The organism is Tepidanaerobacter acetatoxydans Re1, from assembly GCF_000328765.2.
In the GTDB taxonomy this organism is placed as follows: Bacteria; Bacillota; Thermosediminibacteria; order Thermosediminibacterales; family Tepidanaerobacteraceae; genus Tepidanaerobacter; species Tepidanaerobacter acetatoxydans.
In genome coordinates this window covers 829213-886883 of sequence record NC_019954.2, presented here as the reverse complement: position 1 = coordinate 886883, position 57671 = coordinate 829213, and the positions used below count along the sequence as shown (strand labels likewise).

Here is a 57671-nt window from a genome sequence, read left to right as displayed (position 1 = left end):
AGACTACACCTGACGGCATTTCCTTGACCTTGGCGCATCAAGTGGATGCAGAACCAAGGGGTACGTCCCCATGGTTTACGACTAATTATGCACCGGATACTAAAGACCGGTATATCGCAAGTATTGCCAGGCAAAAGGGAATTACTTTTGAAGAAGCAAAAAAAATAAATGATACGGAAGTGTCTTTATTACTTAAAGGTAGACCTGCAGATGAAGAAATAAGATATAAGACAGTCGACAAACATGCTGGAGATATCCGCAGTAATAAAAAAATATTCGAAGTCAACATGTCTACAGAAGTAAGGTATCTTTGGAGTAATACACATAAAAAGCCGCTTGAAATCGATAATATTGTGGCCCCTGTCATCTACATTCCGGATGCCGGCATATCAGCAATAGTCGGCGGGGAATTTAATATTGAACAGACTTTGACCAAAATAAGGGCCAGTCAAACGGCTGTTGTCACATATGCCGCAAGTTCTTCACTCGGAATTACCGCAGAGCAGGATATCTCTAATATCAGCGCTGCATCAGGCGGTATGGTGTATCTTACAACAAACAGCAATACCTATGTGCTGAATATTGAGCTTGCAGATTTATACTAAACTAAACGATTAACATTGCATCACCAAACTAAAAAACTTATATCGCTTATTTACTGCCTCTTTGTACGCGTTTAAAATCTTTTCACTTCCCGCGAAAGCACTGACAAGCATTATAGTGGTAGATTTAGGAAGGTGAAAGTTGGTTATAAGGCCGTCTACGGCTTTAAAGTTATAGCCTGGATAGATAAATATGTAGTTGGTGTTATTTAAATCAGCAGGCCTATTCTTCTATTCACAGCACCTAGCACTGCGGCTGCTACAGCTTCATAGATGTCGTGTTTAATTAAAGCACTGCCTAAAAGATATTCTTCTTTTTCGTCCATTGAAAGGAAAAGAAGAACAGATACGGCTTGATAGTTGCCAATTCTATATGTATATACATCATCTAATGAAAGCGCAAAGTCCTCAGCCAAAAAAAGCCGCACAGCATTTAACGCAGCACAAGCTGTGGTTCTCATGCGATTTTGAAGTGATGTCAAACCTGTTGCTGATCCTTCTAAGATTTTTCCTTCGGGATCAGCAAGTAAAACCTTTACTTCAAGATTATTACGGGTTTTGCTTGTTGCGATTTTCGATATTTTCAATCTCGGCTGCATCACATTTTTTTCATCATTTATCTGTGCAATACTTATTTTTTTGTGGTCGATTTCAGAGCCCAGAAATGCTATCAGTGTTGATTCCACATCTCTTGCTATCTGCTTAGGGCTTCTGCCGGTTTTTGATATGACATGAATTTCCGCTATTTTGCCATCAGGGCCTGTTATAATTTTCGCCGAAACAATGTCCTTTATTTTTTTTATCAGGTCCTCGCAATGGGAAATAAGCATAGTTTCCTCTGAAAAATAATCCATGATATCACCCCACATTTAATATGTTTTAAATTCGACTTTTATTCGGCAATTCCTTCTATAGTAAATATAATGATTAAAATATTATCAATAAACATTAAAAAGCCCGCTGTTTAGGCGGGCTTTGATTCATTCTTAAGTATTACAAAAGTTCGGGCTCTATCAAACCGTAGTTGCCGTCGCGGCGCTTATAAACCACGTTGACTTCGTCAGTTTCAGCATTAGAAAAAACAAAGAAGTCATGACCCAATAAATCCATCTGCATTACGGCTTCTTCCAAATCCATGGGTTTTAAGGCAAATTTCTTGATTCTTACAATTCTGGGCTCATTTTCATTTGATGCTTTCTTGCCATTTCCGCTGTAGTCAAAAGACTTCTTTTTGATGTTTCGAGCTGTTTTAGTCTTATACTTTTCTATTTGTTTTTCCAGTTTATCCACTACAGCGTCGATGGAAGAATACATGTCATAGGTTTCCGTTTCACCGCGCAGCAGCATGCCATTAATAGGCATAGTCACTTCCACAATGTGCCGATTTTTTTCGACACTTAATGTTACTTGAGCTTCTACCTCACTGTCGAAGAATCTTTCGAGCTTTCCTAATTTCTTTTCTGCATAGTCCTTTAAAGCTTTTGTTACAGTAAAATTTTTACCGCTGATGTTTAATTTCATAAAGCTCAACTCCCTTCTGGGAATTTTTTATAAAATGCATCGATTGATGCATTTTATCCGAAATTGCAATTATTGCTATATGTAAATATATTATATATAATATTTCGAGTTTATTCAAATTATATTTCCGCCAGCAAGCGGTAAAAACATAAAAAGCCTGGGGGATAGCCCAGGCTTATTTTCAGCTATTGAACCAATGTTACATTTTCGGCTTGAGGACCTTTTTGGCCTTCGACAACGTCAAATTCTACGCTATCTCCTTCTTTTAAGGTCTTAAAGCCTTCCTGCTGAATTGCCGAATAGTGAACAAAGACATCTTTGTCTCCTTCGACTTCGATGAAACCATAGCCTTTTTCTTGGTTAAACCACTTAACTTTACCTTGCAATTATTCATTCCTCCTAAAAACTCAATAAAAATATATGTCTATCTGGTTTCAATATATCACACTCAAAAAACAAAGTCAAATTTAACTTCCAACTTAAATATTCGGTTTTAAGCAACTCCTAATCATGAAAGCAGCCACCACCTATAAACTCCCGTATAATAGATGTAAGCGGAATATCTCGTTCATCATCAATCGGTTCCACATACTCCAGAAATTTTAAGAGGTGGTTTGCTTTTATATACTCCGGTTCTTGAATTTTAATTTGTTTCAAAAGTGGAACCGCATATTTTTTTAGTACGGGTATTTCATAGACTAATGCGGAATTAAACATTATATCTGCTTCTTCCTGATATGGAAAAATGTTTTCTTGTGCACCTTTCATAACAGACGGCCATATAGATATAGTTCTTTTGGCATCAGCTGCTCTACACCGGTTGTCGCGAACAATGCGCCTTAATAATCTTGTATCTGTGGTAGAAATACGGTTGTGATTGTCAAGATTGATTTGAGTCAAAGCACTTACATATATTTTAAATTTATTTTCTTTCGGAATTGATGCCGTTAAATGCTCATTCAATCCGTGAATACCTTCAATAATAATGGGCTGGTCTTTTTCAATTTTTATTGGAGAATTTCTATATTCTCTTTTCCCTGTTTGGAAATTGAATTTTGGCAGAATAACTTCCTTCCCCTGAATAAGTCTTGTCAAGTGCTGATTAAAAAGCTTCAGATCAATAGCCTCTAATGCTTCAAAGTTTGGTTTTCCATTCTCACCCGGCGGAGTCTTATCTCTGTCTAGAAAATAATCGTCTAAAGAAATAGAAATTGGTTTAAGGCCGTTTACCATAAGCTGCACTATGAGCCTCTGAGCAAAAGTAGTTTTGCCCGATGAGGAAGGTCCGGCTATAAGAATTATTCTTAACTGTTCGCTGTCTTTATAAATAATATCTGCAATCTGGGCTATCTTTTTTTCATGGAGGGCCTCGGCTATTCTTATGACCTCACCGCTTTTACCTGATGTTATGCAGTCATTTAAAGCTCCTACATCGGGAATCCCCAGAATCTGTGCCCACCTGTTTGATTCTCTAAATATACTAGAAAGTTTTGGCTGCTCGCGATATGGCGCTATATAAGTAGGATTTGTTTTGCTTGGATGCTGCAAAATAATGCCCGGCAAATAGAACTTTAGTTTAAACCATTTTAAATAACCTGTAGATGGCACCATATATCCGTAAAAGTAGTTTTTCATGCCGTCCAGTTCATATATATTGATATATTCCTCTTTCCGATACTTCAGCAGCCTTACTTTATCTTGCATACCGGCTTTTTCAAACATATCCAGAGCATCTTCAATGGGTATTTTATTTTTTTTAATGGGAACATCCTTTTCAACCAACTGCCGCATTCTATTCTCTACGGCCGCTACTTCTTCCTCATCTATCGGTTCTTCAGCCATTACCTCGGAATACAGTCCATCGCCAAGAGAATGTTCAACACGAACCTGACAGTTCGGTATGATATCATGGCAAGCCTTTACAAATAAAAATATCAATGACCTTAGATATATTTTCATCCCGGTTTCTGTCGACATGTCGATAAACTCTACTTCACAATCTTTATCAAGCACATATGTCAGTTCTCTAAGGTTCCCATCAACTATGGCAGCAATAATAGGAGAATTAAAATTATGCTGGTAATCCTCTGCTATCTCCACTAGCTTTATTGCCTTATCAATACTTATATTTTCAAAACCCTTGATAGTTATATTCATGGTACACCTCTTTTCCTGCAAAAACTCTTATTGCAGCACATTTCAAGCTATAAAGAAACTATCGGCTTGCTCCTGCTCCGCCGCTGCTGCCGCCGCCAAAGCCTCCGCCACCGAAGCCGCCTCCGCCAAAACCTCCACCTCTAAAACCACCGCCGCCAAAACCGCCACCAAAAGGACCATTAAAGGGATTCCTGCGGTAGTACCGGCGGCTGTGTTTTTTAGTCAGCAAGATCAGGATAATTATGAAAATTATTACGGCAAGAAGTATTTCCCAAAAAGCTATGTCATCGTCTTCCGCAACTGAATAATTTTGCAGGTCTGATAATTCTTCATCTGCTAAATCCAAACCATATTCCTTGGCAACTTCAGAACAAACTGCCATAAAGGTATCTCGGATTCCTTTGGAATATTCTCCTATTTCAAAAGCGGACAGTGCAAAATTGTCAAGAATAGCCCCCGCCTTACCGTCATTTATTGCACCTTCAAGGCCATACCCTACCTCTATCCGAATGCGTCCCCTTTGATTATTTAAGATACTTTCTTTATTTACAATGATTAATATACCATTATTTTTTTCCTTATCGCCTATTCCCCAGCTCCTAAATAATTTGAGGGCATAATCTTCTATCTCCATATTTGATAAGTCATTTACAGTGACAACAACTATTTCGGCCTCAGTCTTATCATCTAGGGTCTTTGCAATTTTTTGCATTTCCAGTTTGTCAGCTTCATCTATAAGGTTGGCATAATCAAATACATAAATATTTGTATCAGGTTTAGCAGGCACAGGTTCAGCCGAAGCAAAACCCGAGTTTATAAGCATGAGGCTAAAAACCAGAACCGCAACTACAGAAGATAATGGTTTGGTTTTTACGGGCTTTTTTAATTCATGAGATTTTAATTTTTTAATCAATTTATGTCACCGCTTTCGCAACCAATCAGCCTGCAAATTACAGCTATTTACTATCATCGTTAAAATCTACAATCGGAGTTTCCTTCGCATTTTCCGCAGCTTTAAAGTAGTCCTTCTTTTCAAAGCCAAAAAGTTTTGCAACAATTACGGTTGGAAATCTTCTTATTTTTGTATTGTAATCCTGTACAGCATTATTATAATCCATGCGAGATACTGCTATACGATTCTCTGTTCCTGCCAGTTCATCTGCCAGTTGTCGAAAATTGGCATCGGCCTTCAGTTCAGGATAGTTCTCCGCTATTGCAATGAGCCTTGACAGAGCCGTTGTAAGTTCCTTGTCAGCCTCAGCCTTTTCAGTTACAGAACCTGCGGCCATGAGTTTCTCCCTGGCTCTAGTAACCTCTGTTAATATTTTTTCTTCATGTGCGGCATAACCTTTTACCGTATTTACTAAATTAGGTATTAAATCCATCCGCCTTTGCAGTTGATTTTCTACTTGACTCCATGCACTGTCAACCGCCTCATCGGCTGCTACCAAGCTGTTGTATGTCAAAAAAACAGGCATTACCAAAATAGCGATTATTAATAGTACGGCTATTACTATTTTAAATACGTTTTTCAATGAAGTCCCCTCCCATGTTCGATGTGTATCTTATATATTATACACGAAAATCTATGAAAAAACAGCACCTTATAATTTATAATAAATAGTAAAATGTTTATTTGCCGAATTTTGTAAATGTATTATACTGTATACAAGTATTTATTTTTTGTTGTATTCAGTAGTTATCTGTTGGTTTTAGTTATATTAAACATATAATACAGATAAAATAAATACTATATAAACATTTGTAATATATAACTTGGAGGGAAGAAGATGAGTAAAAAGCTTATTGCTGTTTTGTTAACTGCTTTATTATTAATAGGGCTTTTAGCCGGTTGCGGCGGTAAAACCGGCAGTGATGCAAACGAGCCTGTCAAGGATAAGGAACAAAAAACTGAAAAGGTTTTTGTAACAATTGCAACAGGAGGTACAGCTGGAACTTATTTCCCGCTCGGCGGAGCTCTTGCTGACATTTGGACAAATAATATCAGCAATGTTAATTCAACAGCACAGACAACCGGTGCATCGGTAGCCAATGTCAATCTCCTTCGAAATGGCGAAGTGGAAGTAATTTTTGTTCAGAATGATATCGCATATTATGCAGCTAACGGCATCGAGATGTTCCAGGACAATAAGTATGAAGACATCAAGGGGCTTGCCACTCTCTACCCGGAAACTATTCAAATTATTACTCTAGAAGGCAAAAAAATAGATTCACTTGCAGACTTAAAGGGTAAAAAGGTTGCCGTAGGTGCGGCAGGAAGCGGCACCGAAGCTAATGCCCGGCAGATACTGGAAGCTGCCGGAATTACTTATGATGATATTAGTGTCCAGTACCTATCCTTTTCTGAAGCCGCAAATAATCTAAAGGACGGCAATGTCGATGCAGCCTTCGTTACTGCCGGATTTCCAACAGCAGCCGTCCAGGATATTGCCGCACAGCATAAGGTAAAACTGCTGACCGTTGATGATGCACTGGCAGACAAACTTATAGAAAAATATCCGTTCTACGTCAAAACAGTCATACCTGCCGATACTTACAACGGTATGGCAGAAGATGTAAAAGCTGTTTCCGTCATGTCAATGCTCGCAGTAAGCTCAAATCTTGACGAAGAAATTGCTTACAACTTACTCAAGACAATGTATGAAAACCCGGACAGATTAAAAGCTGCCCACTCGATGGGTGCTTTAATCAAGGCTGAAACAGGTCGTGATGGTATGTCAATCGACCTTCATCCGGGTGCTGACAAATATTTTAAAGAAGGAAAATAAATTCAGGGAGGATGCTGAGCATTGGAAATTAACTCCAATGCTCAGATTTTATGAAACTGCGGTTAGAAATTTTTATATTTCTTATTATTTTTTGCATGGCTATATTTTTCTCCAATTATCGGATAGTTAAAGAAAAAACTCTCATATTAGAGGATGAACAACAAAAGACCGTTACGGTTATAGCTGTTCCAGACAGAAGATTTGCACTGAACTTCATACATTCTGTGCAGAAAACTCCAGTACATGAATTTTTTTTAATCAGCAATGATAATAAACTTATTCTGGAAAAAACTACTTACCACTCTTTAGGAGTCGGTCTTCCTTTTTCAGACGAAAACGGTGAATTTTTAAATGAAGAGGGTGAATTCGTCCTTAATATGCACAGGGAATTTGAATCAATACCTATAAGAGTTTCACCTATCCCGCAACATTCTATAACCGTTGGCGGCAAAGACTATCCCCTTCTTGATTTTGTTGAACCCGAGGGCCTGCTCACCATACGAGCAAAAGATAGGTTGCTAATAAAAAATACATTACACAAGGAGAGGGAAAATGAGTGATAAATACCAGGAAACTTCTCAAAATCATGAGGATATATTGAGAAAATTTGATAAAGAATCGGATTATCGAGTACTTTCAGGATTTTCCGCTAAAATAGTAGCAGCTATTGCTATTGCTTTTTCTGTTTTTCATCTTTATACAGCTGTTTGCGGAGTGCTGGATGCCATGATTCAAAGGTCTATTCATCTTTCCTTCGGATTATGCTTAATCTTTTTACTATATCCTGCCAGAAAAGAATGGCCTAGAAATAAAGTTCATCCGGTAGATGTAGTTTTCGCTATTTTAGGCGCCGCGGTACCTATGTATATAATAATTTTTTATCAGGATCTGGTTTTGCGTGCAGGAACCGTTACAACCATGGATTATGTCGTAGGTCTTATTGCAATACTATTGGTCTTAGAGGCCGCCAGGCGCGTGGTTGGCTGGCCTATTGTGACTATCGCATCTTTATTCATCTTATATGCACTGTTTGGGCGTCAAATTCCCGGTCAACTGGCACATCGAGGAATTGCTCTGCCCAGTCTTGTCGGGCATCTTTTTTATACTACTGAAGGCATTTTTGGAATACCTATTGGGGTTTCTTCCACTTTTATATTTCTTTTTATACTGTTTGGAGCTTTTCTTGAAAAAACCGGCATGGGAGAATTCTTTATCGATTTAGCCAATGCCGTGGCTGGCTGGGCATCTGGCGGCCCTGCTAAAGTTGCGGTGCTTTCCAGCGGTCTTATGGGCACCGTTTCCGGCAGTTCCGTAGCTAATGTGGTTGGAACCGGAAGTTTCACAATACCGATGATGAAAAGGCTCGGCTATAAACCTGAATTTGCAGGGGCTGTAGAGGCAACTGCATCTACAGGCGGTCAGTTGATGCCCCCTATTATGGGTGCTGCAGCTTTTCTCATGTCCGAATTTACTCAGATATCTTATGTGAAAATAATCGGTGCTGCGGTTATTCCGGCTCTTCTCTATTATTTTGGAGTTTGGACCGGAGTTCACTTGGAAGCTAAGCGTCTTGGACTTAAAGGATTAAATAAGGATGAGCTCCCCAAAATTAAAACAATTCTCTTGGAAAGAGGGCATTTGCTGCTGCCGCTTGTAGCCATAATATATCTTTTAGTAAAGGGATTTTCCCCAATGAAGGCTGCTCTTTTTGCTATTATTTCATCAATAGTAGCTTCCTTGCTTAGAAAAAATACAAGAATAAGTTTAGCAGATATCATAAACGGTCTTGAGCAAGGAGCCAGAAGTGCTCTGGGCGTTATTGCGGCCACTGCCTGTGCAGGTATAATCATAGGTGTTGTAACTCAAACAGGACTTGGTTTAAAAATGGGCTCTACCTTAGTAGGCCTTGCTAAAGGCAATCTGTTACTTACACTGTTCTTTACAATGCTAACATCCATCATATTAGGCATGGGGGTTCCTACTACGGCTAACTATGTTATTACATCGACAATAGCGGCACCGGCGCTTTTAATGATGAATGTACCGGTACTTGCCGCTCATATGTTCGTCTTTTATTTCGGCATTATTGCTGATATTACGCCTCCGGTAGCATTAGCCGCTTTTGCCGGTGCCGGCATAGCTAAGGCAAACCCTTTAAAAACAGGGCTTGAAGCTTCCAAGCTTGCCATTGCGGCTTTCCTGGTACCATATATCTTTGTATACAATCCATCCATGCTTTTAATAGATGTAACTGCATGGGGAATCATACAAATTATCATCACTTCCATAATCGGCATTATCGGCGTGGGCTCCGCAGTAGCAGGCTACTTAATAACTGATGAATCGTTTATAGAACGCATTATCTTTTTTATCGGCGGGATACTGCTGGTAACGCCCGGCTTAAAAACCGACCTTGCCGGGTTGGTGCTACTGATATTAGGCTATATTATGCAGCAGCGCAAAATCTCAAAACATGTGGTAAATGATAGCGAAAACTAAAATATAATCTGAATGATTTAAATGATTTATAGGGATAGAAATATTCGTTTTACATAAGGTCGTTGGGTAAACCAATTTGCCTTCATAAGGCATAACCTGACGACCTTAATTATATACATAAAAAAATACATCCGGTCTTTATGCCGTTTTTATAAGCAATTTTTTATTATGTTATGTTTTACATAGAAGAATACTCCCTTCTAAGAATTTTTTTATATTAATTTTACCGCTAATTGGGCTTTTACCGCGTAAAAAATCCATCTCTTTTTTTACTTCTGTAAAATCGAAAAGCGTAGAAGCAAACCTTATAAATTGCTCATTGTTATAATCTTCAAGTCCCATTGATGCCACATTCTTAAGCGCTTTATCTATAGCTCGGCGTATTCTCATTTCAATAGCCTTTATATCGGTGGATTTTTTTTCATCATAATTTTCGTAGTATTGTTTTAGGTACTGATATATATCCTGTAAATTATTTATATTCTGCCAGAACTTTTCATGGTTTTCTATGATGATCTTTATATCTTCACTGCCGGTTTCGCCAAGTATTCCCAGGTCTGCCAGAAAAAATCCTACTTTGTTTAGACCCTTTTTTATATTCACCTCAAGCAGCGGCATATCATCCAGATTAATTACTGTCGTTCGTATTTTATTAACGGTGTCTTTTAGTTTTATGATTTCCTGTACTTTGGAAATCACGCTTACGGTTTCTATGGCATTGATTGGCTTATGTATGAAAAACTCTATTCCAGCCTGATAAGCCTGGGAAATCATTGCCTGGTCCTCAACTTGTGAAATCATAATAAAATGTGTATTAATACCTCTTTTTTTCAGACTCTTTATTATTTCCAGCCCGTCTTTACTTGGGAGAAGAAAATCCATAAGCACTATATCCGGCTTCAAAACGGAAATTTTTTTCTCAGCTTCTTCACCGTCTCCGCTGTCCCCGACAATGTCTCCAAGATTGTTGTTTTCAATAATTCCCGAAAGAATTCGCCTTACTGCTCTATCATCATCTACTATCATCACGCGAAAGTTCATGTTTATCCCCCTGCACAGTTGTAAAATTTCCCTCTAAGGGCATGCGTATTTCAAATTTTGTGCCCTCAGTAGGAGTTGAAGTTACTGAAAGGCTGCCGCTCATATCCTCCACGAGATTTTTTACATTAACTAAACCAAGTCCTGTAGAAATTAAGCCGTCTTCGTTGTATTTCGTAGAAAAGCCCGGTTCAAAGATATAGGGAAGGTCTTTAGCATTGATTCCCTTCCCATCATCAGAAACAGTTATTATAACCGTTTCTTCGTCTAAACATATGTTTATTTCAATAACCCCTTTATCGTCTATGGCATCCAGTGCATTAGAAACCAAGTTGTTGAAAATAGAGAACATCGAAAAGTAATTAATTACAACTAAATTTGGTACTGTATTGATTTTTAATTTTACATCTTTTTCAATTGCGCTTATCAATCTCTGTGTATTTGATTTAATTATATCAAGTACGGCCGTTAGCTGCATACCGCCTATTTCTTCGGGCAGCAGTTCTTTTACCCCTGCCAAAATTCTAAGGTAATCCTTTTTTATTTCGTGAATATCTTTGGCAAGATTCAAGGCTTTTTTCTTTAATCTTATAACATCATTATCATCAATATCCAAAACCAAAGATTGATATATTTCATAGCCTTCCCTCATCGCATCTTCTAAGTCTTTTGAGGATTTTTTTATATAAAAAAACTCAGCCTTCAAATCCGACAGCAGTTTAAGTAGTTCGGCATAACGTTTTTCATGTTCTTCACGCATTATAACAAGCCTGTATCGCTCTATTATCCAATAGACAGCAAACGTAATAATGCTGCGAATCAAGCCTACGGCAAGCACCCTATTGAATATTTCCTGAAAGTAAATCAAATTCATTTCACCTCTTGCGGTAAGCTCGACAAAATTAGCTCCGATATCTGCTAAGGTCATTACAGCAATAAAGTTTACAGGCATCTTCAAAAGTGCTTTTATATTCCCTATTCTTAAAAATATTCCATATGCTACATAAAAAAAGAAGGCAGGATAGTGAAGGTTAACTGCATAAATAAAAGTGCTTTTGCCGATAACGCAGCTCAACAGTATGCGAAAAATCATAATAACCAGCCCGGAAAAGGGAACCAATACCATTTCAGGTATATAATCAAAATATAATACCAAAAAAGATAAAGTAACAACTCCCACGGTAAATCGGAAATTAGTTCCAAAAGGATAAAAATACAGCTCCCCTGTCAGGGCTGCTAAGGCTGCGGTTATCAGCATTTCCTTGTAATAGCTTTTAACGGACAAGCTTTCATCTCCCTCCTGATAGGAGAGTTGTTTGGTTTCAAAGAACCTTACTAAATAATATTATACCAAAATCTATCGTTGATTCCACTGCAGAAAGTCAGTTTTGTTGTAAAAAGTATTTATTAATGTTTTTGCTATAAAAAAGCGAGCGAGCGGGCGACCAGTGGTCGCCCCTACTTTTAGGATGATTTTATGAAGGCTAGAACAAGTAATAAGATTCCCGGCAGATACTCTGTTAGCTTTTGGTTTAGAAATACTAATTTTTTACGACCTATATACAGGCCTATTGATAAAAAAATGAGACTTGCTATGCTAACCAAGGTTGTAGTCCATATTATTCCAAAACCTGCCGCTGCAGCACCAAAGCCTGCTCCAAAGGAATCCACGGCAAGGGCAGCTCCCAGCAGTAAGGCTTCTCCGATATCAATAATCCCTGAAGTATCTGTATCGGCAGCAATCGGTTCTCTTAATATTTTTATGACAAGACCCAGCGGCTTTATTTGAAAACTGGCGATAGTTTTTGTGCTTATGCTGCTATTTTCTCTTGCGTATGTCTTTAAAAGCGACCAGATACCTAAAATCGACAGCAGTATAGACCCTATGAATTTGGTTTCGATGGGATAAAAAAATCCTATTGCAATATTTCCAAAAACCATAGCCGTCACAAATGCACAGGAAGTGGCCGCTACTATAACCAGTTGTGAAAACCAGGGAATTTTTATATCTTTCATTCCGTAAATTATTCCGGCAGATAAACCATCTACACTTACTGCAATTGCAAGTATGATTCCGGTAAAAATGTTCAATCGACATCTCCCCTTTTATTTATGCGAATTCATCATTGTTTTTTGGTTGTTCCGGTTTATGCTTTAAACTCTGTGGTTTTAGCTTTTAATACTTCTTCTTGCAGCAGCTGCCATATCTCTCTAAATAATGTTGCAAATCTGGGCGATGAACGTAATGATAGAATATCTCTCGGTCTTGGAATATCCACCGGAACTATTGCTTTAACTTTCCCGGGATGTGCTGTCATTACCATTATCCTATCAGCCAAAAGAAGCGCTTCGTCAATACTGTGTGTTATAAAAATAGAAGTTTTGCCGCTGCCATCCCATATTTTTAAGAGTTCTTGCTGTAAAATCAGCCGATTTTGTTCGTCAAGAGCTCCAAAAGGCTCATCCATAAGTAAAATTTCAGGGTCACTTACAAAAGCCCGTGCAACATTGATTCTCTGTTTCATCCCACCGGATAATTGATAAGGAAAGGCATTTGCAAATTTGTCCAGACCCATTAATTTTAAATAATGCTCGACTATGTTCAATCTTTTATCACTTGGGAAACCTCTAATTCTCAAACTGTAAGCTACGTTTTCCGCAACCGTCATCCATGGAAATACGGAATCGCCCTGAAACACCATTGATGTCAAAGGTTTTTCAGGATTTTTCGACCTCATAAACACCTTTCCTTTGGTTTGCTTTTCCAAACCGGCCAAAATCCTAAGCAGTGTGGTCTTGCCACAGCCGCTAGGACCCAAAATGCATAAAAATTCACCTTCCCTTACCGATAAATCTAAGTCTTTAATCGCAACAACCTTTTCCTTGCGTGTATAAAACTCTTTATTTAGTTTTTCTATGCGTATAACCTCGGTGGGATACAATAAGCTCACCTCCTGTTGTTTGCCCAAGGTATAACAATTTTTTCCGCAATATCTAAAAGACATGAGAAAATATATCCTAAGAAAGCCATTGTTATAAGAGCTACAAACATTTTCTCAATATCGAACATGTCATATGCTCGCCAGACCATCCACCCAACTCCCGCTTTTGCTGCCGAAAGTTCTGCTGCTACTATCAGCAGCAAGGCAGTACCCATACCCAGCTTAAAGCCTGCGAATATCATGGGCAGTGCTCCGGGAAAAGCCACTGTTGTGTAAAACTGAAAAGGGCTTGCTCCAAAGTTTTTTGCTATGTCAAGATATATTTCATCAATATTTAATACACCCGCCATGGTATTTATTAAGACTAGGTAGAACACCCCAATGGCTATGGTAAATATTTTCGACGTTTCACCTAGGCCAAAAATAATAAGAATCAGCGGCATAATCGCCAGTTTTGGAATTGGGAAGGTGACTGCTACCATAGGCATAAGACTGGCCCTTACCGGTGGAAAAAGTCCCATTGATAAACCTAGGACTACTCCAGGCACGGCTCCGGCTATAAATCCCAGCAGTATTCTTCGAGCACTGATAAGGGTATGATACAAAAGTTCCCCTGAATAAAGCATCGGAATCATAGTTTTGAAAATCATTACAGGGCTTGAAAACAATCGAACATCAATAAGCCCCCATCGCGCGAATAACTCCCATAATACCAAGAGTAACGACGGGGAGAAAAAAGTCAGGACTTTTAATATAATCGCTTTATTCACCAATTTTGTCTTGGGTTTGCACTCTTCTTCTTTAATAACAATATTCATCTGTTCAATGTTTTTGTAAATATGTTCTTCAAATAAGCTCATGGTATTTCTCCTTTTTTCATTAAGTTGGCCGAAAACCGGTATTCGATTTTCGGCCGCATATATTACCTATTTGGAATATCTTCCCAATATTTTAACGGCATATTCGGCATAGCTGTTGTCTACCACATCTTCGGCCTCTAATTCTCCTTTTAATAAATCTCTTTGTTTATACCAGTCAAGGTCCATTTGGATACCTTTCATTCTTACGAAACCATCTGGATTAAAGCCAACAGGGTACATTTTTTCATAGAGTTCCTTCTCTTTTACAACTGAATACTCTGCAAGGATTGATATGATTTCGTCTTTATTTATGTTTTTAAAAAAGGCATCATTGTAATCTCTTATGGCTTTAATATAAGCAACCATGAAACGGTTAGCAACTTCCGGCTGGTCAAGCATGCTCTTTCCATAGACCAAAAGCGCAGTTTGAGCATCAGGATCATACTCTGAAGGGTCTTTCCACGGATCCGCAATATCTTTGGCGATAGCGGCAGCTACAAAGGGTTCGATTACCATGCCTCCATCGATGCTTTTATTGCTCATAGCAGCCACTATATCGGGAAAACTTCTGATGACTTGTAAATCTACATCATTTGTAGTCATCCCTCCCTGATTCAGTACTCGGTCTAGGGCAATTTCATCAAGAGAAGCGGTGCCTACTACAGCAAGTTTACGCCCTCTTAAATCCTTAAAGTCTTTTATCTCATCTACCAAGTCTTTGCGTATCATTAAACGATAATATCCCTGGCCTTCGACATTAATACCTTTGTCTCCGACAATTTTTATCGGTATATCTCGAAGAATTGCATTAAACAGTCCAGATGCCGTAACGGTACATCCTACATCAAGCTGGCCTGCTCCCAAGGCATTTATCATATCTTGACCGGTATTGAAAGCAATAGATTCAATTTCAATGCCCAGTTCCTCGTAATAACCTTTGGCCATACCTATAAGCACACCTGCATCAGATACTACTTCCTTCATTCCAACCGTCACCTTTACGGGCGGGGAAAGAGGCTCAAGTTCAGGTTTTTTTCCGATAGTTTGTTCTTTTTGTACTTCTTCAGGTGTCACGTTATCGGTTTTCTCTTTTACCGCCTGCCCTCCACATCCAGTAACAGTTACTGAAAACAGCATAACCGCAACTAAAAGCAGTGCTATACGTCTCAAACAAACCACCCCTTTAAAAAATAACTTTCTTTATATTATTCTTGTGGACATAAATCGGTTACGACTTATAAAACAATTTATTAAAAATAACATTATTAAAATAACTGTTCCGAAAATTATTCGCATAATAGGAACAGGAAGATAGTTGAATTCATATAATGGAATTAACCCGGAATTAATTAATATTTTTAACAAGTGTTTTAAGTATTAAATACATAGACTAATCGTTTTTAAAGCATTTTGGGAAGGTGGTGATTTTAATAGGCTTTGCTGTAATAATTTTTTTACTGTTTCTTGTAGTTTATTATTACATGGTAAAACCAAAAAATTTTATAGGCGGATTTCATAAGGTTAAGATTCAACAATTAAAATCTGTCAACAATTTAGACTGTTTAACGGTATTTGACAAGAGCGATGAAGTTCATGCAGAAAGAGGTGGTAAGGACAAAAATTTAGAATCATGTTCAAAACTTCAAGAAGAAACGCCGGAACAATACTTGCACTATAACGAAGAAGATGATTTTAAGAAAGCGGAAGATGAGTTGGATTTATGTAAAGAGTCCTCACATGATAGTGTGTCACAAAATATATTAGATGTTTTGGAAATTAATCAAATGGGAGGAAAAAGGGAGGATGAAAAAATGGCTTTAATTAAGGTTCCCGTTTTAATCGGTGAAGGTTCTATCCAAAAAATGGTAGAATCCGCCGTAACGCTGGAAGAAATTGCAATTAAGGTAAAGGAAATAAGGGCTTTGGTAGAAAACCTGAATACTACTGTTATACAGGATAAAGTCATTATTCAAGGAACACTTCACAAGCAGATATTCTATGTTGGTGAGGATGCAGTTGTTCACCATCAGACAGAACTTATACCTATCAGCTACTTTATTGATATAGATGGAGCATTACCTGGAATGAACACAACCGTAACACCTGTGGTGGAACATGTAGCCTTCACGCTTTTAGATTCGACAACTCTGCACCAGAAGGTCATATTGTCTTTTTCTGTTATAGTAACAGATGTTCAAAATCTTGAAGTTGAAACAGGAGAAGAAGAAACACCGCTTTATTATGTATCTGAAATTGAGGGGCAAAACTCGCAGCAGCTTATAGTTGAAACAACGGTAACACTAAATCAACCGGCACTTAAAGTTGACGAAATAACGGCCGTAGTGCAAGATATACTAACTGATGTGATAACAGATAAGGTAATTATTCAAGGAATTCTCCATAAACAAATATTCTATGTAGGACTTGACAATATAGAATATCACCAAGCGGAAGATATACCTTTCAGTCTCTTTGTAGATGTGGAAGGAGCCACTCCCGGCATGCATGTTCAAGTAGAATCAACCATTGAAACAATTAATTATGCTCTTGAAAACAGTAATGATTTAACGCAAAAAGTAGTTATTCAATTTTCTGTTGTAGTCACACAGAATACCAGCCTAAATATTATCGAAGGAACAGAAGAACCAATCCTTCTTGTAGATGAAGTGGTAGGCGAAACTACCGGCCAAACTCTTTTACAAGATATTATAACAATGGATAAACCAACTCAAAAGATAAGGGATGTTGATGCAGAGGTTACATCAATTACTGCTCAAATCATTGCAAATAAGGTAATCATCCAAGGTATAATCCACAAGCAAATATATTATATCGGCACCGACGATATTGAATATGAAATGGGCGAAGACGTAGAATTCAGTTTCTTTGTGGATTTACCTGATGCCGAACCTGAGATGCATGCGGCCTTGGTACCGACTATAGAAAGCGTAATAACGGAATTGCTGAGTGAAACCGAAATGTTGGAAAAAGTTGTGCTGAAGGTAGATGTGTTAGTATTGTCAACAGTAAGATTAAACATTGGGGCTGTGCCTGTGCCATAACAATATAACAATAGCAAATGTTAAAAGCAAGCGGCTACAGCTGCTTTTTATAAAGCAGAATTGCCGCTTTTTTTATAATTCATAAAGAAAAAACCTCAGTTGAAAATATAGAGCCTAATAGGTATAAATTTTAAGGCCGTATTTGCATTACAACATGAGCACAAAAATCTAATTTTGCGATTTCATCTATCTTTGTAGGCACAAGATCTCCTTCATCGGATAATTTATGGAAAATTACCCTCTTGGATTTTTGAAATTTATTTAAAAGCTGGATAAACACGCACCAGTCTTTTTGCAGCATCATCTTATTTAATTCAAATATAATGATTTTAACCGTTTCTGATTGTATCAATTTTTGCATACCTAAAAAAGCATGATACTCACCACCTTCAATATCTATTTTAATAAGGTTGATTGTATCAAATTTATCAAAATAATTATCAAGAGGTTCCGAATCTATTTCAATTTTATCAATTTGATCTGAATATAGCTTAAAATACTCATCATTATGCCTATTGATAGAGGAATTACCCATGAATCTCTTGGTAATATAAAATGGGATTTTAGTGATACATGAGTATACTGCTTTATTTGATATTGTTACCCTATCCTGAACATAGTTTATGGATAAGTTGTCAAAAAGAAGTGAATTTAAATAAGGATTCGGTTCATAAGCAAATACTTTTCCCGTAGGCCCTACCAACATGCCTAGTAAGACTGTAAAATATCCAAGGTTTGCTCCAATATCAAAAACCGTAAAACCCTGTTTTATATTTTTAATTAGATATTTTGTAAGCGGAAGTTCCAAACTACCACTAATTATTAATTCCGGTGACAGGCTCAAATCCATTGAAGGTATTATTAGCTTACCACCATATACTGTCACAACCAACATTCTTTGACCCCCTATATATGTTCCCCTCATCTTATCGCTCCTCCTAAATCTATTTTTATTTCATTGTATTCAATATTAATCTAACCGTTGATAAAAACAGAAATTTAACTCTGTAACACTTCATTCTAAATTGAATATAATTTATTAGGAGGTGATAATGACATGGCTTTTACCTATACAGCAAGTTCTACAGGCAGTACACTTCAGACTGAAACTGTTTCAATTGAAGTATCGCCCGCCAGCGGAGTAATCGCAGCCACAATGCTGCCCGGAGATTCAGTTTCTGGCACAATAAATGTATCAAATACGGGTACCGTTGACGAATATTATTTTATTACGGCTGATTGGAAAGCTGCTGATGATGATACAACACCTTCTTTAGCAGCACTGTTAGCCTATAATTTAAATGTAAGTGTTGCTGTTGGGGACACAGATTTGTTTGCCGGCAAACTGGAAGACCTGATAGATAGGCCAGACAGCCCCGGCAGGGAGTTGACTTTAACAACTGCTAATGAAGACGTAAGCTTTAATTTTACTTTACCTACAGATGCCGGTAATGCTGTGCAAGATATTGACCTGGCAATAGATTTTGTTTTTGTAGCAACTTCATAAAAAAGGGCCTTCATGAGAAGGCCCTTATTGCAAGGAGAGATTTGAATGGGAAAACATCGTGAGAATAATATTGTAGCGATGATGCCTGCAAGAAATGAATCGGGTCGGCATCTATGTGAAGTGTTAAATCATCTTTCGCAATGGGTTGATAAAATAGTAGTCCTTGACGATGCGTCAGAAGATGATACCTTTGAAATTGTCAACAGAAATGAAAAGGTTATAGCTTATAAAAATGAGCATTGTATCTTTGAAGAAAATGAGTCGGCTTTAAGATCAAAGCTATGGGAACTAACAATAGCGCAAAATCCTAACTGGATTTTAGCTATTGATGCCGATGAAATTTTTGAAGACAGAATTATTGATGAAATACTTTTGTTAATAAACCAAGAATATTATGATGCAATTTATTTTAGAGTATTTGATTTCTGGTCATCCAAAATCTGTTACAGAATAGACGGAGGTTGGAATCCATGGACTACATTCTGGCCTTTTTTAATAAGATACAACCCCGATATAAGTTATTATTGGCCCAACAGAGAAATTCACTGCAGCAGATTCCCACAGCCCTGTGAAAATTTTATACCTTATTACTCAGATATTAGAATAAAACATTTTGGTTGGGCTGATGCAAAGGAGCATTATAAGAAGTTTTTGTTTTATCGAGATAAGGATATAAAAATTTTTGGGCAAATCAGGCCACATACTCAAAGCATAATGATAACACCAAAGTCTAATGATTTAGAAACATGGCAAGAAGCAAAGCGGCTTAGTTTTTTGAAAGAGGTGTACTCGTAAATGTATGATATTCTATACCTACCCAGTTTCGATTACTTCAATTTTCGCCAAAGGCCTCAACACCTTTTATGGGAGCTTTCAAAATTAGGTTTCAATGTTATGTACTGTAATGTTACTCAAACTTCAACGGATTTTATCCCATTAAGCGCTACTTTCAATTTATGCAATAACATAAAATCGCTTGATCATAACAAGGAATATATAATGTGGCTCACACATGGGCCTTATGCTGAATTGCTGCCGGAATTCAATCTCAAAATGGTTATAAGTGATTTTGCCGATGCTTCTGTAGATGAGTTTTCAAAATTTGCGGTTTATGATGAACAAAAAATTATTGCTGCGGATTTAGTATTTACTGCATCCGAAAAACTATTTTTAGACATTTCAAAAAAACACCCTAGATGCTATAAAGTAAACAACGGTGTTGAGTTTGAGCATTTTGCCAAAAGTGTAACAAGAAGCTCGCAACCGCCTGCTGATATAGTTAAGGCTTGTTCTAAACCTATTGTGGGTTTTTGGGGGGCTTTATCCTCTTGGATCGATTTTGCTTTAATTGAATTTATAGCTGACATTAGAAGTAATTATAATTTTGTTTTTCTTGGCACATTTACTACAAATGTTCCTAGGGTTCCCATTAAATCCAACATATTCTATTTAGGGCCGAAAGATTACGAGATATTACCCTATTACGCTCAATGGTTTGATGTAGCAATAATTCCATTTCAGATAAAAGACGTAACCCTCGCCGCAGATCCTATAAAAGCCTATGAGTACATCGCTTCAGGTCTCCCTGTGGTATCTACAAATCTGCCCCAGTTGGAAGGATTGGCAGATGTTAGGCTTGCAAGAACACCAGAGGACTTTGTATCATGCCTTGATTGGGCAGTTTATAATGGAAAAAGCCAAGAAAAAATAAAATTACGAATGGAAATAGCAAAACAGAACACTTGGAAAATGCGAGCTATATGTATAGCTGAAAAAATAAAAGAATTAATTTTAGAACCTTAGAATAGGGGGAAATAATGTGTCAAAGCGGATTGGAATCTTAACTACTAATTTTTATAGCCCAGATGGCCTAAGAATGATATATGGTGGAGCAGAACGGTACGGATTTGAATTAACTAAGCTTTTGATGGATTTAGGTTATAAAGTAGCTTGGTGGCAGATCGGAAGCGGATGGCAAAAAGAGCTTTTACATGGTGTCCAAATAAATTCAATCCGAGAAACCAAAAACGAATTCATGACTTTCCCACGCCTAAATCAGCACTTTCATGAACAGGCAATGGAATTAGATTATGCTATTTATTTTGTAACCTTTTTAGCATATCCGCAAGTTTTAGAGAAAAGTATATCAATTTCCCACGGGGTTTTTTGGGATTATCCCGAATTTGATTCACAGCTTCCTACAGAATCTGCTAAAAAAGAATGGCTTAGAAGATACCATATTGCGTTAAGTGGTCCTCAAAAAGTGGTTTCTGTAGATACAAATACTATAAATTGGATAAATGCCACATGGCCCGGCCTCTCTCATAAGCTGGAGTATATACCGAATTTCGCAGATATTAATAGTTTGAAACCTAGGGGAAACGCTAGCAACAAAATAAAAGTGATATTCCCTCGTCGGCTTACATCCGTACGAGGTTTAAACGAAGCGTGCCATGCCGCCAAAGTACTGACATCAAGGTATCCCGATAAAATAGAGTTTCATTTTGTAGGAAGAGGCCATTCTGATTTGTTGGAAGCTGAGGCTCTCAAATGGGCATCGGAAAACAAAAACATATATTACTACTGGCAGCCCCCGCATATTATGTATGAGATTTACTCACAAATGGACATTGCTTTAATTCCTACTAAAGCAACTGAAGGGACTTCCCTTTCGTGCCTGGAAGCTATGGCTTCAGGGTGTGCCGTCATTGCCACACCTGTTGGAGGCCTAACTGATTTAATAATCGACGGTTATAATGGAATATTGATAAAACCAACCTCAAGCAATCTAATAGAAGCCATTGAGTATCTCCTTAACAATGAAGATGAAAGACAGCGGATGGGCAAAAATGCAAAAAAAGTAGCTGAAGCTTTTGATATTGAGCGTTGGAAGCAAAAATGGGAAAAAGTAATTAAGCAAGTCTTTAGATGAGGTGTGGTAAGAATGTTTACACATGTTGCCAAGTGCACTAACAATTTTATAAGGGTTCCGCCAAGGCCAGTCGGCCCTATCGAGGTACGCCTGCCGGTGGTAGTAGCTAAAAAGAATATTTCATTTCTTATACCCATTAGGAATTCTCTGCCGGATATTCCTGAAAAGATAAAAAAAGTTGATTTTTTGGTAGAAAAAGTAAGTTTTCATATAGTAAAGGGCTTGGTTATGTTTGATATAGAGTTTTTAGAAGATATTTACTACGTTTATAATGGCATAGTAAAAAATGCTGCTTTTTATGAGTTGTTTTCCGATTCTGTTTCAATTCCTGAGGCAAAATCCCATATGGAGGTTATATATAATATAGATACCCACTTGACATATAAGACTTTTGAGAAAGATATTTTAAAACAGATAGTGGTCAACATGTACATTGAACTTATTGAATATCGCAATATATTTATTTAAAACCTATCATTTTTTTAGGCTAAATCTTAATATCATTACCTCCTCGTGCTGAATATAATAAACTAGTAAGTACGATTAAGTCAGGGGGATTCAATATGCTCAAACAATTAAAGGCTTTCAATTTAAAAAGGCAGCAGCCTACAATAGCTCGAAAGCTCAAAAAGGTTATCGGGGAAATAAGATCATTAAATTATATAACACTTAACGATAAGTTAATCATACAAGGCATCGTTCATAAACAGGTCTTTTTTGTAGGAATCGACGACAAGGTACATCATATCTCTGGTAATATTCCATTCAGTGCCATATTAGACATCCCCGGCATAGCCCCGGGGATGAATGTAAATATTTTCGCTGATTTAGAAAGCATTGAGGCGAAACTTGCACCTTCCGGTGAACGGGTTTTTTGTAAAGCAATTGTAAAAATAACTGCCACTGCAGAGGATGTTTCTTATATTTTTCTCGTAGCAGGCACCGATAAAAGTGTTATCGCCGAAACAGTAATCAAAGAAAGCTCAGAGCAGGTTTTGGTCGAAGATATCTTGGTTCTGGATAGGTCAATACAAAAAGTGGAGGAGTGTCGGGCCACAGTAACTATCAATAATGCAGACGTATTAGATAATAAGGTCTTAATTCAAGCTATCTTGCATAATCAAATATTTTATATTGGGGAAGATAATATATCCTATCATCAGTCTTTTGACATTCCTGTAAGCTGTTTTGCACAAGTTGAAGGTGCATTGCCTGAAATGAATGTATATGCAGAACCGGTCATAGAAATGAATAAAGTAGACGTTCTTTCCCCAAATGAGCTAAAATTAAAAGCAATCATTCAATGCAATGTAACCGTGACACAAGAGATTACAGCAAACATTGGCGTAGCACAAGATGGGCAAGAATATGTTATAAACGGTTTAATAGGCGAAAGCACAGCATTTCAGCATATGGTAGAGTCTGTAGAAATTTTAGAGCATGAAGCCATTAAAATAAGAGATATAAAAGTAAATCTTCATAATATCTCATCATTAGTTGTTATGGATAAAGTGATAATTCAAGGCATAATTCATAAACAAATATATTATGTCGGGACAGATAATGTCAATTACCATCAATCGGCAGACATTCCCTTTACCGCTTTCACTGATTATCCCGGTGCTAGGCCTGGTCTAAATGCTGTGATTGTACCGGTTGTAGAATATACTAAATATGACTTAACCGGCAGCAGAAAACTCACTGAGCATAATATAATTCGTTTTGATGTGACTATTGTAGAAAAGGACATATTGCCTGTAGCTCAAGGAACAGCTCAAGACCTTAGGGTGAGGTTACCGTTAATGGTGGGAGAAACTTCTGCACAGGTTATGGTGCATGATATTGAACCGATTGAAATAATAGAGAACATAATTGTCACAAAAGACCCGATTATAGTATGTACAGAATCAACAGCCAGCAAACAAACTCTAGTATCAAATACTATTGACGTTTATCCGCCTGCAGCAAGCATTGGTAAGTATAAGTGTATCATTGAAAGTACAACTACATCAATACTAGAAAATGAAATTATTGTATCCGGCTATTTTAAATGCTGCATTTCTTATGCTGACTCAGAAGGTTTAATTTACAAAATAGAAAGGCAAAAGCACTTTGCTGTATTGGTGCCCTTAGAAGGAATTCTCCCCAGCGACATCATCGAAGTTAAGGCTGAGGTGGAGCATGTAGATCTTTCGATATTACCAGAAGGTAATCAAATTAGTATGCTTGTAACCATCAGGGCTACTGTAAGAGGTTTTAAAAAGGAAATTGTATATGTTGTAACCGATGTAACAGGTCCTGATATTACTACAAACAAAATACTCATACTGGCCGAGTTGCCTACACATGAAATAAAACAGATGTATGTGGTAACTGAGGTTTATGATACCGATTTGGTCATTGTAAAACGAACATTTATGTTAAATGTAGTAGATGAAGGCTTTAAGCCGGTAGATGTTGTGGTAGATGTTATAAGTTGATATATAAAGAATTTGATTATTGATATTTTCAAACTGTGGGGCGTTCAATATTTAGTAGTATTTTTCACCATCCTTTTTTATAACCCCAAAACTTAGCAGCTTTTGCAATATAGGAATAAGCATGACAAATCTCATGTTTATTTCTTTTCTTATTTCATAAGCATTTATCCCGGGGTTTTTTTTGACTATAAGAGCAACGGCTTGTTCGCTATTGGATAGTTCCGGTTTTTTTACGTCTGAAATACTTGGATTTGCCGGCTTTGAATTATTAAAAATATCATTATTGACCAAAATCTTATCATCTGTATCTAAGTCATGCTTGTATGGTTTCTTCCGATAATATGCTTTTATTGTAAAATCATCATTTAAAAACACTTGATACTCTCCATCCGGAAACTTACAAAGAGCGGATAAGTCCTTAGCCCCTTCGGTAATATCTATCACTTCTACATCTTGATTGGAAAAATCTTTAAAAAACTTTACAATACCATCACGTGCTTTTTGTATCAATTGGGTCACTCCCTACATCACAATTTTCCCAGTGATATGTTTTTATTGTCAATTGAAATTCTGATTCTAGCATTTGGCCTTCAGATGTCATAAAAACTTTAGAAGGTAAGATTTCTAAATCGAAATCGCCTTTATAAATGTTTAACTCGTCTTTGATGTGAAACCTAAAATCTAATTCATCAAAATCCTGGTACACATACTTATCTTTGCCTGTATACACTATATCAAAATAAAGCTTTCCTACCGCCCATAAGCCATCAGCATGTTGTTCATATCGCTTTTTGTTTGGGATAACCTTTATATCTCTAATGAAAAGTGCAGGTGAGATAAGCGGCATAGTATGGTTAATATTGAATACATATTTGTTAAAATAAACTTGCCGATAATTTCCTGCAGACTCAGTTCTTACCCCTGTCACTAAATAAATATCTTCCTGCTTTGTTGCTTCTATAGCAAAACTTAAAGAAAAAAGCAGTTGAACAGATGATGATTTCTTAGCTCCTATTGATACATGACAAATTTTGGGGTTTACTCTTATTTGCATACCGGTATCACCATTAACAACACTGCCCAATATTCCGACAGGTACTATGCTTTTTTGGCAGTGTACTATATCATCTGTTCCGATGTAATATATATCTACATTAAGCGTTCCTTGAATCAGGAATCTGTAATCTAATATAACAACATCTAAAAAATCTATTTCTGATTTCACATCTTCTATTTCCTTTAAATCCCTGTCAATATTTATTTCATATTTTTCAGTAAAATCAATAGTCTTTGACTCTAATATCTTTTCTACACTTACAAGTTCTTGTAATATCTGATCCCGGGGAAGCACATCCGTCACCACAGTTGCCTGCCGTCTAATGCTGCCGGAAAAGGCGACTTCTATCAGAGCTTTTATCATAATAGTTTCATCTTTTAATGCTCCTGAAAGATGGATTATATTTACATTTATATCAAAAATAGTTCCTTCAACAATTTGTGCCAGCAAATAACTATTACTAAAGTCAATTTGAATGTACTTATACATATGCTTTAGCCGTTCATCCGCATAGATAATTTCCAAACCAATAATGCCATCTACTACTAATCTGCCTCCCTCGACGGTATGAGATATACTCTCTATTTTTCCCTGTAAGTCCACAATACACTTAATGCTGGATTCGAATAAAAAAGACTTTTGTTCCAAAAAAGCAAACTCACCTTCAGTTATAACCTCTTTTAATAAAAATTCTTCTTTTACAACCTCATATCCCGGTTCATTGAAGTCTGTAATAACCTGACTCTCTGCTTTTTTTAGAATCTTAATCATATATTCCAGAGTAATTATTACATCATAACAATTGTTTTTCCCGCAGGGCTTGTAATAAATATCTATATAATCCACAGTTATTCTGGCCGTTTGATTGGGTTCAGCTTCGGCAAATGATACTATTTTCTCTATCGGGACGGCAATAGTGCCGTATTTTTCTATCCCTTGAGTACTCAAATAAAACACTTCAACAGTTACTTCACCTTCAAGCATTACAGCACTGCGCAGCACTCTGAAATTAGCTTCGCTTAGATGAGGTTTCATAATTATTATATGTTGGCAATCCTGTTTTTCGAACGTGCTTTTCAATGTTGCATGCTCTCTTTTTTCTCCCATGACTTTAAATGTCGTTATTTTTTCTTTTTCAAACCTTTTAGGCGGGAAAGGGGAACAATTCTTTTCAATAACACCTTGCAACCCTATATTAACAAATAGGTTTAAGGTAAGTAAATTCCCTGATAAATGTTGGCTTTGTTGTTCACTGTGACATATTATATAAAAATTCATATCTTTTATAATCTTTTCCGGGAGTATTCCATATTCCAACGGTTTTTCAATATTGCAAAAATGTATCTTGCCTTCTTTATCTAAAAAATATAAATCAATCTCTAGAATTGCAGAGATTATTATGGCACCTTCATTTAGTGTATAATTTACATTTATAACGTGTGAAATAATATCTGTAATTTTTATAGGAGCAGGTTTTAAATCGACAGATACTTGGACATCTTTTTGATAATTTTTCTCCCAGATCACTTCTTCCGTCCTGAATAATTCCACCTATCTCACCTTCTTCTCCTATAATTTTTATGATATTAGCAATTGATTTATGAAGGGTTTAGTCCTTAAATTACTTGTACAATCCCTACCATCCCATTTGAAAAAACTATCTCGCAGCATTTTTTCCGCTCGTAATTCCGGAAAGTAGTACAACAGCTTTTCTGTAAGCTATATTAGCGGTTTTTGTCGCATGACCTTCTGTTTGTATTCCCTCTTTGGGCTTTTGCATACTGTGCTTTATATTCTTCTAATTCCTTCTGATTCGCCAGGACAAAATGCCCCGGTTCAACCTCCGACCACCCGGGGGGATTATTTGCATAATCATGACAGCAAGGATCATACACTTGCAACGCTTTTTGTTTTTCTCTTGCCGGATCAGGAATTGGAATAGCCGACAGCAAAGCTTTAGTATAGCGGTGATAAGGGCGGGTAAACAGCTGTTCCGTATCTGCCAGTTCAACCATCTTACCTTTTCGAATAACGGCTATTCTATCGGTTATAAATCTTGCAACAGATAAGTCATGTGTAATAAACAGATAGGTTAATCCTTTCTTTTTCTGCAGTTCAGAGAGTAAATTTAGTACTTGAGCTCGAATAGAAACGTCTAGGGCTGATATTGGCTCATCTGCAATAATAAATTCCGGTCCCATAACAAGTGCCCTTGCAATGCCTATCCGCTGTCGCTGACCTCCTGAAAACTCGTGGGGAAATCTGTCGGCAAACTCAGGCAGCAGTCCTACATCTAAAAGCGCTTTTGCAACTTTTTCCCTTCTTTCTTCTTCACTCTTGTAATTTTTAATATTGTAAAGACCTTCTGACACTATATAATCAACTTTTGCCCTTTCATTTAAAGAAGCAACAGGATCTTGGAAAATCATTTGGATTTTCTTTGTCAGTTCTTTGTCCAGTTCTTTGCTGATTTTTCCGCTTATTTTTTGGCCTTTAAAAAATATCTTGCCACCGGCTAACTCGTTTATCCGCATTATAGCTCTTCCGATGGTAGTTTTGCCTGACCCCGATTCGCCTACAAGCCCAAAAGTTTCGCCTTTATAAATACAAAAGCTCACATCATCTACAGCTGCAATTTTTTTCTTTTTTACTCCAAATTCTACACGCAAGTTTTTTATTTCCAGTATGACTTTTTTGCTTATATTATTCATTGGCACTAACCCTCCGCCGGGAGCAAAGCTTTTTGATGAACTCAGGCGGTTCTACTTTTGGAGCCCTGGGATCAAGCAGCCACGTCTTAACTTTATGAGTCGGGCTTACAGAAAAATAGGGAGGCCTCTTTATAAAATCAATTTTAAGTGCCTTTGGATTTCTAGGTGCAAAAGCATCGCCTTTTATTTCATTAAACAAATTTGGCGGCGTACCTTTTATTGAATGAAGCTTTTCTCCCTTAGTTCCAAGTTGCGGCAGTGATAAAAGCAGCGCCCATGTATAGGGATGTCTTGGGTCATAAAAAATTTCTTCACAGGTTCCTATCTCAATGATATCGCCGGCATACATAACAGCTACTCTGTCTGCTACATTTGCCACTACACCTAAATCATGCGTAATATATATTATTGTAAGTTCATATTTCTCTTTTATATTTTTCAAAAGTCTAAGAATTTGCGCCTGTATAGTCACATCTAAAGCCGTCGTAGGCTCGTCGCAAATAAGTATTTGGGGATTGCTTGCTATGGCTATAGCTATAACCACCCTCTGTCTCATGCCTCCGGAAAATTCATGAGGATATTGACAATATCTTTTTTCCGGTTCTGCTATTCCTACATCTCTGAGCATTTCCACTACAAGTTTTTTAGCTTCTTTGCCTCTTAAACCTCGGTGAAGCACTATTGCTTCTTCTATCTGGCTTCCTATAGTTTTGAGTGGGTTTAATGAAGTCATTGGTTCTTGAAATACTATGGCAATTTCTTTGCCCCTGATTCTCAGCCAATCATTTTCTGTCTTAAATTTTACTAAGTCTTCCCCCTTATATATTATACTTCCTGAATCCACCCACCCATTATCATCAAGAAGTCCCATGAAAGTCTTGGTAAGAACCGATTTTCCCGCTCCAGACTCACCCACTATGGCAAGGCTTTCTCCTTTATGAAGGTCAAGGGACGCCTCTCTTATAGCAGTTAAAGTTCTTCCTCTCAGTTCAAATTTGACCACCAAATTTTGAACCACCATTATTATATCTTTGTCTGACACCTTTATCCCTCCTAAACATGAGTTTTCGGATCAGCCGCATCTGCAAAAGCATTTCCGATTATATAAAAGGATATGGTTATCAAGGAAAGAACTATTGCCGGAAATATTAATTGATATCTTAGCGACGAAACCATCATAACTAGTCTGCCTTCATTTACCAAGTTGCCCAATGATGGAATACTTACAGGCAGTCCCAGGCCTATATAAGTCAAAAATACTTCCGAACCGATGGCTGTAGGAATGGCCAGCGCCATTCTGAGCATGATGACTGAAATTAAATATGGAAGCAAGTTTCTGGTTATGATTCTTTTGGTGGGAGTACCCAAGCATCGTGAAGCCAGGTTGTATTCTCTGTCTCTTATAATAACTATTTGATTGCGTATAAATCGAGCAGTTCCTAACCAGCCAGTTATACACATGGCAAAAACCAAGGTTTTTATGCTTGGGCGCAGTATATAGGCAAAAAGAACTTGAATAATGGTAGTCGGTATATTATCCATAACATTGTATATTTCTGTAATTAGTGCATCAAGTCTTCTCACATATCCCCACAGCGCCCCTACCGTAATACCGATAATGGCATCCCAAATTGCCACTAACAGCCCAATAAAAAGTGATGTGCGCGTCCCGCTCCATATACGCGACCATAAATCCTGGCCTATTGAATTTGTTCCAAACCAAAACTCAATGTTTGGAGGTTGGTTCCTCAATTGCATATTTGTGTTTGGATCAAGATAAATTTTGGTCGGTGATTTTTGATTCGGTAAATAAGGCTGTATAATTGTAAATGCAAGAAGGACTATTATAATCTTCAAAAAGAACATAGCGACTTTATTTTTTCTAAATACTTGAAATGTTGAACGCCAATATGAATAATTGGAGTATCCGATGCGTTCTGCTTCCGATTCATCATATTCGGCAAACACAAATAATGATTCGTCAATTTTATCTTCTAAATTATTGATTTTTGTATTATACATTATCTGGCACCTTCCCCTTTATCCAATTTTATGCGCGGATCAAGCAAAACCATCAAGATATCTCCCAGGAAAAGTCCTATTATGCCTATTGACGAATATATAAGAACCAGTGCTTGAACTAGGGGATTGTCTTGCCTTTGAATGGCATCTACAAGCAATCCTCCCATGCCTGGAATCGAATAAAGGGATTCGATATATATAGAACCTGATATAGTAAATAATATAGAAGCCGGCAAGTACTGAGCCATAGGTACAAATGCATTTTTTAAAACATGGTTTGTCATAATTTTTTTACTTCTAAGCCCTTTGGCTCGCGCAAGTTTAACATAGTCTTTATTCAGTTCATCCACCATATACCGTCGCATCCACATAGCATATGATGCAGAGCCGCCAAGAGACATGGAAACTGCAGGCAATATCCAGCTCTTTGGATTATCTGCATTAAATAATATTGGGAGTTTGAAGATATCTGAACAGTACAATTGAAAAAATAAGTAGTATACCGCTGCCGGAACAGCATTTATGATGACAATGTAGCCGGTACCAAATTTATCCCAAAATTTATTCTTACTTCGAGCCATAGCTATACCCAATGTAATGCCAAATACAAGCGAAAGTGCCATTGCCGCAAGTCCAAAATATACTGAATAAGGCATTTTAGTTTTTACAATATCAATTATAGGCATTTTAGGCCTGTATATTATTGAAGTTCCAAGATCTCCGGATAAAAGAGATGTATAGAAGTTTTTTAGCTGGATATGCAGCGGATCTCTAAGTCCTATATTGGTTAATATTGCTTCTCTTTGTGCCTCATCAAGCTTTTCATAATTGTCTCCAAAATACCCCTCTTCAGGCATTAGTCGCATAAGAAGAAAAACTACGGTTATGACAATTATTAGTGTAAAAAATGAGCGTAATAACCTTTTCAGTGAGTACTTTAACATATCATCAACCCTCCTTGGCCAAAGTACATCTTTGTATAAAAATTAATTCACTGTCTTTAGTACAATTGAAGGACTATTTTAAAATAGTCCTTCAATTGCCTTTAATTAAGTAATATAATTTATTACAAGCCAATTTTGTTATTGTGCCGCCTTTTTTAGTGATTCCGCCCTCTCTTTCTCCCATCTTTCAAGTTCAGCATTAAACTCCTCGGTATTCATAGGTTTATCGAGAATTTTCTGCCCCTTAAATCTTTCGCTTGAAACACCAAATGGCGAATAAGGTGATTCGAAAGGATTCAGGCGAGATGCGGAATAACCTCCGCCACCAACCGAATAAGGAATAACAAATGCCTGTTCTATTAAAAATGCTTCAGCTTCGGCAAATAAAGTGTACCGCTCTTCAATATCAAGCAATTCTGTCTTTGCGCTATCTACCATATTTTCATATTTAGTTTTTCCATTAGCTTCTGTATAACCTTGAGCCATTTGAGGCCAGTTATAGTTACTGTCAGGACTAAAGGGGTCTGTGTATGTTTCGGGATCTGCATAATCCGGACCCCAATTACATTCAAGCAGAGCATAATTTCCTGAGCGCCTTGTTGCATCTAAAAATCCCGTAGGCGGATAAGGCTCAATGATTACATCAATATAGTCTGTGCCAAGAAGATTCTCAAGCTGCTGCTCCACTACTTGAGCACGATTTGTCCATTCAGTAACACCTGTATTATACGGCATTAAAATTTTTATAGGAAACATTGCCTTTCCCTTTAGTTCAGTCACGGCTTTTTCTTTGTATTCAAGCGCTATGTCTCTATTAAAGGAATCTGTGTTTGAAAATTCAGCCAGCCCGTTAAGCCGGGTATAATCGGTGCCGTTTAAATCTACAAAGTTCTTTGGTGTTATGCTATTATTAAATCTGTATTCCGGGTTATAAGGTTCTGAAGTAAGCATTGCAGCTTTCCGGTCAAAGGCATGAAATATAGATTTACGAAAGTTCACATTATTAACTGCTGTTTTCCAATTTTCAGGCTCATATTCCTCCGCAAAATGAGGATTGAAATTTAAGGCATAAAAATAAGTGTAAAAGTTGGTTCTATTAGGCCGAATCAGGTCTTTCTTTTCTGAATCTTTCATCCATTCATCAAGCACTGATGACGGTATATCGGCATAATCGATGTCACCGCGTAAAAATAATTCCGGTGCCAAGGTTGCTGCCTCTTTGTTATATATATAATTTAGCTTTTTAATATGCACATTATCTTTATCCCAGTAATTCTCATTTGCCACTAAAACTCTCTTTGTTTGCGGTTCAAATGTTTCCATTATGTATGCACCATTGTATAAAAAGTTGACATTGTCTGTGCCGAATTTATCCTTGACTTCTTCTAAAAACTGCCCGTTAACCGGGAAGAAACACACATATGTGAGCATTGACAAGAAATATGGTATGGGCTTCTCTAAGGTATATTCAAGGATATAGTCATCAACAGCTTTTACTCCGACTTCATCAAAGTCTGTGATTTCGCCGTTATAAAATTTTTCAGCATTTTTGATAACCCTATACGCTATATTTGCGGTTTGTGATCCATGGGCCTGATCCAGTATATACTTCATAGCATCTACAAAATCTTGTGCCGTAACTTCTGCATACTCTTTACCGTCATGTGTAAACCATTTCACACCCTTGCGAAGTTTAAACGTCCAAACCAGTTTGTCCTCCGAAACATTCCATTCTGTTGCTAGACACGGCTGCACCACACCATACTTGTCATAATCGATTAAGGTATCTACCATATTAGCAGCTAATGCAAATTCTGACGTAGTCGAAGTAATCAAGTAATTCAAAGTTGTGATTTCTCCTGAGTAAACTGTAGAATATTCATCTTTTTCAGTAGCTGCATCTTCTTTGACTCCTGATGAGCATCCGGTTACAACTAAAGATAACGCCAACAAAACAACCGTAAGCACTGCTAATCTCCTAGTTTTAAACATATTTTAACCCCCCTTTTTTATTTGCGACGGCAAAATAACTTGATTTTAAAAATATTTTCATAAAATATGGTCTTGCCGATTCCAAGGCTTTTCATCGTTTTTTCTATGTTCACCTTGTGCAGCTTTAGAACTTCTTCAATAGTCCTTTCCTCAAATACTTCAACTGATTTTTTAAGCGGCATATTTATTCTCCCAACTTGTATGTCACTTATTCTCAAGAAAATTGTACCTTTTAAAGTTTAATTCTAATGCAAAAATCCTCTTTTTATAAATTTATTGTCAACACATGCAGCATGCTTAATTATAATCAAAAAAAATATATTGCACTTCTGGGTCGAAATTAACCTCCTACATTAAAATTATGCAATGTAACAAATTAATATAATCTTTTGGAAGATTTTTTGAGCTTATTTTTTTACTTTCAAACTTTTTATGTTTGACTTGAATATTGTAAAGTCATCACATGGCTTTTTAAGATAGTTTAGCTTATGGCAATGATTTTGGAGAAGCCCCTACATAAACCGATAAAAGCCACAATGATAGCAGAAAAAGCAGCAATCCATAGCTGCTTTAACATATCATTTTTGTTTTCATTATACATTAGCATGGTGCAGAGCATCCAAAGCATATAAGAAAAGGATGTCCACTTGTAAGGTCAACCGATTTTCTACCTACGCAGGTAAATCGGAATATGAGATAACTGGACAGCTGATAATAACTTTTATTTATCCGACGTGTTCCATATAAAAAAAGCCCCTATTAGGGGCTTTAGTTTAATATCACATCTGCTTTCTTTTTAATTGCCAGAGTCAAAAAAGAATAAAGCGGGACGTTGATTGTCTGTGCAATTATTCTTGCCGGCAGTGTGACAAAGAAAGGTATGTTAAAGCCAAGCTGTAAAAAGTACGGTGTTAAGATAACCGATGTTATAACTTGGCCTATCCCAATGGCTATTATATATTGCCAGAGGGATTGATTTTGCTGTTTAAAGAAGGTCTGCAATATAAGGGCGGGTATTATACCGCCGAGAGCTGCTGAAAGAGTAATCGGCGGGAAATAAAATCCGGTTGGATTTATGAAAAATCCCAGAAAATCCCCTAATGCACCTACTATTCCTCCGGCAAACGGCCCAAACACGATACCTGCAAAGATAGTTGGAAAAGCTCCAAAACCTATCCTTATCCCCTCAACTGTACCAATGTTTATTCTGATACTTGCAACCCTCGACAGTACAATGTTAAGGGCAACCAAAAAGGACAGATACACTAGTTGTTTTGTAGAAAGTTTTTTCATTAAAAATATAAGCCTCCTTCCATTATTTATGGCAGTATGTTATTCTGCCACACCAATGGAAAAAGGCTTTATTCCTCTGATGTGACAGCGAACGCGACAACTTACCGCAAGCAATACAGCTTTTCGTCCAAGGGCAACGTCCCATCCCTTGGCACTTGACGCAAGTTATCTACTCTGCCTTGTATATTAAAATATTATCAAAATTTTCGATTTTTGACTAATGGCTTTTTTATCCTAATTTAAGTCTATACATGTTTATATCGGTTTATCTGCTAAAGACTTTCTAATACTGCTTCGTACACTTTATCTGCAAGTGGCACTCCTTCATTTAAAAGCTGCTGCGTTTTTTCGTTGTATTCTCTGACAAAATCCTCATCATCAATGCTGCCAAGGTTTATTTTTACATTAAGCCATGCACCACAAAGAGCAGTCTTCAGGCACAGAGCGCCAACTCCTGTATCGCTAATTGTCGACGGATTTGCATGGCCTAAAGACTTTTCGTGTAAACGCAGGGCTTCTACGGCTTTTTCCATAATTTGAAAAGGAACGTTGGCTGCACCTTTTAGGGCTTCTTGCACCTTTTCCTTTCGTTTTGCCTTTTCTTCTTCAGTGTTTTTGGGCATCTTAAATGCTGCAGCAACTTTGTTAAATGCTTCGGTATCTTCTTCCATTAGTTTTACTAAATCCTTTTGAAGTTTTGCGGCTTCTTCAAGCAGTTCTTTCATGAGCGGTTCGCTCTCTTTGTACTTTTGTTTTCCAACTGTCAGATTTGCAACCATTGACAATAAAACCGTCCCTACAGCTCCTACCAGCGCAGAGGCAGCACCTCCTCCTGGAGCAGGTTCCTTAGAAGCTAAAACATCCAAAAATTCTTTTATGCTGCTGCTAATCACTTTTATTTTACCGCTCCCCTCGTTAAAAGTATGTGTTTGCTAAAACAAACCGGTAATCCTTCCAGATTCATCAATATCAATTCTTTCTGCCGCAGGGCAGAATTATTGTAGTTAAATTCCGCCACTTTATATGTATAGATTAATTTTTTGTAAAAAGTTTTTAATCATTTATTATCAACAACTATTTTGCCCTGCTTAACAACAGTTTTTACTAAATTTACTCCAAAATGATATACTAAAAAGTCTAAATCAGGCGAATCCCAAAGCAGGATATCCGCCTGTTTTCCAGTTTCTAAACTTCCTACGACAGATGACCTATTAATAGCCGCAGCGGCGTTTAGTGTTGCAGCCGTCAAAACTTCTTCAGGTGTCATCTTATACTTTATGCAGGCAAGATTTAAGATAAGCTGCAGTGATTCTGTAGGGCATGAACCTGGATTAAAGTCAGAAGCAAGCGCTACCGGAATGCCTTTTTCTATCATAGTTTTCGCTCTTGCAAAGGATTCGTCTAAATAAAGGGAAGTGCCTGGCAAAAGGATTGCTATAGTACCTGCCTTTGCCATATCATCAATACCTTTATCTGATGCATGAATTAGGTGTTCGGCAGAAATAGCTTTAACTTCAGCGGCAAGCGATGCACCTCCTAAGGGCGTTATCTCATCAGCATGAACCTTGGGAATAAGGCCATGTCTTTTGCCTGTTTCAAGTATATCCCTTGACTGCTCTGCATCAAAAACCTTATCCTCGCAAAATACATCACAAAACTCTGCCAGATTTTCTTTTGCAACCCTTGGAATCATTTCTTCCTTTATTAATTTTATATAATCATCAGCTCTTCCTTGATATTCCTTCGGAATTGCATGTGCTCCCATAAATGTAGGAACTAAGTCAACTGAATGCAATTTATTTAGCTCTTTAATCACATTTAAGGATTTAATCTCATCTTTTACATTTAAGCCATATCCGCTTTTTGCTTCGCAGGTGATTGTTCCATAGCTTAGCATTATATCAAGGGATTTTTTGCCTTTTTGCACCAGCTCTTCAAAACTTGCCTTGCGCGTATGCTCTACGGTGCTTAGTATGCCTCCTCCCATGCTCAATATATCAAGGTAGCCGGCACCCTTTAGCTTTAATGAAAGCTCTTTTTGCCTCCACCCTCCAAAAACCAGGTGTGTATGTGGATCCACAAGGCCCGGAGTTGCAAGGCAGCCTTTGGCATCGATAACAACAGTATCATCATTTATAAGAAAATCTTTAAGTTCCTCATCTTTACCTATAGCTGTTATTTTACCTTGAGACACTGCAATAAAAGCATTCTCAAGTATCTTTATCTTGCCTTGTTCTTTACCTCTTAAACAGGTTGCCCCTTGAGGGGTTGCGAGCATACCAATATTTTTTATAACAAGTTGTCCAGTATCTTTCAAAACTTCACCACCAATTTTTATCAAAGATTAGGGGCAAAAGCTTAATGCCCCTTGTTGCTTTATCACAGCTTTATATTACAACTGCATTATACTAGGGGCGGTCTCTGACCGCCTACAATCTATATAACAAATCAATTACTGTAACAAATAATTCTCCAATATCTGTTTATTAGAATCAAAGTTTTCCAATTGCAAATAGTATTCGGCTACATCTATAAGGGCTTTCATGGGAGTAAGGCCTACTATTTCACTGCCCACTATATTGACTCCATAGCGCCTTGCCTCCATTTTGACCATCTCAAAGGCTCTGTAAAGAGCTGTTTTTTCATAGTCTACCATGTTAATTGACACCTGGGCCAGGTTTCTATCTTTTAACATTACCCCGATAGCCCTTACATTTTTTAGCCCTCCACCTCTTTCGCGGATGAGTTTTGCAATTGTATCGGCAATTTTTATGTCTGATGTGTCAAGATTAATATTGTACGCTATAAGTGGTTTGCGCGCTCCAACGGCTACTACCCCTGCCGTAGGATGAATTTCCGGTTTTCCAAAATCAGGAGCCCACTGAGGGTCCTTTAATTTTTCTGCCATTTTTTCAAACTGGCCCTTCCTTATATTTGCAAGGTTTTTCCGCTCAGGCTTGGTAGCTGAATCTTCATATGAAAAGACTGGAATTGAAAGTTCTTCCGCAATTCTTTCTCCAACTTTCTTAGAAAGCTCTATACATTCTTCTACAGTGATATCCTTTACAGGCACAAAAGGTATTACATCAGTAGCGCCCATCCTGGGATGCTCCCCTTTGTGTTTTGTCATATCGATTAATTCGGCTGCTTTTTTGCAGGAAAGAAAAGCCGCTTCTGCTACCGCTTTCGGATTTCCAATAAATGTAAAGACACTTCGATTATGGTTTTTATCCGCGGAATAGTCTAGAAGCCTTACGCCTTCTACAGATCTTATTGTATCAGCAATAGCTTCTATGACCTCTTGGCGTCTGCCCTCACTGAAATTTGGAATACATTCAACGATTGGATTCAAGGTAGTTCCTCCTTATAAAGTTTTTATCTACTACTTCATCGATTAGTTCTTGCTTTGGTATATAAGGAAGTGTGATATGGCCAAGGCTATCGTAATTTTTATTAAACTCTACACCTGTTTCAATAGAGTTTTGATTTCGTGCCCAGGAGCGTCTTGCAACGCCGCACATTACATCCCATAATAGGGCAGACTTTATAATATCATCGGTCTTTTTGCTTCCATCTAGCAGCAGTCCGAAGCCCCCATTTATGGCTTTGCTTATGCCTACGCCTCCGCCGTTGTGAAGGGCTACAAGGCTCATGCCCCTTGCGGCATTGCCGGCAAAGCACTGTGTAGCCATGTCCGCCATTACATTGCTGCCGTCTTTTATATTAGCTGTTTCTCTAAAGGGTGAATCGGTTCCGCTCACATCGTGATGGTCTCGTCCAAGCATCACAGGCCCGATTTCTCCTTTTCTTACCATATCATTGAATTTAAGGGCTATTTTCATTCTCCCTTCAGCATCCTGATAGAGTATCCTTGCTTGGGTGCCTACTACCAGTTTATTCTTTTCGGCATCGCGAATCCAGATATAGTTGTCCCTATCTTGACCTCGGCGGTTTGGGTCAATGCATTCCATAGCTGCTCTATCTGTTTTTCTTAAATCCTCTTCCTTGCCGCTTAGGCAAACCCAGCGGAAGGGTCCGTAACCATAGTCAAAAAGCTCTGGCCCCATTATATCTTCAACATAGGAGGGGAATATGAAGCCATCTTTCTCATCTTTGCCATTTTTTGATATTTCTTTTACGCCTGCATCGAACACTGCCTTCATAAATGAATTTCCATAATCAAAGAAGTAAGTGCCGCGATCCACCAAGGTTTTTATAAGTTCAAAATGCCTTCCCAAACTTTTATCAACAAGCTGTTTAAATTTTTCTCTATCCGTTGCAAGAAGCTTGGTGCGCTCCTCAAAAGTTAGACCTTGCGGACAATATCCGCCGTCATATGCTGCATGGCATGAGGTTTGGTCTGATAATAGGTCAATATGAATGTTATTTTTTACTGCATATTCCAGCAAATCAACTATGTTGCCGTGATAAGCGATAGACATAGGTTCTTTCTTTTTCATATATTCATTAGCAATAGCAAATACCTCTTTTAAATCTGATGATACTTTTTTCACCCACCCCTGGTCGTAGCGCGTCTTAATACGGGAATAGTCGACCTCGGCTATGATTCCGACTCCTTCTGCAATCTCTACTGCCTTGGGTTGTGCTCCACTCATTCCGCCAAGACCTGATGAAACAAATAGATAGCCTTTCAGGTCTTCGTCATGGGAAATACCAAGTTTTAATCTACCGGCATTTAATAGTGTATTGAAGGTTCCGTGAACTATCCCCTGGGGCCCGATGTACATCCAGCCTCCTGCTGTCATCTGGCCATAATTGGCAACTCCCATCTCTTCGGCAATTTCCCAGTCATCATGGTTGTCAAACATGCCTACCATTAAGGCATTTGTTATAATTACTCTTGGAGCTTCCGGCTTTGAGGGAAAAAGGCCGAGGGGATGTCCTGACATAACTACAAGTGTCTGATCCTCAGTCATAACCTCAAGGTATTTTTTAATTAATCTATACTGCATCCAATTCTGGCATACGCTGCCGGTTTCGCCATATGTTACAAGCTCATAAGGATAAAGTGCTACCTCAAAATCGAGGTTGTTTTCTATCATAACTTGAAAGGCTTTTCCGGCAAGACATTTGCCCTTATATTCATCAATAGGCCTTCCATATATCCTTCCCTCCGGCCTATAGCGATAGCCATAAATTCTGCCATGGGTTAAAAGCTCATCTAAAAACTCAGGTGCAAGTTTTTCATGATACTGCTCCGGTATATACCTTAGAGCATTCTTTAGTGCAGTTTTAGTCTGTTCCTTTGTCAGATTAAACCCCCGGCTAGGGGCTCTCCTAATGCCTTCCACAAATTTCGGCATTTCCGGCAATTCATCATCCAGCTTTATTTTCATTGCCTTTGAAACATCACAATTGTTAAGCATTTTTAATCCCGCTCCTTTTTAATATTAGGATTCTTCTGTCTTAATTTTTAGGTTGTTAAAAAGAATATATCAGGGGAAACGAATTGCTTCCCCTGGTGTTTTAATATCTTATTTATCACAATGATTAATCATTTTACACTCCATCCGTTTTTCTATTCTGTGTAGCCAGTGATACTGCTACAAATACTACCAATGATACCAAAGCTGCATATATTTCCGCAGGTGCACCAAAGACATTCGCATTTGTCAGTATGCCCCATAAGGCAACAATAGAACCAATGATTAGTGATGCCAGTGCTCCCTCTCTTGTTGCAGATTCCCATAAAACTCCGCCTATAACCGGTATAAACACCCCTGCACTATACATTGTATATGAGTAAATAAGTGCATCTATTATTCCCGGCATTATCAGTGCTATTAAAAGACCTAATATCCCGATTATAAATGTAAAATTTCTGGATATGTTAAGTAATTTCTTTTCGTCTTTTATTTCATCCATTTGAAATGTTTCTATCCAAAAGTCTTTTACTATATGAGATGTAGCTGCCGTCAAGAGGGAATCCGCCGTTGACATTATGGCTGATAGTATTGCCGCTAGAACTATTCCACCTATTACAGGATTCATAAGATTTTGCACTACCCATGGAAAGGAATTTCCTCCACTGTCCAAATCTGATAACGCTCTAGCTCCCATACCAATAATTGTCGGAAAAAAACTAATTATTACCAGTAAAACACCACCAATTATTGATGCAGTTTTGGCTACATTTCCATCTTTTGCTGCAAACAACCTTTGATAAAAATCTTGACCAATAAGGGTATACATTATAGTTGGAAGTAATAACCACATTATGCTTGATGTGCCAAGACCCCCGAAGCTAAAGTAACTTGGCTCTACTCCCTTTGCAATTAACATGGCAGAAAGATTAGCCATTCCTCCGGTTTTAGTCAGTACTAGAACAGCTGCTAATACAACTCCAAATGTTGCTATTATTAATTGAACGGTATCGGTTATTGTTGCTGCCCACAGCCCGCCGAAGGTGGTATACACAATAAAAACCAATGTGGCAATAATTGCCCCTGCGTTGCCGGTTATTCCCAATATCTCTAGTGCTCCTTTTGCAGAAAGCACCATAGCAGCTAAGATTCCTATTAGTGCTATAAGGGAAAGTAACGCACCTAATATTCTGATAGTCTTCCCCCCATACCGTTGTTCAAGATAGTCCGGTACGGTATAGTATGACAACTCTCTAAACTTGCCCGCAGTGGTAAAAGCCAAAAGGAGTATACCTATACCGCAGGATACACCGTACCACGCTCCGGACCAGCCGTAATTGTAGCCATATTCACTACCTCCCATAACCATTCCACCGCCGAAATGCGTTGCAGCAAGGGTTGCGGCACACATCCAAACCCCAAGCCTTCGACCAGCCAATAAAAAGTCAGTCATCCCCTGAATATAATGTTTTCCAACCCACCAACCAATTCCTAACATTATTGCCATGTAAATAATCACTATTAATAAGATCATACCGGCACCTCCGTCTTTTTAATAAAATTATTGTAAGCCACTCCAACATTAGTAATGCTAAACTGTCTTTCTTTGTTATAGCATCCACAAATCCCCCCTTTGTGCTTTAATAATTTAATTAACTAAATTCCCTCTTTCTTTTTCAACTTTCTCTATCAACTTCCCTCTTTTTATTAGTTCAGCTAAATTTTTTATGTCATTACTTAATACTCGATCTTTTTGTAGTTGCATTACTTTTTCTCGTATAAAGTCATACATAAGCTTAGTGCCTTTACCAAGTCTTTGATTATTTTTAGATTTTAGTCGCAAATCTATTGCCTGGGCAGCACATAAAAGCTCAATTGCTAGAACATTTCTCGTATTCTCTACGATTTTTCTTGCTTTTCTTGCTGCAATTGTCCCCATGCTTACATGGTCTTCCTGGTTTGCTGAAGACGGTATGGAATCTACGCTGGCGGGAGTTACAAGGGTTTTATTTTCCGATACCAGTGATGCTGCAGTATATTGAGCTATCATAAGGCCCGAATTTAAGCCGCCATTGTCTACTAAGAATGCAGGCAGGCCCTCGTTTAGGCTAGGATTTACAAGGCGCTCAATCCGGCGTTCAGCAATGCTTGCCAGCTCTGAAACTGCTACCCCCATATAATCCATGTTTATAGCTATGGGCTCCCCGTGGAAGTTGCCGCCGGAAATAACGACATCGCTTTCAGGGAAAATTAAGGGATTATCTGTTGCCGAATTCATTTCAATTTCAACTATCTCTTTAATATGTTCTAATGCGTCTCTTACGGCACCATGCACCTGAGGAATACATCTTAATGTATACGCATCTTGCACCTTTGGATTACCTTGATGTGTTACAAATTGGCTTCCTTCTAAAAGTTTTCTCATGTTTCTTGCACATTCTATCTGCCCCTTGTGAGGCCTTACTAAATTAACATTTTCGTCAAAGGCATCTATAACACCATTTAAGGCTTCAAAAGTCAGTGCCGCAGATATATCAGCGATTCTTGACAAATTTATTGCTTCGGCAAGAGCTAGGCTTCCTATGGCTGTCATCGCTTGTGTACCATTTATGAGGGCAAGCCCTTCCTTTGCTTCAAGTGTTACAGGCATTATTCCTGCCAGTTGCATAGCTTCTTTGCCTGACATAACTTTTCCCTTATACGTAGCCTCTCCCTCGCCTATCATAACAAGAACCATATGTGCAAGAGGAACCAAGTCCCCACTGGCTCCTAAAGACCCTTGGGATGGAACTTGCGGTATTACTCCTTTGTTTAGCATATCAATAAGGGTTTGAAGTGTGGAATACCTTATACCTGAATAGCCCTTAGCAAGTGCATTTGCCCTAAGCAGCATCATTGCTCTTACAGCATCTTCTGGAAGATACTCGCCAACACCTGCCGAATGGCTTCTAATCAAATTCACCTGCAGATCTCGAGTATCTTGAGATGAAATATTCACATTGCAAAACTTTCCAAAACCGGTAGTTACACCGTATACGACATCATTATTTCGAATAATTTTTTCAACGTATTTTCTGGATGTTTCAACTTTCTCTTTCGATTCTAAAGCCAATTCGACTGATCCTTTTTTTACTGCTACCTCTATAATATCTTCCAATGTTAAATGCTCTCCGTCAATTATCAATATTGTCACCCCTGTTTCTTTATTAAGTTTGAAGTTAACTTTCTTTAATCTTTTTAAATAAAATGCTGCTACTTGACTCCTTATTCTTTTGTTTATTATATATATTCAACATTTTTTCAAAATTTCCTTCGTATAAAGCATTATTTTTCAAATTTTTTTGTTTGTTCTTAATTTTCTGCATTAACGTATTAACGATTTAAAGTAATAAAAATAGCGTGCTTTTTGAAAACACGCTAAATCAATATTCTCCCTTCACATGTAAGTATTACATCCGTTGAAATGAAAAATTCGTCTGCTATTCCAACTCTTATAACTCCTCCAGGCTGAACTACTCGAATTTCTCTTGATATGCCTCTCACCCTTTTAAGATATGTCCCAAGGGCTAGGCTCCCCGAACCGCAGCCGCGTTCAAAGACATTGCTATTTATCTCTTTTACATATACAAACGGTTTTATTTTATATGTATCATCTCTTATGGTTTCATACGGTATAACACCAATAGCATTTGTATCAATGGCTTTCTTTAAAGCTTGTGTAACCTCTGAGTATTCAACGAATTCCTCTTTTGTTTCTAATACAAAGTGACTTATTCCCTCAAATTCAACTATATAACCTTTAATTATTTTGCCCTGAAGTTCCAATTCCATCTTATCAATTCGTTTGGCTGGCGGCATTATACAGCTCGTGTTATAACAATAGGTATTAACTTTTTCTACTCTACATCTTATAGGTTCAGCTGCCCCGGAAGCATCAATGCTAAAGTTTTCTTTATCGCTCAATCCTTTATATCTAACATAAGCTGCTGCCGAGAGAGTAGCATTCCCGCAAAATTCGCCTCCTGCCATTTCAAGTCTTATGACCGAATCTTTTTTAGATGGCGGCACTATAAATCCTACTTGTTCAGCATGTAAATAATCATAATTCATAGCTTTTTCTGCAACAGCAGAATAGTAACTTTGAGGACAATAACTTGTTATAAGGACTGTGGTGTTTTGAACCGGACTTGTTTTAATGAAATCAATAATCACATATATCAACCTCCAAAACCTCTTTTTTATAAGATACTTATTTAACCGTACCCTGTGCTTAGTATTACAAGTAATTTGCAATGCAAAAAGTATTTTCCAATATCATTATAAACAACTAAGGTCGCTATTTATCATTTATTATAACAAATTTAAACACACCTTTGATTTTTGCTATAGCACTCTATCAATTTTTCATCTTGAATTTGACAGAATATCTTTCAAGGGTATAATTAATTTAAATAATATAAAGAATTACTCTTTTTTACAAAATCCCTGCCATATTCGTCTAGCACTATATATGAGGTTCGCTTTTGGTGTGTGAAATTCTAAGAATAACTGAGATATTTAAAGTAATCTAAGGATTATAGAGAGAGGGAGTTTGAAAAAATGTATAACACAAAAGATAAAATCACCAACTCTATTCTAGAACTTATCGGAATGACTCCTGTGTTAAAATTAAACAGGCTCTCACCTGAAACAGGGGCAACTATAGTGGCAAAGGTTGAATCGTTTAATCCGGGCGGCAGTATAAAAGATCGCATTGCCTTACATATGGTAAATGATGCCGAAGAGATGGGGCTGCTCAAACCCGGTTCGGCGGTTGTAGAGCCTACCAGCGGAAATACCGGAATAGGTCTTGCCATGGTATGTGCTGTTAAAGGATATCGACTTATTTTAGTTATGCCGGCATCTATGAGCGTTGAGCGGAGAAAACTTTTAAAGGCTTATGGAGCAGAATTTGTATTGACGCCACCTGAAGAAGGCATGGATGGTGCAATAAAAAAGGCTGAAGAGCTCGCAAAATCTTACGGTTATTTTATGCCAATGCAGTTTGATAATCCTGTCAATCCTTTTACACACGAAACTACTACAGCAATCGAAATATTAAGACAAACCGGCTACAGGTTAGATGCATTTGTAGCAACAGTAGGTACCGGCGGCACTTTTACAGGAATTTCAAAAAAACTAAAAGCCGAAGTACCGCATTTAAAGACAGTCGCCGTGGAGCCGGCAGCTTCTGCTGTTTTATCAGGGGCAGCACCTGGGCCTCATAAGATTCAAGGTATTGGTGCCGGCTTTATCCCAAAGGTTTTAGATATGAATTTAATTGATGAAATTATCGCAGTTGCGGATGAAGATGCCTATGAAATGACACGCAAGCTTTCAACCAAAGAAGGAATCCTTGCCGGTATCTCATCGGGTGCTGCAGTCTGGGCAGCTCAGAAAGTCGCAAAAGACTTGGGGCCTAGTAAGATAGTAGTAACTATACTTCCTGATACCGGAGAGCGGTATTTAAGCACAAAAGGCCTTTTCCCCGAAGCTTAAAATACTAAATTAAAATACCTCTCAGCTCGTTTCGTGGGAGGTATTTTAAATCCTGATGTAATGATAAAGCGGTAAATCTACAGTTTTCTATAAAGTTTTCATTTAATACGGAATATGAGGGATAAATTATGAAAGTCAATAAAATAAATTTTAGGTCTGCATCTAAAGTTTCAATGGCATTATGCTAATTTATCTTCTCTATGTCACTTTGGGTACTAAGATATAAAATGAAACACCATTTTTTTCATTTTCAACTCTGATTTTACCGCCATGCAGGGATACTATGCGGTTTACAATAGCAAGGCCAAGACCTGATTTGCCCTTATATCCTTTGTTGTATTTTTGAAAGAGAGTTTCCATGATTTCAGGCTCTATGCTAGGTCCATCATTATATATGTGAAGCATAGCTGAAGTTTCGTTCTCGGACGTTAAATCAATATCAATCTTACTGTTGGCATAGCGTATCTGGTTATCCAGTAAATTTTCAAGGACTACTCTCCATTGTTCAATGTCACCATTTATCTTTATCGGTGATAGTTTAAGCGACCAATCCAATTCCTTCCGATGCCAGCGCAGCCTTTCTACAACATGCTTTAGCAGTTTATCTATCTCAAAAATTTCTCGCGTCGGCTTATGTGTAGCCAGATAATCAAGTTTGGTCAAGTAGAGTAGGTTGTGAATGAGTTTTTGCAGTCTATCTGATTCTTCCTCAATTACTTGTAATGTCCGGTTCAAATCGCCTTTGGGAAATATGCCGTCTTTAATGGCCTGAATATAGCTTTGGATTACCATGACCGGGGTTTTGAGTTCATGGGAAATGTTCTGCAAGAAAGATTGCTGGGCTTCATCCTGAAGTACTAATTGCTGTCTGAGCTGTTCAACCGACTTCCCTAACCTGCCTATTTCGTCATTTCGCTCTAATTTAATAGGCTCTTGCCAGTCCCTGTCGGCCAGTTTCTCTACCCGTTTTTCCAGGGTTACCAGCGGCCTTGTTAGGTATCTGGCTAGGCCTAGCGATGGAAGCCAACTGAGTATGAAAGCCAAACCCATTATTGCAGAAAGCCTTTTGAAAAGAGTCTTTACCAAATCCTCACGATAGGTATCCCACATGTATGAGATAAGATATACATCATCTCCTAAAACTTTGCCTTTTGTTGCCACATAAAACATTTTCCTATCGCCTACTTGAGCACTGTAACGCTGGCTGTCCTTTGTTTGATTTTTTATTTCGTTTAATATTTTTTCCGATAACTCTTGTGGTGGCATGAAACCGGGATGTTTTATCCGGACGTCCGATAAATCTGAAGGCGGTAGAGGCATAGAAATACCAGGAGAAATAATAACCTGATCCTTCTTTAATATTATAAAATGGTTTACAGTGCGTATATCCTCAGGCGGACGCCTATTTAATATACTGCCAGATTCCCATGTCTCCCGGCTAATTTCATTGGCAAAGCGATCCAGTATCATCACTTGAGCACTTTCAATGGTTGCATAAATTTCTTTAGTAAAAAAATCTCGCAGAGTCATGGGCAGCAGAATACATAATAATATGGAAATGCATAATGTAATCACGGCAAAAACCAGCCAAATCTGCAAAGAAAGTGGGAGGTTCTTCATGACTTCACCAGCCGATATCCATATCCATATATGGTTTCCAGACAAAGCTGAGGCATCTTTTTTCTGAGCCGCCGAACCAAATCATCGACAACGCGATCTGAGCCGAAATAGTCGGTCCCCCATATATTGGTGAGTATTTGCTCCCTGGATATTGCAAGCCCTTGATTTTTAACGAAGTAAAGCAACAGGTCAAACTCTTTTGAAGTAAGGTCTATTACTTCTTCGTTCAGTTTCACCATTCTACTTGCTTCATTAATTATATATGGAGAAATTGTACGTGTTTGAGTGTTGGGACTATATATCCGCTCTAGAAGATTACGGCTTCGAATGACCAGTTCCCGAGGAAGAAATGGCTTGGCCAAATAATCGTCACTGCCTAGCTCTAAGCCAACTACTCTGTCTATATCAGCATCTCTTGCGGAAATAAAGATAATGGGCACTTGTGGTGAAACTGCTTTAATTTCCTGCAGCAGGTGGTAGCCGTCTATATCTGGAAGCATTATATCAAGTATCCACAAGTCAGGAGGATTTTCAATGGCCTGCTTAGCTTCATTGCCGGTTAAAAAAGATACTACTTGCCATCCTTCTTTTTGCAAATAAGAAGTTAATACCAAATTTAAATTTTTATCATCTTCTACTAAATATACACAGTAAGACATTGTTTTTCACCACCTCACGTAAATTATATCAAAAAGGACGTGTTATTTCATCGTCACGTCCTTTTCTACGTTTGTCATAATTCGGTAGGCACTTTAATAAGTGTCTGATAAAAATATGGAATCATTATCGAAGGTTTATGTGAAATTATAAAAAGAGTTATCGAGTCTGTAATGCATCATCAGATATACCTATTCTTTTTACTTCTAAGAATAAGCTTAACAATGATTATTCCAATAATCATAAATACTGTTGCATATATTAAAAGAAAGGTAAAATGCCACAAATTCATCCGTAGTTTGCCTTGAATCTTATCGAGCAGCGTGATTTTCTCATGAGCATAGAGTGTAAATGACAAGTCACCTTCAGGGAGCTCAGATAAGGTTGCCGTATAGGTATTATTTTCTCCCTTAGTAAACCTGGTGCTGCTCTTTACAATATAAGGAGCTTTTTGTGGTGTTATAATCGTAATATTTAGGTTTTTAAAATCTTCCCAGTTTTTGGCTGGATTCAAAATATAGTCAAAGGAATATAATGGTTCAGAGGTTTCTCTCTTATCCATAGTTCCTGATGCATTATAACTTACGCTTACCTCTTTTTCACTGTTGCCGGGAAACTTTACGGTGTAAACAAGGGTTAATATTCGTTGGTAATTTCCATGTTCATAAAGGTCATGTTCAGAGCTGTAGCCCATATTTTTCGTAAAGTAATTATCAAGGACTTTTGCGTACAGGTTATACAATTGGGTATCGGAAAACATACCATTATTTTTTCTGTAATCATTATTCCTTATATACTCCATTAGATATGGTTTAAGCTCCACTTCTTTTGTCAAAATCTGATGCGTAAATAAATCGGTTTTTTTGCTAAGTTCTCCGTCAGTATAAGCATTTATATTTAAATTAATGTCTTCGCCTAAAACATAAATTTGTAAAATCTCCGGTTTATAACACCAAGTGTCGATTCTTACATTATTTCCATTTCGTTCATATCCGTTAAATCCATACGTAAGTACTTTAGTTTTTTTAGAGTCGAAATTAAAATCTACGGCAAAGTTTATTCTTTGTTCATCTATTGGTTTCACATAAATAGTATACAGCTTGCCCTTTTCATTTTCAGCAAAGTTTTCCGCCTTATAAGGTTCATATGTAATGGTATTTACAATATCTTTAAACTCAAAACTGGGTTCCTTATCCTGTGCCGAAGCCCCGTAGCTGTCAACTATATCCCCAATAAAAATATCATACGGCACAGAACTGCCGTCAGCCACAATAGTTATATCATTTGGAGAAAGTTCATTAAGCCTTCCTACAAAAGGAAAAGCCATCTGTACCGACTGCGGTTTATCCGCGGAGTTAGCCATCTCATAAGTGGCAGTAACTTTGCCCATTATCGTATAATCTGAACCATTATCATCAGAAAAATCGAATATAAGATTTTCGTTTTTCACTGTGATCGGAGAATTTTCCTCAATTAACATTATATCCGAAGACGGATATCCCTTCCAAAACACCGGTCCGGAATTTGCTAAAACCGCAAAGGCAGCGGAGCATAAAACAGTTATCAATATAATAGCTGTTATGAGCTTTTTCATAAAATCACCTCTTTATTTTTTAGACGTTGCTATATAGAAAATAGTTCCATATAAAATTAGCAGTGAAGGTCAATAGGCTTTAAAAATTTTTACAGTTATGTAAAAAGTGCTGATTGTACGTATAAAAAGCAAACGACTGCCCAGAAAAAGGGCAGTTAATTAGATTTCGTCATAGCCTAATATAGCTTATTTGCTATCACTATTTCATTAAAAACATTGTAAACTCTTCACCCACCTGTTTATAATCATTGCTCATCTTCCCACTTTGTTCAGGATATTTTGCAGCATAAGGAGTCAGGGTAATAGATGTGATTTCATCAGATAAATCCCCGTGGATGTTTTCGTATTTAAATACTATATCTTCACCGGATACACTGGTCAGGAAAAATGTAACTTCATTTCCCAGATTGTCATGGCCCCTTAATTCAATAGCATATGCATCTTTTGATTTGCCTTTTACTTTTCCAAAAAATTTTTGATTTACAGGGTTGTATCTAAATTCCTCCAAGCTATATTTTTGACCACCTACAGTGAAGGAGTAATTCATTGGCAATGTATGGGAATTTGCCATTAATTCGCTGCCATTTGCCGTAAATTCAAACTCCCATTTTCCTTTTATCCCCTTTTCAGATTCGCCGATACGATAATTTAAATTATGGAGTATAATTTTTACGTCTATGTTTTCTTCTAAATCAATTCCTTTAGTGTCAACAGCATAAATGTGGGAAAATGCCGTTTCGGAATTTCCGATCCTCCTAGAACTACCGGTGGCACCGTAATTTGTTAGTCTTTTGCCGTTGATAAAAATATCATAATCAAAATTAACCCAATCTACAGGTGTATTTGCATTTGCAATTGTAGAAAAAATTAATTCATCTTTGTCTATGATAACATCGGTTAATTTTATTTCTACTCCATTATGTTCCACTATTTGATTAATTACATTTGCATAAGGCTCGATGTTTCTTTTAATGCCCAGCGCTTCCCCAATAGAATAATAAATCTCTGAAACTTTCGACTCTGCAGCTGCATAAACGCTTCTCCCAAAATTTGTCTGGCTTAAAAGCCCAACAGCTAAAACTGCAACAGCAGCCATCATTCCAAATTTTTTAAAGTTGAATCTTTGCTTCCTGTTCTTTTTAAAACATTTTTTTAAACTTTGTTTTTCAACATCGTTTAAAACCTCTCTATCATAATCCTCAAGATTAATCTTGGTGTAATTCAAGAGTTCATATGCGTTTTTATAATCCCTCATTGCCGGAACCTCCTTTTATACTGAAAGCTTCACGGATTCTCTTTTTGCCTCTTGAAAGCTTGTTATAGATAACGGATTTACTAAGTTTTATATCATTGGATATTTCGTCTATACTTTTATCTTCAAAGTATAGCTTTACAAAGATTTCCCTATCTTCTTTCGACAGGCTCTTAAGCATTTTTTCGGTCTCTTCGCTAATTTCATTTGATAAGACTTTTTTTAGTGTATTATCTTCAGCAGGGATAGTTACATTTTCCATATTTTCATTTTCCAAGTCTCTTAAATATTTCCTTACATAGTTAAGTGATTTGTATTTTGCAATTCCCCCTACCCAGTTTTTAAAACTGGACTTTTTAGGGTCATAATAGCGTATATTTTCCCAAATCCCTAGTAGACAATCATTCATACACTCCTCATAATAATTTGGAAGGTGATAAAGATGTTTTTTTATGACTGTCTTGAGAATCCACGCATAATTGTCAATAACATACTCGAGAGCTTTCTCATTCCCCTTTTTGAGCTGTTCAATAAAATTTTCTTCGGTTATTTTCAATGGGCACCACCTTCTATAGGCTAATTTTCTACATGTAGATTATTTACCCTTCTACTTAATATTTCACATTGGGAAGAGAAAATCTATCAAGAATTAAAAATTTCATTTAAAAATGTATGCAACCTCAGATTTTAATAAGAATAAAGCTATCGGCATAACGCCAATAGCTTTATTCTTACTACAACCCTAACCAACGCAAGGCTTAAAAAACGAAGTTATCCATATCTTTAAAGTCTTTAGCGAGCTCATCTTTATCCATTTCAACAAATGCCGATTTTTTGTCCTTTATAAAGTAATGGGCGTTAAATGTGCGACTTGCAAACTCCATAAATCCGATTTTTGACATTTCACGTATTTCATCAAATGAAAGCATGGAAAGAGTGCCCTTTTCTTGCGGTGCAGTTCTTGCAGCGCTTCCGATAATAAATGCAGCTCCACGCAGGCCAAATGTTTATACTGATCTGCGTATATGCTTTTTTCAAAGCTTGTATTCAGGCATTTTTTATATTATTTTTTAAAATTGTCGTTTGTAAAATCATAATAATCGGATAAAATCTTCTGCAGCAAGACCTGCGTCATACCTCATGAACTTTCATTTTTTCTCTTAACCCACGAATAGCCAAGCTAAGCTGTAAAACCCGTATTCCCGACTTAACACTCGGTAAACCTAGTATTACGCCGAAAGCTAAAATCCCTTTAAAATCATCATTATGGTAATTCCACAATGTAGATGAGAAAAAAGGCTTTCTTGTATAATAAATATATAATCCCATTAAGAGAGTAAAAACTATAAAATAGATATATGGTTTTCTTCTTTCTTTCAAAGCCTCGATTTTATCCGTGATATTGCTATAAATAGCAAAAGGTTTCCCATCATTCTTCTTTTCAAGAATTAACAGTTCTCGATTTATCATGCCTCGTGATGTTGCGATTTTCCCACCTTTGTCGGCAAAGGGCCGATATTTTACCTTACCTATGGAAAAGTGTCCCAGATTGATTGGCTTTTCATAATATGTAATATTCATTTCACTTATAAATTCTTCGTATTTGATTCTTTCTTGGTTAGATTTATTTCCGATATAATCAACAGCATACTGATATTCTCCGGGATTGCTTGGTTCAAATTCATAGAAAAGTCTTCCAACTTTAGACAGTTTCCAGCCGTTCTTAGCCTGCTCATTTAACCAGTGTGCTTGGCCCTCAACGGGATTCATAAACAGCTTAAACTTTCTCATCAATTTCAGCTCCTTCATTCCTTAAAATTTCCTCGCCGATTTTATACACTTCCTTTAATCTTTTCATTTCCGCTTCAACTTGTAACTTCCCTAAATCAGTAATAAGATAATCTTTTTTTCTTTCGTTTTTTTCTGCAGGTAAAGCTTTAATCCATCCTTTCTTGGATAGATTGTTGATGGCTCCATATAAAGTCCCCGGTCCAAAAACAACCCTGCCATTTGTCTTCTCCATCACAAATTGCATCACCCCATAACCATGGTTTGGCTGATACATCGCCAGAAGAATAAGAAATGCAGTTTCTGTTAATGGAGATTCCTGCACTTTTCCCAAAATAGAAACACCTCCATATTACGTAAAACGTAGTATATGTTTATAATATCGTGTTGCGTAATACGTGTCAAGTAGTAAATTAATCCTATGCAGTTTTCAGATTTCCCGTTACATAATTACCATGGGATACAAAATTCCCTATAAGTTTTAATTCATTAAGATTAATATTGTTATATCAAAAAAGATATATTCTGCATATTTTCGACTGGATAAAGCGGTGATTTTGAAATAAAAAAGCTATAAACGAACAAATAGTTCATTTACAGCTCTAATAGAGCATCCTATGCTTTTGATTCCCCTTACCCACCCTCGCTTTAAATTATAAATTAGTACATGGTAGTAACAATAACAATCTATTTGTACTGGTGTAACATTTATGGGCTTAATTTGTTATATGTGGAATCGAACCACCGGCTTTGCCCCAAAGCCACCATCAGTATAACTTTGACCTAGTTATAAGGTTTGTACTCACTTTTATAATTTACAGCTACCAACTTTGTTTAGATTAAATCTATAGTCCAATTCAGTCCTTGAATTTTAGTATCGAGCTCTCTATACTCTTTTGACAATTTATCTATCTGTTTTTGCAATTCTTTTACATTTACTACACTAATATATTTAATTTCAGTTCTGGAATATCTATCTTGCTTTACACTGGCCGCCTCAGTTATATGTGATAAAACTAATCTTTTTTCCCACAGCTTATCTCTTTCCGCTAATGCGTCCGCTAAAGTCCATTCTTTGTTAAACTTTGTTGCATTGTTTGTCTTATTTATTCGTTTAATAATATCTGTCAATTCTAATAAGCAATCATCCAATTCCTCTAATAGAACGTCCGGTTCTTCACTTGGCTTTTCGCCTTCTTGAACCATTACATTATTTCTTAACCTATTTTTAAGTTGTTCTATTCTCTTTTGTAAATCTGATCTTAATATTAACGCCTCTGCCAGTTTCATAGCACAGCCTCCCTTTAATAATGCCCGGATTTACCATTAACTTTCGCACAAATCCGTCTGCCGCAAGCCAGTGTTCTTCACAGTCAATGTAGTTATATAATATTATTCATTTCTTATACCGTCAAGCAAGCTACAACTTTTCCCCTCCCATTGTAACTATTCAGGGGTTGAAAACGGCTTGTCATTTTGCTATTGGACCGGAATATGGGTGTCGTTTATAATGACAGCGGTGACAGTGGTAACATCAAGCGGAGTTTCCGTGTTCCAGTGCAAATTAAAGGTCTGTTCTTGAGAGTTATAGCTGCCGCCGCCGCCTTGAAGCGTAATAACGCCATCGGCAGTCTCAACTGCCACAGACATTTCACTTGCCATGCACTCTTTACCGTTATATGATCCAATTACTTGAAGTCCCAAAGGACTAAGGGTTATATGCTCAAAAAGATGGCCTTCAACAGGAATATCATTTGTAATGATGCGCATCTTGCGGCTGGTGTCACTCAGATTTACAGCTACCTTCCACCGGCCTTTTACACCGGAATAAACCGAGCCGGCATAGCAAAGGGTATAGCCATCAAGTTCCTCGGTGTCTATAGAAAAGATAGCTTCTTCGTATCTATATACCGCATCCCCGTAGTCGCTTTCTTCCAGGTCTAGCAGGCGGCAGTCCTTATCGCCGTAAAGATCCAATACATAGTCCGGATTAATGAAGTTACCGTCCGGGGTTTTAAGATTTAGATTGGGGTCTGTGCTGCCGAACTCTTTATGAAGAAGCTTGCCTGTCTGAACATGCAGTTTTCCATTGATAATACCAATGTTTGAAATCCATTGGTCGGCTTCCCCGTGGGGCATGGGTGCATAATTGCCGGGAGCAAGGACCGTTGTCAGTTCGTCAAGATCGTCCGGCAAGTCCGAGCTGCTCCTGCCCCAAATGAGGTCGTCCGGTAAGTCCGAGCCGCCCCAAATCTGGCCTCCACGTATGGATACAGTTTCAGCCTCCTTAATGTCCGACAGGGATATAGAAACCGGCTCTTCATATGACCTTTTATCAAAATATATAAGAAAGCTGCCTAATTCCAACGGATCGGACAGCGGTGAATCCGCATCGGCTGTAATAGTGAATTCATAATATATGGTATTGGTTTCCTCATCAAAGTAGAGCATTTTTTGCCCGTAGCCGAAGCTGGCGACAATTTCGTCTGTTTGGCCCTTTGCTTCTTCTTGCGCCTGCGTATTCATTTTCACGGTAAACCCGTCCTGGAAATCGGTTTGCTCAGTCAGTCGGTTTTGCCCGCTTACATCTTGAAGTGACAGGTATATAACTGCCATATTGTCATACTTTTGTGCGCCGATGACCTCCATGCGGATTCCCTGATCTTCACAATATGCCTCAACAGGCTCTGCAATCTCGCCAAAGGATGGGTTGAATCTTTTGATAAACCAATCAAAGCCACCCTGGGCTGCAACTGCCACCGTGACAAACAGCATCACCGACATCACTAGCGCTATAGCTGCAGTCATAGGCCGTCGCATTCGGCGCTGTATGGTGTTAGGAGCTTGTTCATTCAATCGCCTTTTAACCTGTTCGACAAGCTTGCTTTCATCAACAGTGATTCGAGAAAGTGCATCATGTATATCTTGTTCGTTCTTATCAAATGTACTCATGTTTTGTCTCCTTTCCATATTGCCCGGCGGTCAGGTAGGCCGCCAGCTTATTTTTTGCCCGCTCGTATCGCTTGCGCAAAGCAGCAGGAGAACACCCTGATAGTTGGGAAAGTTCCTCATAGCTCAATTCTTCCATTATCCGCCCATAAAGCAGGGCCCGTTCTTTTGGTTTAAGCCGCCGTAGAGCACAAAGTGTTTCGTCACTCAGACCTGTATCATCTATAGGCGAAACTGCTTGGGCGCGGATTTCACTAAAACATAAAATTCTGCGCTTTTTTAGTTGGTTTAGACTGCGATTATATGTAATTTTATACAGCCATGCGGAAAGATTTTTGCCGTCAAAAGCTTTACGGTTTTGATAAGCTGAAAGAAAAACATCCTGCACCACGTTTTCCGCTTCATGGTAGTCGCACAGGATAGCAGTTGCGTAGCGAAGAAGTTTTTCACCATAGAGATTGATTACTTCTTCCAGCTCATCCTCTCCACCGGTGGCAAACCGCTGTCCCAGATCTGTATCACTCATCCATTATCTCCTTTCACTTTTTATCAGCCGACTGTACTCTTATAACAATTCAAATAACGGTTTTGTGACATAAAATCGAAAACAATCGATATTTTTATATCAATATAAGTTGCAATTTCAATATAAAACTTAGTTTTATATATCATGCCTTACGTCATTTTTAATATATCATTTTCATCGATGCCATGCTTTGAGTTGCAATCTTTGCCAACAAATTATTTTTCTTTTTGTAATGAAATTAAATATTATTCGTATTAACATATAGAAAGACTTACTTAGCTAAGTAAAAATTGATTGGGAGGAGGAGAACAAAAATTTGCCGAAGCTCGCTTTAATCGATGCTCAATCTAAAAGAGAAATTCCGGAATTATTAGATATGGAAAAAGAATTTACCTATATTTTTGAAACTTATTACAAGAAGGTGTTTAATTTCGTATACTATCGAGTAAATCATTACTATACAGCAGAGGATTTGACTAGCCAAGTATTCGAAAAAGTAATGATTAAGATAAACACCTATGATGAAACTAAGTCTCCTTTCGAAGTATGGCTATTCGCCATAGCCAGAAATACAGTAAATGATTATTTTAGGAACCTGCAAAACCACAAATTCTTCTCTATTGATACAATCAAGAATTTAATATCAAAGAAAAAAACTCCTGAAGATATTGTGGAAATAGCTGAAACCAATGATGAACTTTTAAAAGCCCTAAGTATTTTAGATGAAAGAGAAAGAAGCATCGTGGCACTTAAATTCGGTGCAGGTTTAAAAAATGTAGAAATTTCAAAGCTGTTAGGTCTTACAGAAAACAATGTCGGGGTGATACTTTTTCGCACTATGAAGAAATTGAAAAAAGAATTAGAAAGGATGGGATAATCTTGGAGAAAAAGAGACTTGAAGACATGTTTTCTACGGACATAGATGCTTATTTAAAGGGCATAAAGCGATTAGACATTACGCAATCCGAAGAATACATTAAGCTTTTGGAATTGGGTAAAACAATGGCAGATAAGGATTTTAGCAAGGACAGCGATAAACAAAAAGTCTTTGAGAGAGCTTTAAGAAATATTAATAAATATAAAGGGAGAGAAGATACTTTGAAAAAGTCAAATAAAACTAAGAGTATTATCACTAAAGTTGCATCATTTGCGCTTGTATGTGTGTTGGGATTTTCCTTGATGCAAACATCTTTTGCTCAGGGAGTAGTTGACAAGATAGTAAGGACCATATCACTTGGGCATATAACAATTTTTGAAAGTAAACCTTCTGACATAAAATCAGTGCCTGTCCCCGATAAATTAAAAGGCAAGATTTTTGATAAGGATGGCAATCCATTAAAAGTACTTTCAGCCGAACATGCTGAGGAAGTATATACCGCTGATGGCGAAAGAATCGCTTACATTGATTCAGATGGAAATATAGTAACCGAAAATGAGCACGAGAAGGCTAGGGCCGACGAGTGTCTGATAATAAAAGACCCCAACCAGTTAAATAATTATACCTGTTTTGATATCAAGCTTCCAAGTTATTTACCTGAAGGTTATAAATTTACAGAGGCAGAATTTTTTAGAGACGAAAATGGCGTCGTAGAAAATAGTAAAATTGTAGGATTGTATTTTGCAAATGAAGAAACGGGGAAATTCGTCTACATGCAGCAGAGAGTTGCCGAGGAGGACACAGGATATGTGACAGGAGCAGATGAGGTTGAAGAATTGAAGATAAACGGTCAGGACGCCGTCCTGTATGGTGACAGTAATCTTGACTGGGAATATAACGGCGTAATTTATATGCTGGTAGGCAGAGGCGAAATCGCCAAAGATGAACTCATAAAAATTGCAGAATCTATAAAATAATAGATAGCTTAGACAAGTAATAACTGCCTAATCGGTGCATAAAAATGTATCTGCTGTACGATAGTTTTTTCTTTTTGACATCGCGCAGCAGATATTTTAAT

54 protein-coding genes, 1 pseudogene and 1 riboswitch (1 of these 56 running past the window's edge) are annotated in these 57671 nt (G+C 37.6%); of the genes and pseudogenes, 14 read left to right on the top strand and 41 right to left on the bottom strand.

Annotation, left to right across the window (positions count from 1 at the left end):
• Window positions 1–605, top strand: partial view of a hypothetical protein gene (locus TEPIRE1_RS04110; protein WP_013777917.1) — the 3' portion only. 334 nt of this gene lie to the left of the window's left edge; only the last 605 of its 939 coding nucleotides appear in the window; the start codon falls outside the window, past its left edge; its stop codon occupies window positions 603–605.
• Between the two features lies 1 nt (window position 606).
• Here the strand turns inward: TEPIRE1_RS04110 and TEPIRE1_RS13360 are convergent.
• From TEPIRE1_RS13360 to TEPIRE1_RS04080, 7 genes and pseudogenes are all read right to left on the bottom strand, one after another.
• Window positions 607–797, bottom strand: a pseudogene (locus TEPIRE1_RS13360) (S-adenosylmethionine:tRNA ribosyltransferase-isomerase); the annotation flags it as partial.
• A gap of 14 nt (window positions 798–811) precedes the next feature.
• Entirely contained in the window at window positions 812–1456 is a 645-nt protein-coding gene (locus tag TEPIRE1_RS04105) for a hypothetical protein (protein WP_015295092.1), read from the bottom strand.
• A gap of 139 nt (window positions 1457–1595) precedes the next feature.
• Entirely contained in the window at window positions 1596–2123 is a 528-nt protein-coding gene (gene hpf, locus TEPIRE1_RS04100; RefSeq protein WP_013777915.1) for a ribosome hibernation-promoting factor, HPF/YfiA family, read from the bottom strand.
• A gap of 185 nt (window positions 2124–2308) precedes the next feature.
• Window positions 2309–2509, bottom strand: coding sequence for a cold-shock protein (locus TEPIRE1_RS04095; protein WP_013777914.1), 201 nt, complete (start codon window positions 2507–2509; stop codon window positions 2309–2311).
• Between the two features lie 118 nt (window positions 2510–2627).
• Window positions 2628–4280 (bottom strand): nucleoside kinase, encoded by a 1653-nt coding sequence (locus tag TEPIRE1_RS04090; RefSeq protein ID WP_013777913.1) that lies wholly within the window; start codon window positions 4278–4280, stop codon window positions 2628–2630.
• Between the two features lie 58 nt (window positions 4281–4338).
• Window positions 4339–5193, bottom strand: coding sequence for a TPM domain-containing protein (locus TEPIRE1_RS04085; RefSeq protein WP_013777912.1), 855 nt, complete (start codon window positions 5191–5193; stop codon window positions 4339–4341).
• A 43-nt stretch (window positions 5194–5236) separates the two neighbouring features.
• Window positions 5237–5815, bottom strand: a complete 579-nt coding sequence (locus TEPIRE1_RS04080) for a LemA family protein (RefSeq protein WP_013777911.1) — start codon at window positions 5813–5815, stop codon at window positions 5237–5239.
• A 255-nt stretch (window positions 5816–6070) separates the two neighbouring features.
• Here TEPIRE1_RS04080 and TEPIRE1_RS04075 point away from each other — a divergent pair, with 255 nt between their 5' ends.
• From TEPIRE1_RS04075 to TEPIRE1_RS04065, 3 genes are all read left to right on the top strand, one after another.
• Window positions 6071–7069 carry a TAXI family TRAP transporter solute-binding subunit gene (locus tag TEPIRE1_RS04075; protein ID WP_013777910.1) on the top strand — a complete coding sequence of 333 codons (999 nt, stop codon included), beginning with the start codon at window positions 6071–6073 and terminating at the stop codon, window positions 7067–7069.
• Window positions 7070–7164: 95 nt separating this feature from the next.
• Window positions 7165–7629 carry a DUF1850 domain-containing protein gene (locus TEPIRE1_RS04070; RefSeq protein ID WP_015295089.1) on the top strand — a complete coding sequence of 155 codons (465 nt, stop codon included), beginning with the start codon at window positions 7165–7167 and terminating at the stop codon, window positions 7627–7629.
• Window positions 7622–9568, top strand: coding sequence for a TRAP transporter permease (locus TEPIRE1_RS04065; protein ID WP_013777908.1), 1947 nt, complete (start codon window positions 7622–7624; stop codon window positions 9566–9568). The genes TEPIRE1_RS04070 and TEPIRE1_RS04065 overlap by 8 nt, the downstream gene beginning before the upstream one ends.
• 171 nt (window positions 9569–9739) lie before the next feature.
• Here the strand turns inward: TEPIRE1_RS04065 and TEPIRE1_RS04060 are convergent, their stop codons facing one another.
• From TEPIRE1_RS04060 to TEPIRE1_RS04035, 6 genes are all read right to left on the bottom strand, one after another.
• Complete coding sequence (locus TEPIRE1_RS04060; protein WP_013777907.1) at window positions 9740–10609, bottom strand: response regulator; 870 nt, start codon at window positions 10607–10609, stop codon at window positions 9740–9742.
• Window positions 10581–11891 carry an ATP-binding protein gene (locus tag TEPIRE1_RS04055; protein WP_013777906.1) on the bottom strand — a complete coding sequence of 437 codons (1311 nt, stop codon included), beginning with the start codon at window positions 11889–11891 and terminating at the stop codon, window positions 10581–10583. The genes TEPIRE1_RS04060 and TEPIRE1_RS04055 overlap by 29 nt, the downstream gene beginning before the upstream one ends.
• Window positions 11892–12070: 179 nt before the next feature.
• Window positions 12071–12697: a sporulation membrane protein YtaF gene (gene ytaF / locus TEPIRE1_RS04050; protein ID WP_013777905.1), complete on the bottom strand. Its 627-nt coding sequence runs from the start codon at window positions 12695–12697 to the stop codon at window positions 12071–12073.
• A gap of 56 nt (window positions 12698–12753) precedes the next feature.
• Window positions 12754–13548 (bottom strand): ABC transporter ATP-binding protein, encoded by a 795-nt coding sequence (locus TEPIRE1_RS04045; RefSeq protein ID WP_013777904.1) that lies wholly within the window; start codon window positions 13546–13548, stop codon window positions 12754–12756.
• 5 nt (window positions 13549–13553) lie between these two features.
• Window positions 13554–14408, bottom strand: coding sequence for an ABC transporter permease (locus TEPIRE1_RS04040; RefSeq protein ID WP_013777903.1), 855 nt, complete (start codon window positions 14406–14408; stop codon window positions 13554–13556).
• 66 nt (window positions 14409–14474) lie between these two features.
• On the bottom strand, window positions 14475–15578 hold the full coding sequence (locus tag TEPIRE1_RS04035) for an ABC transporter substrate-binding protein (RefSeq protein WP_013777902.1): 1104 nt from the start codon (window positions 15576–15578) through the stop codon (window positions 14475–14477).
• 311 nt (window positions 15579–15889) lie between these two features.
• On the opposite strand from TEPIRE1_RS04035, the gene TEPIRE1_RS04030 reads away from it, so the two are divergent.
• A complete protein-coding gene (locus TEPIRE1_RS04030) occupies window positions 15890–17470 on the top strand; it encodes a DUF3794 domain-containing protein (RefSeq protein WP_231848320.1) in 1581 nt (526 codons plus the stop codon).
• A 130-nt stretch (window positions 17471–17600) separates the two neighbouring features.
• On the opposite strand, the gene TEPIRE1_RS04025 is transcribed toward TEPIRE1_RS04030, so the two are convergent.
• Window positions 17601–18365, bottom strand: coding sequence for an FkbM family methyltransferase (locus TEPIRE1_RS04025; RefSeq protein ID WP_231848319.1), 765 nt, complete (start codon window positions 18363–18365; stop codon window positions 17601–17603).
• Window positions 18366–18527: 162 nt separating this feature from the next.
• Here TEPIRE1_RS04025 and TEPIRE1_RS04020 point away from each other — a divergent pair, with 162 nt between their 5' ends.
• The 6 genes from TEPIRE1_RS04020 (at window position 18528) to TEPIRE1_RS03995 (ending at window position 24389) form a co-directional block, all read left to right on the top strand.
• Window positions 18528–18977, top strand: coding sequence for a hypothetical protein (locus TEPIRE1_RS04020; RefSeq protein WP_013777899.1), 450 nt, complete (start codon window positions 18528–18530; stop codon window positions 18975–18977).
• Window positions 18978–19022: 45 nt separating this feature from the next.
• On the top strand, window positions 19023–19772 hold the full coding sequence (locus TEPIRE1_RS04015) for a glycosyltransferase family 2 protein (protein WP_013777898.1): 750 nt from the start codon (window positions 19023–19025) through the stop codon (window positions 19770–19772).
• Window positions 19773–20780 carry a glycosyltransferase family protein gene (locus TEPIRE1_RS04010; protein WP_013777897.1) on the top strand — a complete coding sequence of 336 codons (1008 nt, stop codon included), beginning with the start codon at window positions 19773–19775 and terminating at the stop codon, window positions 20778–20780.
• Window positions 20781–20796: 16 nt separating this feature from the next.
• Window positions 20797–21909, top strand: a complete 1113-nt coding sequence (locus TEPIRE1_RS04005; RefSeq protein WP_013777896.1) for a glycosyltransferase family 4 protein — start codon at window positions 20797–20799, stop codon at window positions 21907–21909.
• Between the two features lie 12 nt (window positions 21910–21921).
• A complete protein-coding gene (locus TEPIRE1_RS04000) occupies window positions 21922–22377 on the top strand; it encodes a hypothetical protein (protein WP_013777895.1) in 456 nt (151 codons plus the stop codon).
• 95 nt (window positions 22378–22472) lie between these two features.
• Window positions 22473–24389, top strand: a complete 1917-nt coding sequence (locus TEPIRE1_RS03995) for a DUF3794 domain-containing protein (RefSeq protein ID WP_013777894.1) — start codon at window positions 22473–22475, stop codon at window positions 24387–24389.
• A gap of 51 nt (window positions 24390–24440) precedes the next feature.
• Here the strand turns inward: TEPIRE1_RS03995 and TEPIRE1_RS03990 are convergent, their stop codons facing one another.
• From TEPIRE1_RS03990 to TEPIRE1_RS03920, 16 genes are all read right to left on the bottom strand, one after another.
• Window positions 24441–24908 (bottom strand): hypothetical protein, encoded by a 468-nt coding sequence (locus TEPIRE1_RS03990; protein ID WP_023211388.1) that lies wholly within the window; start codon window positions 24906–24908, stop codon window positions 24441–24443.
• Complete coding sequence (locus TEPIRE1_RS03985) at window positions 24880–26997, bottom strand: DUF3794 domain-containing protein (RefSeq protein ID WP_013777892.1); 2118 nt, start codon at window positions 26995–26997, stop codon at window positions 24880–24882. Before TEPIRE1_RS03985 ends, TEPIRE1_RS03990 begins: the two co-directional genes overlap by 29 nt.
• Before the next feature lie 173 nt (window positions 26998–27170).
• Window positions 27171–28157 carry an ATP-binding cassette domain-containing protein gene (locus tag TEPIRE1_RS03980; RefSeq protein ID WP_013777891.1) on the bottom strand — a complete coding sequence of 329 codons (987 nt, stop codon included), beginning with the start codon at window positions 28155–28157 and terminating at the stop codon, window positions 27171–27173.
• Window positions 28150–29178: an ABC transporter ATP-binding protein gene (locus TEPIRE1_RS03975; RefSeq protein WP_173391427.1), complete on the bottom strand. Its 1029-nt coding sequence runs from the start codon at window positions 29176–29178 to the stop codon at window positions 28150–28152. The genes TEPIRE1_RS03980 and TEPIRE1_RS03975 overlap by 8 nt, the downstream gene beginning before the upstream one ends.
• Window positions 29179–29210: 32 nt before the next feature.
• A complete protein-coding gene (locus TEPIRE1_RS03970) occupies window positions 29211–30179 on the bottom strand; it encodes an ABC transporter permease (protein ID WP_013777889.1) in 969 nt (322 codons plus the stop codon).
• Window positions 30179–31123 (bottom strand): ABC transporter permease, encoded by a 945-nt coding sequence (locus tag TEPIRE1_RS03965; RefSeq protein ID WP_013777888.1) that lies wholly within the window; start codon window positions 31121–31123, stop codon window positions 30179–30181. Before TEPIRE1_RS03965 ends, TEPIRE1_RS03970 begins: the two co-directional genes overlap by 1 nt.
• A gap of 138 nt (window positions 31124–31261) precedes the next feature.
• Window positions 31262–33115 (bottom strand): peptide ABC transporter substrate-binding protein, encoded by a 1854-nt coding sequence (locus tag TEPIRE1_RS03960; protein WP_013777887.1) that lies wholly within the window; start codon window positions 33113–33115, stop codon window positions 31262–31264.
• A 17-nt stretch (window positions 33116–33132) separates the two neighbouring features.
• A complete protein-coding gene (locus TEPIRE1_RS13745) occupies window positions 33133–33297 on the bottom strand; it encodes a hypothetical protein (protein ID WP_015295075.1) in 165 nt (54 codons plus the stop codon).
• 586 nt (window positions 33298–33883) lie between these two features.
• Window positions 33884–34408 (bottom strand): folate family ECF transporter S component, encoded by a 525-nt coding sequence (locus TEPIRE1_RS03955; RefSeq protein ID WP_013777886.1) that lies wholly within the window; start codon window positions 34406–34408, stop codon window positions 33884–33886.
• Window positions 34409–34491: 83 nt separating this feature from the next.
• Window positions 34492–34587: riboswitch (THF riboswitch) on the bottom strand.
• Window positions 34588–34680: 93 nt separating this feature from the next.
• The gene (locus tag TEPIRE1_RS03950; protein WP_013777885.1) at window positions 34681–35301 is read right to left on the bottom strand and encodes a cyclodeaminase/cyclohydrolase family protein; all 621 of its coding nucleotides are present in this window, start codon (window positions 35299–35301) and stop codon (window positions 34681–34683) included.
• A 164-nt stretch (window positions 35302–35465) separates the two neighbouring features.
• Window positions 35466–36725 (bottom strand): imidazolonepropionase, encoded by a 1260-nt coding sequence (hutI, locus tag TEPIRE1_RS03945; protein WP_013777884.1) that lies wholly within the window; start codon window positions 36723–36725, stop codon window positions 35466–35468.
• 135 nt (window positions 36726–36860) lie between these two features.
• On the bottom strand, window positions 36861–37760 hold the full coding sequence (gene ftcD, locus TEPIRE1_RS03940; RefSeq protein WP_013777883.1) for a glutamate formimidoyltransferase: 900 nt from the start codon (window positions 37758–37760) through the stop codon (window positions 36861–36863).
• Complete coding sequence (locus TEPIRE1_RS03935) at window positions 37744–39795, bottom strand: urocanate hydratase (RefSeq protein ID WP_013777882.1); 2052 nt, start codon at window positions 39793–39795, stop codon at window positions 37744–37746. The genes ftcD and TEPIRE1_RS03935 overlap by 17 nt, the downstream gene beginning before the upstream one ends.
• Window positions 39796–39928: 133 nt before the next feature.
• Window positions 39929–41326 carry a sodium:solute symporter family protein gene (locus TEPIRE1_RS03930; RefSeq protein ID WP_013777881.1) on the bottom strand — a complete coding sequence of 466 codons (1398 nt, stop codon included), beginning with the start codon at window positions 41324–41326 and terminating at the stop codon, window positions 39929–39931.
• A 114-nt stretch (window positions 41327–41440) separates the two neighbouring features.
• Window positions 41441–42985 (bottom strand): histidine ammonia-lyase, encoded by a 1545-nt coding sequence (hutH, locus tag TEPIRE1_RS03925; RefSeq protein ID WP_173391417.1) that lies wholly within the window; start codon window positions 42983–42985, stop codon window positions 41441–41443.
• A gap of 224 nt (window positions 42986–43209) precedes the next feature.
• A complete protein-coding gene (locus tag TEPIRE1_RS03920; RefSeq protein WP_013777879.1) occupies window positions 43210–44004 on the bottom strand; it encodes a diaminopimelate epimerase in 795 nt (264 codons plus the stop codon).
• 387 nt (window positions 44005–44391) lie between these two features.
• Here TEPIRE1_RS03920 and cysK point away from each other — a divergent pair, with 387 nt between their 5' ends.
• The gene (cysK, locus tag TEPIRE1_RS03915) at window positions 44392–45330 is read left to right on the top strand and encodes a cysteine synthase A (protein WP_013777878.1); all 939 of its coding nucleotides are present in this window, start codon (window positions 44392–44394) and stop codon (window positions 45328–45330) included.
• Between the two features lie 198 nt (window positions 45331–45528).
• On the opposite strand, the gene TEPIRE1_RS03910 is transcribed toward cysK, so the two are convergent.
• From TEPIRE1_RS03910 to TEPIRE1_RS03865, 11 genes are all read right to left on the bottom strand, one after another.
• Window positions 45529–46950 (bottom strand): sensor histidine kinase, encoded by a 1422-nt coding sequence (locus TEPIRE1_RS03910; protein WP_013777877.1) that lies wholly within the window; start codon window positions 46948–46950, stop codon window positions 45529–45531.
• Window positions 46947–47609 (bottom strand): response regulator transcription factor, encoded by a 663-nt coding sequence (locus tag TEPIRE1_RS03905; RefSeq protein WP_013777876.1) that lies wholly within the window; start codon window positions 47607–47609, stop codon window positions 46947–46949. The genes TEPIRE1_RS03910 and TEPIRE1_RS03905 overlap by 4 nt, the downstream gene beginning before the upstream one ends.
• Window positions 47610–47788: 179 nt before the next feature.
• Complete coding sequence (locus TEPIRE1_RS03900; protein WP_013777875.1) at window positions 47789–49201, bottom strand: hypothetical protein; 1413 nt, start codon at window positions 49199–49201, stop codon at window positions 47789–47791.
• 199 nt (window positions 49202–49400) lie between these two features.
• Complete coding sequence (locus TEPIRE1_RS03895) at window positions 49401–50456, bottom strand: DUF4179 domain-containing protein (protein WP_013777874.1); 1056 nt, start codon at window positions 50454–50456, stop codon at window positions 49401–49403.
• Window positions 50443–51009, bottom strand: a complete 567-nt coding sequence (locus tag TEPIRE1_RS03890; protein ID WP_013777873.1) for a sigma-70 family RNA polymerase sigma factor — start codon at window positions 51007–51009, stop codon at window positions 50443–50445. The genes TEPIRE1_RS03895 and TEPIRE1_RS03890 overlap by 14 nt, the downstream gene beginning before the upstream one ends.
• Window positions 51010–51211: 202 nt before the next feature.
• Window positions 51212–51382, bottom strand: a complete 171-nt coding sequence (locus tag TEPIRE1_RS13810) for a polysaccharide deacetylase family protein (RefSeq protein WP_013777872.1) — start codon at window positions 51380–51382, stop codon at window positions 51212–51214.
• Window positions 51383–51584: 202 nt separating this feature from the next.
• Window positions 51585–52244, bottom strand: a complete 660-nt coding sequence (locus TEPIRE1_RS03885; RefSeq protein WP_013777871.1) for a DUF2812 domain-containing protein — start codon at window positions 52242–52244, stop codon at window positions 51585–51587.
• A complete protein-coding gene (locus TEPIRE1_RS03880) occupies window positions 52231–52575 on the bottom strand; it encodes a PadR family transcriptional regulator (protein ID WP_013777870.1) in 345 nt (114 codons plus the stop codon). The genes TEPIRE1_RS03885 and TEPIRE1_RS03880 overlap by 14 nt, the downstream gene beginning before the upstream one ends.
• Before the next feature lie 500 nt (window positions 52576–53075).
• Entirely contained in the window at window positions 53076–53531 is a 456-nt protein-coding gene (locus TEPIRE1_RS03875; protein ID WP_013777869.1) for a DIP1984 family protein, read from the bottom strand.
• Between the two features lie 189 nt (window positions 53532–53720).
• Window positions 53721–55193 carry a hypothetical protein gene (locus TEPIRE1_RS03870; protein WP_013777868.1) on the bottom strand — a complete coding sequence of 491 codons (1473 nt, stop codon included), beginning with the start codon at window positions 55191–55193 and terminating at the stop codon, window positions 53721–53723.
• Window positions 55180–55716: an RNA polymerase sigma factor gene (locus TEPIRE1_RS03865; RefSeq protein ID WP_013777867.1), complete on the bottom strand. Its 537-nt coding sequence runs from the start codon at window positions 55714–55716 to the stop codon at window positions 55180–55182. Before TEPIRE1_RS03865 ends, TEPIRE1_RS03870 begins: the two co-directional genes overlap by 14 nt.
• A gap of 316 nt (window positions 55717–56032) precedes the next feature.
• Here TEPIRE1_RS03865 and TEPIRE1_RS03860 point away from each other — a divergent pair, with 316 nt between their 5' ends.
• Together TEPIRE1_RS03860 and TEPIRE1_RS03855 are read left to right on the top strand one after the other, a co-directional pair.
• On the top strand, window positions 56033–56593 hold the full coding sequence (locus TEPIRE1_RS03860; protein WP_013777866.1) for a sigma-70 family RNA polymerase sigma factor: 561 nt from the start codon (window positions 56033–56035) through the stop codon (window positions 56591–56593).
• A gap of 2 nt (window positions 56594–56595) precedes the next feature.
• Window positions 56596–57570, top strand: a complete 975-nt coding sequence (locus TEPIRE1_RS03855) for a DUF4367 domain-containing protein (RefSeq protein ID WP_013777865.1) — start codon at window positions 56596–56598, stop codon at window positions 57568–57570.
• Window positions 57571–57671: the final 101 nt, after the last annotated feature.

What these genes read in the sequence shown, in the direction of transcription:
- TEPIRE1_RS03870 (WP_013777868.1), bottom strand. Translation starts at nt 55,193, where the DNA reads ATGAGTACATTTGATAAGAACGAACAAGATATACATGATGCACTTTCT.
- TEPIRE1_RS03960 (WP_013777887.1), bottom strand. Translation starts at nt 33,115, where the DNA reads ATGTTTAAAACTAGGAGATTAGCAGTGCTTACGGTTGTTTTGTTGGCG.
- TEPIRE1_RS04090 (WP_013777913.1), bottom strand. Translation starts at nt 4,280, where the DNA reads ATGAATATAACTATCAAGGGTTTTGAAAATATAAGTATTGATAAGGCA.
- TEPIRE1_RS04065 (WP_013777908.1), top strand. Translation starts at nt 7,622, where the DNA reads ATGAGTGATAAATACCAGGAAACTTCTCAAAATCATGAGGATATATTG.
- TEPIRE1_RS04000 (WP_013777895.1), top strand. Translation starts at nt 21,922, where the DNA reads ATGTTTACACATGTTGCCAAGTGCACTAACAATTTTATAAGGGTTCCG.
- TEPIRE1_RS04015 (WP_013777898.1), top strand. Translation starts at nt 19,023, where the DNA reads ATGGGAAAACATCGTGAGAATAATATTGTAGCGATGATGCCTGCAAGA.
- TEPIRE1_RS04070 (WP_015295089.1), top strand. Translation starts at nt 7,165, where the DNA reads ATGGCTATATTTTTCTCCAATTATCGGATAGTTAAAGAAAAAACTCTC.
- TEPIRE1_RS13810 (WP_013777872.1), bottom strand. Translation starts at nt 51,382, where the DNA reads ATGCTTTCATTTGATGAAATACGTGAAATGTCAAAAATCGGATTTATG.
- TEPIRE1_RS03885 (WP_013777871.1), bottom strand. Translation starts at nt 52,244, where the DNA reads ATGAGAAAGTTTAAGCTGTTTATGAATCCCGTTGAGGGCCAAGCACAC.
- TEPIRE1_RS04030 (WP_231848320.1), top strand. Translation starts at nt 15,890, where the DNA reads ATGGTAAAACCAAAAAATTTTATAGGCGGATTTCATAAGGTTAAGATT.
- TEPIRE1_RS03980 (WP_013777891.1), bottom strand. Translation starts at nt 28,157, where the DNA reads ATGAATAATATAAGCAAAAAAGTCATACTGGAAATAAAAAACTTGCGT.
- TEPIRE1_RS04060 (WP_013777907.1), bottom strand. Translation starts at nt 10,609, where the DNA reads ATGAACTTTCGCGTGATGATAGTAGATGATGATAGAGCAGTAAGGCGA.
- TEPIRE1_RS03895 (WP_013777874.1), bottom strand. Translation starts at nt 50,456, where the DNA reads ATGAGGGATTATAAAAACGCATATGAACTCTTGAATTACACCAAGATT.
- TEPIRE1_RS04010 (WP_013777897.1), top strand. Translation starts at nt 19,773, where the DNA reads ATGTATGATATTCTATACCTACCCAGTTTCGATTACTTCAATTTTCGC.
- TEPIRE1_RS04025 (WP_231848319.1), bottom strand. Translation starts at nt 18,365, where the DNA reads ATGTTGGTTGTGACAGTATATGGTGGTAAGCTAATAATACCTTCAATG.
- TEPIRE1_RS03935 (WP_013777882.1), bottom strand. Translation starts at nt 39,795, where the DNA reads ATGCTTAACAATTGTGATGTTTCAAAGGCAATGAAAATAAAGCTGGAT.
- TEPIRE1_RS03930 (WP_013777881.1), bottom strand. Translation starts at nt 41,326, where the DNA reads ATGATCTTATTAATAGTGATTATTTACATGGCAATAATGTTAGGAATT.
- TEPIRE1_RS04075 (WP_013777910.1), top strand. Translation starts at nt 6,071, where the DNA reads ATGAGTAAAAAGCTTATTGCTGTTTTGTTAACTGCTTTATTATTAATA.
- TEPIRE1_RS03900 (WP_013777875.1), bottom strand. Translation starts at nt 49,201, where the DNA reads ATGAAAAAGCTCATAACAGCTATTATATTGATAACTGTTTTATGCTCC.
- TEPIRE1_RS03970 (WP_013777889.1), bottom strand. Translation starts at nt 30,179, where the DNA reads ATGTATAATACAAAAATCAATAATTTAGAAGATAAAATTGACGAATCA.
- TEPIRE1_RS03910 (WP_013777877.1), bottom strand. Translation starts at nt 46,950, where the DNA reads ATGAAGAACCTCCCACTTTCTTTGCAGATTTGGCTGGTTTTTGCCGTG.
- TEPIRE1_RS03955 (WP_013777886.1), bottom strand. Translation starts at nt 34,408, where the DNA reads ATGAAAAAACTTTCTACAAAACAACTAGTGTATCTGTCCTTTTTGGTT.
- TEPIRE1_RS03865 (WP_013777867.1), bottom strand. Translation starts at nt 55,716, where the DNA reads ATGAGTGATACAGATCTGGGACAGCGGTTTGCCACCGGTGGAGAGGAT.
- TEPIRE1_RS13745 (WP_015295075.1), bottom strand. Translation starts at nt 33,297, where the DNA reads ATGCCGCTTAAAAAATCAGTTGAAGTATTTGAGGAAAGGACTATTGAA.
- TEPIRE1_RS03875 (WP_013777869.1), bottom strand. Translation starts at nt 53,531, where the DNA reads ATGAAACTGGCAGAGGCGTTAATATTAAGATCAGATTTACAAAAGAGA.
- cysK (WP_013777878.1), top strand. Translation starts at nt 44,392, where the DNA reads ATGTATAACACAAAAGATAAAATCACCAACTCTATTCTAGAACTTATC.
- TEPIRE1_RS04105 (WP_015295092.1), bottom strand. Translation starts at nt 1,456, where the DNA reads ATGGATTATTTTTCAGAGGAAACTATGCTTATTTCCCATTGCGAGGAC.
- TEPIRE1_RS04040 (WP_013777903.1), bottom strand. Translation starts at nt 14,408, where the DNA reads ATGAGCTTATTTGAAGAACATATTTACAAAAACATTGAACAGATGAAT.
- TEPIRE1_RS03965 (WP_013777888.1), bottom strand. Translation starts at nt 31,123, where the DNA reads ATGTTAAAGTACTCACTGAAAAGGTTATTACGCTCATTTTTTACACTA.
- TEPIRE1_RS03995 (WP_013777894.1), top strand. Translation starts at nt 22,473, where the DNA reads ATGCTCAAACAATTAAAGGCTTTCAATTTAAAAAGGCAGCAGCCTACA.
- hpf (WP_013777915.1), bottom strand. Translation starts at nt 2,123, where the DNA reads ATGAAATTAAACATCAGCGGTAAAAATTTTACTGTAACAAAAGCTTTA.
- TEPIRE1_RS03905 (WP_013777876.1), bottom strand. Translation starts at nt 47,609, where the DNA reads ATGTCTTACTGTGTATATTTAGTAGAAGATGATAAAAATTTAAATTTG.
- TEPIRE1_RS03975 (WP_173391427.1), bottom strand. Translation starts at nt 29,178, where the DNA reads ATGGTGGTTCAAAATTTGGTGGTCAAATTTGAACTGAGAGGAAGAACT.
- TEPIRE1_RS04020 (WP_013777899.1), top strand. Translation starts at nt 18,528, where the DNA reads ATGGCTTTTACCTATACAGCAAGTTCTACAGGCAGTACACTTCAGACT.